Origin of the sequence: Pseudomonas vlassakiae (genome assembly GCF_014269035.2) — a bacterium.
Taxonomy (GTDB): Bacteria; Pseudomonadota; Gammaproteobacteria; order Pseudomonadales; family Pseudomonadaceae; genus Aquipseudomonas; species Aquipseudomonas vlassakiae.
On the sequence record NZ_JABWRP020000014.1, the window covers coordinates 57,672 to 115,342 of the forward strand.

The 57,671-nt window shown below is 66.8% G+C and carries 22 protein-coding genes (1 of these 22 only partly in view); 5 read left to right on the plus strand and 17 right to left on the minus strand.

The window, feature by feature from the left end:
• Positions 1 to 56 precede the first annotated feature (56 nt).
• Both fni and HU738_RS18235 read left to right on the plus strand, forming a co-directional pair.
• Positions 57 to 1,103 carry a type 2 isopentenyl-diphosphate Delta-isomerase gene (fni, locus tag HU738_RS18230; RefSeq protein WP_186603892.1) on the plus strand — a complete coding sequence of 349 codons (1,047 nt, stop codon included), beginning with the start codon at positions 57 to 59 and terminating at the stop codon, positions 1,101 to 1,103.
• Between the two features lie 51 nt (positions 1,104 to 1,154).
• On the plus strand, positions 1,155 to 2,066 hold the full coding sequence (locus HU738_RS18235) for a LysR family transcriptional regulator (protein WP_186603891.1): 912 nt from the start codon (positions 1,155 to 1,157) through the stop codon (positions 2,064 to 2,066).
• A 101-nt stretch (positions 2,067 to 2,167) separates the two neighbouring features.
• Here the strand turns inward: HU738_RS18235 and madM are convergent, their stop codons facing one another.
• Genes madM through mdcA form a run of 9 tightly spaced genes read right to left on the minus strand, consistent with a single transcriptional unit; the run spans position 2,168 to position 9,427 of the window.
• Positions 2,168 to 2,932, minus strand: a complete 765-nt coding sequence (madM, locus tag HU738_RS18240; RefSeq protein ID WP_176509547.1) for a malonate transporter subunit MadM — start codon at positions 2,930 to 2,932, stop codon at positions 2,168 to 2,170.
• A gap of 2 nt (positions 2,933 to 2,934) precedes the next feature.
• Positions 2,935 to 3,357 carry a malonate transporter subunit MadL gene (madL, locus tag HU738_RS18245; RefSeq protein WP_176509548.1) on the minus strand — a complete coding sequence of 141 codons (423 nt, stop codon included), beginning with the start codon at positions 3,355 to 3,357 and terminating at the stop codon, positions 2,935 to 2,937.
• A gap of 60 nt (positions 3,358 to 3,417) precedes the next feature.
• Positions 3,418 to 4,338 carry a malonate decarboxylase subunit epsilon gene (mdcH, locus tag HU738_RS18250; RefSeq protein WP_186603890.1) on the minus strand — a complete coding sequence of 307 codons (921 nt, stop codon included), beginning with the start codon at positions 4,336 to 4,338 and terminating at the stop codon, positions 3,418 to 3,420.
• The gene (locus tag HU738_RS18255; protein ID WP_186603889.1) at positions 4,335 to 4,949 is read right to left on the minus strand and encodes a malonate decarboxylase holo-ACP synthase; all 615 of its coding nucleotides are present in this window, start codon (positions 4,947 to 4,949) and stop codon (positions 4,335 to 4,337) included. Before HU738_RS18255 ends, mdcH begins: the two co-directional genes overlap by 4 nt.
• A 1-nt stretch (position 4,950) precedes the next feature.
• Positions 4,951 to 5,742 (minus strand): biotin-independent malonate decarboxylase subunit gamma, encoded by a 792-nt coding sequence (mdcE, locus tag HU738_RS18260; protein ID WP_186603888.1) that lies wholly within the window; start codon positions 5,740 to 5,742, stop codon positions 4,951 to 4,953.
• Entirely contained in the window at positions 5,739 to 6,587 is an 849-nt protein-coding gene (locus tag HU738_RS18265; RefSeq protein WP_186603887.1) for a biotin-independent malonate decarboxylase subunit beta, read from the minus strand. Before HU738_RS18265 ends, mdcE begins: the two co-directional genes overlap by 4 nt.
• Positions 6,580 to 6,879 (minus strand): malonate decarboxylase subunit delta, encoded by a 300-nt coding sequence (locus tag HU738_RS18270; RefSeq protein ID WP_186603886.1) that lies wholly within the window; start codon positions 6,877 to 6,879, stop codon positions 6,580 to 6,582. Before HU738_RS18270 ends, HU738_RS18265 begins: the two co-directional genes overlap by 8 nt.
• Before the next feature lies 1 nt (position 6,880).
• Positions 6,881 to 7,765: a triphosphoribosyl-dephospho-CoA synthase gene (locus HU738_RS18275; RefSeq protein ID WP_186603885.1), complete on the minus strand. Its 885-nt coding sequence runs from the start codon at positions 7,763 to 7,765 to the stop codon at positions 6,881 to 6,883.
• Entirely contained in the window at positions 7,766 to 9,427 is a 1,662-nt protein-coding gene (gene mdcA / locus HU738_RS18280) for a malonate decarboxylase subunit alpha (RefSeq protein ID WP_186603884.1), read from the minus strand.
• A gap of 300 nt (positions 9,428 to 9,727) precedes the next feature.
• Here mdcA and HU738_RS18285 point away from each other — a divergent pair, with 300 nt between their 5' ends.
• Both HU738_RS18285 and HU738_RS18290 read left to right on the plus strand, forming a co-directional pair.
• Entirely contained in the window at positions 9,728 to 10,798 is a 1,071-nt protein-coding gene (locus tag HU738_RS18285) for an enoyl-CoA hydratase/isomerase family protein (protein ID WP_186603883.1), read from the plus strand.
• A gap of 16 nt (positions 10,799 to 10,814) precedes the next feature.
• The gene (locus HU738_RS18290; RefSeq protein ID WP_186603882.1) at positions 10,815 to 11,966 is read left to right on the plus strand and encodes an acyl-CoA dehydrogenase family protein; all 1,152 of its coding nucleotides are present in this window, start codon (positions 10,815 to 10,817) and stop codon (positions 11,964 to 11,966) included.
• A gap of 6 nt (positions 11,967 to 11,972) precedes the next feature.
• On the opposite strand, the gene HU738_RS18295 is transcribed toward HU738_RS18290, so the two are convergent.
• From HU738_RS18295 to hisN, 3 genes are all read right to left on the minus strand, one after another.
• Positions 11,973 to 12,929, minus strand: a complete 957-nt coding sequence (locus HU738_RS18295) for a helix-turn-helix transcriptional regulator (RefSeq protein WP_186603881.1) — start codon at positions 12,927 to 12,929, stop codon at positions 11,973 to 11,975.
• A 365-nt stretch (positions 12,930 to 13,294) separates the two neighbouring features.
• The gene (locus HU738_RS18300) at positions 13,295 to 14,026 is read right to left on the minus strand and encodes a hypothetical protein (protein WP_186603925.1); all 732 of its coding nucleotides are present in this window, start codon (positions 14,024 to 14,026) and stop codon (positions 13,295 to 13,297) included.
• A 107-nt stretch (positions 14,027 to 14,133) separates the two neighbouring features.
• The gene (hisN, locus tag HU738_RS18305) at positions 14,134 to 14,925 is read right to left on the minus strand and encodes a histidinol-phosphatase (protein ID WP_186603880.1); all 792 of its coding nucleotides are present in this window, start codon (positions 14,923 to 14,925) and stop codon (positions 14,134 to 14,136) included.
• A 217-nt stretch (positions 14,926 to 15,142) separates the two neighbouring features.
• On the opposite strand from hisN, the gene HU738_RS18310 reads away from it, so the two are divergent.
• Positions 15,143 to 15,787 (plus strand): helix-turn-helix transcriptional regulator, encoded by a 645-nt coding sequence (locus HU738_RS18310; RefSeq protein ID WP_186603879.1) that lies wholly within the window; start codon positions 15,143 to 15,145, stop codon positions 15,785 to 15,787.
• 64 nt (positions 15,788 to 15,851) lie between these two features.
• Here the strand turns inward: HU738_RS18310 and HU738_RS18315 are convergent, their stop codons facing one another.
• The 5 genes from HU738_RS18315 to HU738_RS18335 all read right to left on the minus strand — a co-directional run.
• Positions 15,852 to 17,855, minus strand: coding sequence for a MacB family efflux pump subunit (locus tag HU738_RS18315; RefSeq protein WP_186603878.1), 2,004 nt, complete (start codon positions 17,853 to 17,855; stop codon positions 15,852 to 15,854).
• A gap of 2 nt (positions 17,856 to 17,857) precedes the next feature.
• Positions 17,858 to 19,015 carry a macrolide transporter subunit MacA gene (macA, locus tag HU738_RS18320; protein WP_186603877.1) on the minus strand — a complete coding sequence of 386 codons (1,158 nt, stop codon included), beginning with the start codon at positions 19,013 to 19,015 and terminating at the stop codon, positions 17,858 to 17,860.
• A 139-nt stretch (positions 19,016 to 19,154) separates the two neighbouring features.
• The gene (locus HU738_RS18325) at positions 19,155 to 30,482 is read right to left on the minus strand and encodes a non-ribosomal peptide synthetase (RefSeq protein WP_217871490.1); all 11,328 of its coding nucleotides are present in this window, start codon (positions 30,480 to 30,482) and stop codon (positions 19,155 to 19,157) included.
• A complete protein-coding gene (locus tag HU738_RS18330) occupies positions 30,479 to 52,777 on the minus strand; it encodes a non-ribosomal peptide synthase/polyketide synthase (RefSeq protein WP_217871491.1) in 22,299 nt (7,432 codons plus the stop codon). The genes HU738_RS18325 and HU738_RS18330 overlap by 4 nt, the downstream gene beginning before the upstream one ends.
• 181 nt (positions 52,778 to 52,958) lie before the next feature.
• Positions 52,959 to 57,671, minus strand: partial view of a non-ribosomal peptide synthetase gene (locus HU738_RS18335; protein WP_186603029.1) — the 3' portion only. 1,638 nt of this gene lie beyond the right edge of the window; only the last 4,713 of its 6,351 coding nucleotides appear in the window; its start codon lies beyond the right edge, outside the window; its stop codon occupies positions 52,959 to 52,961.

Below are 57,671 nucleotides of genomic sequence, written 5' to 3' on the forward strand. Positions count from 1 at the left end.
GCCTATACAAGACGAACAGCGTTGTACAATTGCTGCCCCTTCAAATTGGAGCCGGCATGAAGAAAAACCCACTGAGCCAACGCAAGGACGATCACCTGGATATCGTCCTGGCCGCCGGCAACAATCCCCTTGGCGCAGACCCCGGCTGGTCGTCAGTGCGCTTCGAACATTGCGCATTGCCGGAAATGGCCCTGGACGACGTCGACCTGAGCACCGAGCTGTTCGGCTGTGCACTAGGCGCCCCGCTGTTGATCAGTTCCATGACCGGCGGTGCCGAACGTGCGCGCTTCATCAATCACCATCTCGCCGAAGCCGCCCAGGCACTGGGCATCGCCATGGGCGTTGGCTCGCAGCGCGTCAGCCTGCGCAGTGGCCAGGACCAGGGCCTGACCGGCGAGCTGCGCCACCTGGCACCCGATGTGCCGCTACTGGCCAACCTCGGCGCTGCCCAGCTGCGTGAGGCCGACGGCCTGGACCTGGCACGCCGCGCCGTCGACACCTTGCAGGCCAATGCCCTGATCATTCACCTGAACCCCCTGCAGGAAGCCGTACAGCCAGAGGGCGACCGTGACTGGCGCGGAGTGCTGCAACGCATCGAAACCCTGACCCGCCAGTTGCCAACGCCGGTGATCGTCAAGGAAGTCGGTGCAGGCATTTCCCCCCGGGTGGCGCGCCTGCTCTGCGATGCAGGCGTTGCCATGGTCGACGTGGCCGGTGCCGGCGGAACCAGTTGGGCAGCCGTGGAGGCCGAACGTGCCGGCAATGCCGCTGAGCGCGAGGTCGCCCTGGCGTTTGCCGACTGGGGCATCCCGACCGCGCACTGCCTGCTGGCGGTGCGCCGCGCCGTGCCGGAAATCGGCCTGATCGCCTCCGGTGGCGTGGCCAACGGCGTCGATGCCGCCAAGGCCATCCGCCTCGGCGCCGACCTGGTAGGCCAGGCTGCCAATGTCCTCAGTGCCGCCGTGGTCTCGACCCAGGCCGTGGTGGAACATTTCGAGATCGTGCTGCGCCAGTTGCGCATCGCCTGCTTCTGTACCGGCTCGCGCAACCTTGCGCAACTGCGCCGGGCACGCTTGCTGCCTGGCAACCTGACGCCGCCATGAGGCTTGCGGCTGTGGCATGATCAGCGGCCCCCTTCATCCTGGCGCGCGTGCATGCTGATCGACGAAGAACTGACCCTGAAAAAGCTCGAGACCTTCCTCGCCTTCATGCGCAGTGGCAACCTCGGCCGCGCCGCCGCCGAGCTGTCCACCAGCGCGGTCAGCGTGCACCGCGCCATCCACTCCCTGGAAAGCGCGTTGCGCTGCCCGCTGTTCAAGCACGAAGGCCGCCAGCTGATTCCGCTGGAAAGCGCCTATGTGCTGGAGAAGAAAGCCCGCCAACTGATCCAGGACGCCGAACAGATGGTCCGCCAGACCCGTGAGGCCGCCGGTTTCTATGCCGAGCGCTTCCGCCTCGGCGCGCTGTACTCGCTGACCGTCAAGACCGTGCCGAAGCTGGTGATGGGCCTGAAACTGCGGCGCAGCGAGCTGAACATCGACCTGACCCTGGGCTCGAACGTCGACTTGTTGCAACGCCTGAAGAACCACGAGCTGGAAGCCATTCTGGTGTCACTGGACGAAAGCGCAGCAGACCCGGCCTGCGAACAGTTGCCACTGTTCTCCGACGATATCTTCCTCGCCGTGCCCACCGATTCACCGTTCGCCGAGCAACAGGAAGTGGACCTGGCGGACCTGGCCGACTCCACCTTCATCACCCTGACCCAGGGTTTCGCCACTCACCGCGATGGCACCCGGGTGTTCCAGCAGGCGGGGTTCGAGCCGAAGGTAGCGATGCAGGTGAATGACATCTTCACCCTGCTGAGCATGGTCAGTTCGGGCGTCGGGTTCGCCCTGCTGCCAGGGCGCATCGCAGCGGTATACGAGAACCGCGTGAAGCTGATTGCGCTGCAGGCGCGGTACCGGTTGCAGCAGCATATCGGGGTGGTGTTTCTCAAGTCCCGGGAGCGGGAGCCGAATTTGTTGGCGTTGCTGGCTGAATGCCGGATGTACAGCCGGGACAATTGAGCTGGGCCATTCGCGGCTAAGGCCGCTCCTGCAGGGATAGCCTCTGCACCGAGGGCAACGCGATACCTGTTGGAGCGGTTTTAGCCGCGAAGAGGCCAGTACTAGCCAACCAATCCCCTGACACAGAAATACAGCACTGAAGGTCCCATGAGACACCCCAACCCAGTATGGAAAGTAGCGGTCAGTGCACCGTAAGGCACCAGCCGACGATCCGTAGCCGCCAACCCGGCAGTCACCCCCGACACAGTCCCCGCCAACCCACCAAACACCATCGCCGAGCGCGGGTTGTCCAGCGCCAGCAACCGCGCCGACACCGGCGTGAACACCATCACCAGGATCGCCTTGATCAACCCGGTGGCAATCGACAGCGCCACCACATCCGAACTCGCCCCCAGCGCCGCCCCGGTCACCGGCCCGACGATATAGGTCACCGCCCCGGCGCCGATGGTGGTCATGCTCACCGCATCCCGGTAGCCAAAGGCATAGGCCACCGCGCAACCCACGATAAATGGCAGCACCGTACCCAGCAGCAACGACACCGCACCAATCAACCCGGCCTTGCGCGCCTCGGTGGCCTGCACCTCGAAGGCCGTGGCAACGATGGCGAAGTCGCGCAGCATGGCCCCGCCCATCAGGCCGATGCCGGAAAACAGCGCCATGTCGGCCAGGCCTTTCTGACCGCCGGTCAGGGTACCGCCAACCCAGGCCAGCACCAGGCCGATGACGATGGCGATTGCCGAGCCATGCACCCGGCCAAACGTCAGGTACTTCGACAGCAGCACCGACAGCCACATGATCCCGCCAACCACCGCAAAGGCAGTGATCAGGCCGTTGTGCTCCAGGGCATTGTCAATGATCGGCCACATGATCAGCGCCCTCCGGCAGGGGCGACCTGCGCATTTGCAATTTCAGGCGCTTCAGGCGCCGGCAAGGGTTCGCCGCGATGGCTGCGGCTGATCACGGCAATGGTCAGCCCGCACACCAGCACCGCACCGATCGCCGCCAGCAGCGCCACCGGCCCGCCGTGCAGGGCGGTAACCACGTTCTGCTGGGCGGCCATGGCCACCACCACCGGGATGTACAGGGCGCCCCAGAAGCCGACACCGAACTCGCACTCCTTGCTCATGCCGCCATTGCGGTGCATGTACAGCCGCGCGCAGATCAGCAGGATCATGGCGATGCCGACCCCGCCCACATTGGATTTGACGCCCAGCAGCACGCCCAGGAAGTCGCCGACGATAACGCCAGCCAGCGTGCATACCGCCAGCAGAGCCACACCATAGATGATCATTGTTGTTGTCCTCAGCTTGAGTCGAAGTTGCTTGTTGTTGTTCTTCGAGTTACAGCGCCGTCATCGGTTGTCGGCCACCTCCTGGCGCAACAGCGCGTCGACGGTATCCCAACGGGTGGCGTCGAGGGCAACCACCCTGCCCTGTTCGAACATCGGGCGGGCCAGGCCGCTGAGCACGCTGCCCGGCGGCATCTCCACCTGCAGGCGCACGCCGCGTTCATAGGCGTTGCGCAACGTAGCACGCCAGTCGACCAGCCGGGCCATGTTGCCGGCCAGGTCATCGCGCAGGCGTTGTGGATCGAAGATCGGCCGCGCACTGCTACCGCTCAGGTACGTGATGCGCGGGCGACGCAGCTCGACGCTGGCAAAGGCAGCTGCCAGTTCGGCGGCCGGGCCGTCGAGCAACGCGCAGTGGGATGGCACGCTCACCGCCAGGCGTCGGGCTACGCCCTGACCACGTTGGCGAGCCCTGGCAGCGACCTCGGCCATGGCACTGTCGCTGCCAGCGATGACGATCTGGTTGTCGCTGTTGAGGTTGGCCAGGTACACCTCACCGCCCACCTCGGCCAGCAAGCCTTCGACACTGCTCAAGTCGAGGCCGCTGAGGGCGGTCATGCCGTAGCCCTGAGGGTAGGCCCGCTGCATCAGCTCGCCACGCAGGGCCACCAGGCGCACCGCATCGGCAAACTGCAGCGCCCCGGCCGTTACAGCGGCGGGATAGGCACCGATGGACAGCCCGGCAACATAGTCCGGCGCCGGGCTGTGCTGCAGCAACCAGCGCGCCCAGGCCACCCCGGCCAGCAGCAGGCACAGCTGCACGGCGCGGGTCGATTGCAACGCCTGCGTGCTGTCGAGGGCCGTGACCTGTTCACCCAGCACATCACTGGCCTCTTCCAGTAACAGCGCGGCGTCCTCAGGCAGGCACTGCAACATGCCGGCCTGTTGCGCACCCTGACCGGGGAAAACGAACAGGCTGCTCACGCTGCACACTCCAGGGCATTCCATGGGTCGGCGACAAGGCGTGCGCCCTGGGCTGACTTGAGCAATACCCGGCGGGCAACACCCGCCCACTCGCGCAAGGCGACGGCGCCCGCTGGCGTTTCCAGTTGCACATCGATACGGCACGGTCCGCAATCGAGGATGTGCAGCAGCTCGCGGGCCTTTGCCCGGGTCATGAACTGTGGTGTGCGTACCAGCAGATCAAGGTCACTGGCGCCATGCACGACGTTGCAGCCGGTGGCCAACTGGTAACCGACGCCTCCGGTCGGCCCCCAGGCCAGCCCGCTGGCATCGAGCACGGGCGCCACCGAGGCCAGCGCACACAGGGCTGGCCAAGGACTCTGACCCGTCCCGCGCAGCTCCTCGGGGCTTAGTTGCCGCTGGATATCGCGCACACGCATCAGCACACCCAGGCGCTGCTCACGCCCCTGCCCACGAACACCCACCGCCACCCAGCCACTGGCACAGGCCGCACGCCGCACCACCACCGGCTGCCCGGCGGCCAATGCCTGCACGGCCCAGGCAGGCGCATCGGCAGGCAGGTCGGCCAGGGGCATGCCCCAGAGCAGGTCATGTGGTTGCGGCAGGTTCATTTCAAGCCTCCTGCCACTGGCTGCGCAGGCGTGCGCGCACGTCGCGGGAGGCGCTGCGGTTCTCACCGTTTAACCGCGATGCCAGGTCAGTCGCATGGCCGATATCACGCACGGCGTCGGCCAGGCAGGCACGCACCTGGGCAATGTCGGCGGCACTCGGCGCCTCGGCACTGGCGACCTGCAGGCGCCGCCATAGCAAGCCCAGCGAGGCATAGCTGGCAAGGTCATAGGCCATCGGCGGCACCTCGGCGGCCAGCGCCTCCAGTTGCTCGACACTGCGCAGGGTAATGCGCGCTGCTGCCGCCTTGCCCATGGCATGCACCATCACCCCGCTGTCATCCAGGGCGATCAGCCGTTGCGCCTGGTAGCCGTGGGCCAGGAAGGCACCGGACATGGCCTTGCCGACCAGCAGGCCAATCACCGGGTGCCCCGCCAGGCGTGCCTGGGCGTAGGCCTGCACGGCGCCAGCCAATGCCTGGTGGATACCCAGGGCTTCCTCGCGACGGCCATAGGCCTGGCTCGGTACATCAATGATCGCGATGATGGCGCGCTTCTCGCCCTCGCGGTCCAGTTCGACCGCATCGCTCACGGCCTTGGCCAGGCCCCAGCCTTCCAGCAGGCCGACTTCGCCCGCACGCGCCCGTGGAAACGGGTTGCGCGCGTCCGGCACCACGGCAATGAAGCGTGCCAGGCGGTTGTCCAGTTCGCCATCGACCACAAGCAACGAGGCGGGATAGCTCGCCAGCGGTTCGCCACCGGCCAGGCCCGGCAGCCAGTTCAGGGCACGGTTCATTGGGCTTCTCCTTGGTAAAGAGCACGCACCGCGGCGGCGTCCAGTTGCGGGCAGTCGGTACCCAGGCTGGCCAGGCGCTGCAGATACCAGGCGTGGTGACCGGCGCGGTTGGCCGAAGGTGTGTCCAACAGGTGCAGCAACTGCTGGCGAATGCGGTCGACGTCATCTGCCACATAAGCGTCCACCAGGCCGCTGGCATGGCGTTGTTCGCCACCCGTCAGGCTCCAGATGAACGGGCGGTCCTTGGCGTCGTACTCAGCAATACCCGCTTCCTGTTCGATCACTTGCGGGCCATTGAGGCCCAACCGCGCCTCGCGGGTGACCAGCAGGTGGCTGCACAGCCCGGCCGCGATGGACATACCACCGAAGCAACCCACCGAGCCTGCGATCAAGCCGATCACCGGTTGATGGGCGCGCAGTTCGACAATCGCCGCCTGGATCTCGGCGATCGCTGCCAGGCCGAGGTTGGCTTCTTGCAGGCGTACGCCGCCGGTTTCCAGTAACAGTACGGCGCAGGTGGGGATGCCCTTGCGGTTGTCCTCGATGGCCAGCTCCAGGGCGCCGGCAATCTTGGCGCCACCCACTTCGCCCATGCTGCCGCCCTGGAAGGCACCTTCGATGGCGGCGAGCACGGTTTGGCGGCCATTGAGCCGGCCCTTGGCGATGACCACGCCGTCATCGGCCTGGGGCACGATGCCTTGGCGCGGCAGCCATGGCGACATCAGGCGGTCGAACGGGCCGAGCAGTTCGCGGAAGCTGCCAGGGTCGAGCAAGGCGCGCGCGCGCTGGCGAGCGCCCAGCTCGACGAAGCTGCGGCTTTGCAGCAGACGGGCGGTGTCAGTCATGGGCAATCTCCTCGAAACCTTGCTCCAGGCGCAGGCGCACCACGCCAGGGGTGGCGCCGAAGTCGTGGATGTCGATCTTCACGGCAGGTAGCGTGCGGCCGACGAACAGGCGCTGGAACAGCTGGCTCCAGCGGGCGCTGCTGCCGTTGACCGAGGTGACCACCTGGATCTCCAGGCGGCCGGCACTGCCGGGCTCGATCAGCACCTCCAGGTCGCCGGAGCTGACGCAGCCGACCAAGGTGCGGCCGCGGCTCGGCTCGGCGGCAGGGAATTGAAAGTTCAGGGTTTCCATGTCACAGGCTCCCGGCTTTGTCGAGGAACAGGCAGGCGGCCAACAGATCGGCGGCGCCGCCCGGTGAGGCGTTCAGTTGCAGCAGTTGCGCATCCAGCAGGCGCAGCTCACGGCGGCCATCGAGGCTGGCGCAGCCGCCGGCATCGAGCACCGCCCGGGCACCCGCTTGCATGGCTTGCAGCCCTTGCGGGCCGGCGCGCCAGAGCACACAGGTGTCACTGAGCGCGGCCATGATCGCCAGCAAGGCATCCAGCCGAGCCTGGTTTTCGCTGGCGCCCGCGGCACGGCTGCGGCGCAGTTGTGGCAGGCCATGTTCGAGCACGGCGGGGAAGCCTTGTTGAGCCTGTTCGCGGGCCCCCCCGGCGCCGTAGCGGTGGCGCACCTGGATGCCGTGGCTGTCTTGTGCGATAGCGGCCGGGTCGTCGATCAGGGCGATGCGCCCGGCGCGGGCGGCAACTGCCTGGGGATCGGCCTTGGCATCGAGCGCTTGTGCGGCGACCAGCAGGCCAAGGGCCCAGATTGCGCCGCGATGGGTATTGATGCCGCCTGTGGTGGCGAGCATGGCCTGTTCGCCTGCGCGGCCGATACGGCCCAGTTCGGCGCGCAGCGGTTGGCCAATTTCGCCATGGGCTTGCGCGGCTTCGGCCATTTGCCGCAGGCAGGGCCACAGGGCCAGTGCCGAGGCGTGCATCAGGGCCAGGGTCATGTCGGTGTGGGCGCCACTGCTGCGGCGGTCGACCAGGCCGGGTTTGGGCGACAGGTCGGCTTCATCGATGAGGGCTTCGACGGCGAGGTCGGCAAGTCGGTCGGCCTGGGCGCTATCGGTTTGCAGGTCCGGCCTCTTCGCGGCTGAAGCCGCTCCTACAGGGATCGCGTATGCAATCATTTACCAGCTCCTGAACCTTGCGGGCGGGTTGTAGAGGCCGCCGGACCACTCGACCAGGTCGGCGATGCTGCGCGCGGCGAGCAACTCGCGGCTGGCGTCGGTGCGGCGGATGCCGAGGTCCTCGGGCAAGGCGATCAGGCCTTGCTGACGCAGGCGCAGGGTGTCCTTGGGGTCGTGGCGCAGACCGATGACGGTGACCCCGGCCACGGCGGCGATCATCTGCTGGCGCTCTTCCAGGCTGCGCGCCTTGTACAGGTAGGCGATGCCTTCCTCGGTGAGCAGGTGGGTGACGTCGTCGCCGTAGATCATCACCGGTGCCAGAGGCATGCCGGCTTTCTTCGCCACGTCCACGGCGTCGAGCGTTTCGACGAAGGTCGGTTTGCCACCTTCCTGGTAGGTCTCGACCATCTGCACCACCAGCTTGCGGCCGCGTTCGAGCAGGGTCTCGGGCACGGTCATGTCGAGCCAGGCCGGGGTCGCATGGCGCCGCCCGCGAGGGTCGTGCCCCATGTTCGGCGCCCCGCCGAAGCCGGCCAGGCGGCCACGGGTGACGGTCGAGGAATGGCCGTCACCATCGACCTGCAAGGTGGCACCGATGAACAGGTCGACCGCGTATTGCCCGGCCAGTTGGCACATCATCCGGTTGGAGCGCAGCGAACCATCGCGGCCGGTGAAGAACACGTCCGGGCGCTGGGCGATGTAGTCCTCCATGCCCAGCTCGGTACCGAAGCAGTGCACGCTCTCGACCCAGCCGGTCTCGATGGCGGGGATCAGGGTCGGGTGCGGGTTGAGCGTCCAGTTGCGACAGATCTTGCCCTTGAGGCCCAGCGATTCGCCGTAGGTTGGCAGGATCAGTTCGATCGCGGCGGTGTTGAAGCCGATGCCATGGTTCAGCGATTGCACCTGGTGTTTCTCGTAGATCCCGCGGATCGCCATCATCGCCATCAGCACGTGCACCGGCTTGATGTGGCGCGGGTCGCGGGTGAACAGCGGTTCGATGTAGAACGGCTGGTCGGCGACCACCACGAAGTCGACCCAGGACGCCGGGATGTCCACCCGCGGCAGGTCGTCGACGCGGTCCACCAGCTGGTTGACCTGGGCGATTACCAGGCCGTCGCTGAAGGCGGCTGGCTCGACCAGCGCCGGGGTGTCCTCGGTGCTGGGGCCGGTGTACAGGTTGCCGTCGCGGTCGGCCATGAAGCCGGCGACCAGGGTGACATTGGGGATCAGGTCGACCAGCAGCCGTGAATACAGTTCGATATAGGTGTGAATGGCACCGACCTCGAGCAGGCCATCTTCCAGCAGCTGGCCGATGCGCAGGCTCTGCGGGCCGGCGAAGGAGAAGTCGAGCTTGCGTGCGATGCCACGCTCGAACAGGTCCAGGTGCTCGGCGCGGCTGACGCTGGGCATGATCATGTGCAGGTCGTGCAGGCGCCCAGGGTCGGCCTTGGCCAGCGAACGGGAGAGGAAGTCGGCCTGCTTCTGGTTGTTGCCTTCGAGCACCACGCGGTCGCCGGGGGCGATCAGCAGCTCCAGGGCTTCGACGATTCGCGCGGTGGGCAGCACCACACCGTCGGCCAGGTGACGGACGCGGTCCAGGCGGCGCTGCTTCTCGGCGCGTCGCCTGGACCATTGCGGCGGTGGATTGTTCGTTACGGTCATTGGGTGACTCCACGGGTTCGCTGTCGTGTAGGCACCTTAGGGCGAGCAGGAAGGCGTGATCAATCAAGGTGGGGCGCTGATCGTTACGGCCAGGGTAATGATCTCGCTGTTATGGCCTCCGGCAATACCTTGCTAGAGTGGCCATGCACAGACGGGGGGTGCGCTCCCTACGGCAAAAACGCACGATGCCCCTGCAGATTTGTCGATTGTACAAGGCAAATTCGCATGCCAGGATCCAGCGATCCTCCAGCGCACTCCAGACTTCATTTGGAAAATCAATAACAAAGCAGGGAGAACGCGATGACCGCGCACGCTCATACCTCGGCAACGGCTCATGTACTGGCCGAGGTCCGCAACCAGATTGGCCACCTCACCCTCAACCGCCCGGCCGGCCTCAATGCCCTGACCCTGGACATGGTGCGCAGCCTGCGCCAGCACTTCGACCAATGGGCCGACGACCCTCAGGTGCAGGCCGTGGTGCTGCGCGGTGAAGGCCCCAAGGGCTTCTGCGCCGGTGGCGATATCCGCTCGCTGCACGACAGCTACAAGGCCGGCGATACCCTGCACGAAGACTTCTTCGTCGAGGAATACGCCCTGGACCTGGCCATCCACCGCTACCGCAAGCCGGTGCTGGTGCTGATGGACGGTTTTACCCTCGGCGGCGGCATGGGCCTGGCCCAAGGCTGTGACCTGCGGATCGTCACCGAACGCAGCCGGCTGGGCATGCCGGAGGTCGGCATCGGCTACTTCCCGGATGTCGGTGGCAGCTACTTCCTGTCGCGCATCCCGGGCGAACTGGGCACCTACCTGGGCGTCAGCGGCGCTCAGATCCAGGCCGCCGATGCCCTGTACTGCGGGCTGGCCGACTGGTACCTGAGCAGCGACAAACTCGCAGCCCTGGATCAAGGGCTGGATACCCTGCGCTTTGGCGCTCACCCGCTCAAGGACCTGCAGAACCTGCTGGCCAAGCTCGGCAGCCAGGTGCTGGGCGATGCGCCGCTGGAAAAACTGCGCCCGGCCATCGACCATTTCTTCGCCCAGCCCGACCTGCCGGCGATCATCGAACAACTGCGTGCGGTGCGCATCGGCGACAGCCACCCATGGGCGTTGGCCACCGCCGAACAGCTGGAAAGCCGCTCGCCGCTGGCCATGGCGGTTACCCTGGAGATGCTGCGCCGCGGTCGCCACCTGGCACTGGAAGACTGCTTCGCCATGGAACTGCACATTGATCGCCAGTGGTTCCAGTACGGTGACATCATCGAGGGCGTGCGTGCCCTGATCATCGACAAGGACAGGCAGCCGCGCTGGAACCCGCCAACCCTGGCCGGGTTGTCGCGCCAGCGGGTCGACCAATTCTTCGAAGGCCTGTGAGCCCGGGAGTACACAGATGCAAGACCTGGAACTGAACGAAGAACAGATCATGATCCGCGACATGGCCCGGGACTTCGCCCGTGGCGAGATCGCGCCGCATGCCCAGGCCTGGGAAAAGGCCGGCTGGATCGACGATGGCATGGTGCGCAAGATGGGTGAACTGGGCCTGCTCGGCATGGTCGTCCCGGAAGACTTTGGCGGCAGCTACACCGACTACGTGGCCTATGCCCTGGCGGTGGAGGAAATCGCCGCCGGCTGTGGCGCCACGGGTGCGATGATGAGTATCCATAACTCGGTCGGCTGCGGCCCCCTGCTCGCCTACGGCACGCCTGAACAGCAACAGGCCTGGTTGCCACGCCTGGCCGCTGGCGAAGTCATCGGCTGCTTCTGCCTGACCGAGCCCCAGGCCGGCTCCGAAGCACACAACCTACGCACCCGCGCCGAGTTGGTCGATGGCCAGTGGGTGATCAACGGCGCCAAGCAGTTCGTCAGCAACGCCCGCCGCGCCGGCCTGGCCATCGTCTTCGCGGTGACCGATCCGCAACTCGGCAAGAAAGGCCTTTCAGCCTTCCTGGTACCCACCGACAACCCCGGCTTCAAGGTCGACCGCAGCGAGCACAAGATGGGCATCCGCGCCTCCGACACCTGCGCGGTGACCTTCGACAACTGCCGCATCCCGGCGGCCAACCTCCTCGGCGAGCGCGGCAAGGGCCTGGCCATCGCCCTGTCCAACCTCGAAGGCGGCCGCATCGGCATCGCCGCCCAGGCCCTGGGCATCGCCCGTGCCGCGTTCGAGGCGGCGCTAGTGTACTCGCGTGACCGCATCCAGTTCGGCAAGCCGATCAACGAGCACCAGAGCATCGCCAACCTGCTGGCCGACATGCAGGTGCAGGTGAATGCGGCACGCTTGCTGATCCTGCATGCCGCCCGACTGCGCAGCGCAGGCAAGCCGTGCCTGTCGGAGGCCTCGCAGGCCAAGCTGTTCGCGTCGGAAATGGCCGAGCGGGTGTGCTCGATGGCGATTCAGGTGCACGGCGGGTATGGCTACCTGGAGGACTACCCGGTCGAGCGCTATTACCGCGATGCGCGCATCACCCAGATCTACGAAGGGTCGAGCGAAATCCAGCGCATGCTGATCGCACGCGAACTCAGGCACTACCCGTTGTAAGCCCCCTCAGTGGCGCTGCCTGAGGGTTTCCGAAGGCAGCTCGCCAAAGCGCTGGCGATACACCTCGGCGAACCGCCCGAGGTGCATGAAACCGTAATCCATGGCCAGCTCGGTCACACTGCGCACTGCGCAACGGCTGTCACGCAGGCACGCATGCACCCGCTCCAGCTTGCGCTGGCGCACGTACTGCTTGGGCGTGATACCCAGCTGCCGATCAAAAAGCGCATACAGCGAACGCACGCTCATGCAGGCCTGCTCCGCCAGCGTCTCGGCTGACAATTCAAGCTTGAGGTTGCGCTCGATGTAATCAAGGATCCGCTCCAGGCTCGCACACTGCGTACCCAGGCTTTCGCGGCGGATGTTGGTGCTCATCAGGGTCATCAGCTTGCTGGCGACGATCTGGCTGTAGTGCCCCTGTACTCGCGGTAGCGAGTCACTGACCTCGGCTTCGTGGCAGACCATGGCCAGCAAGTTGACGAAGCCATCCAGCTCTTCCAGCCGGTAGTGGTTGCGCAAGAACCGTACGCCGCCGTCCGGGCGTTGCCAGCGCTGCTCGTCGCAAATGCTGTCGAGCATGCGGGTCGGCACTTTGAGAATGAATTTCTCGCAATCTTCGGAATAGGTCAGGTCGACCGGGTCGTCCGGGTTGATCAACAGCAGTTCGCCCGGCACCAGGTGGTGCTCACGCTGATGCCCGCGCCATAGGCAGTTGCCATTGAGCAGGACCTGCAAATGGTAGATGGATTCCAGCGCCGGCGAGGTGACCCGCACACTACCGCCGTAGCTGATGCGGCACAGGTCGAGTTCGGCGAACTTACGGTGGCTGAGACTGGCCTGCGGGTGGCTGGTGCGTGACAGGCCGATGCAGTGCTGGCCGACGTGCTGGTTCACGTAGTCGGACACGGTATAAGGGTCGGCGTGATGAAACACGCTACTTCGCTCGCTCAGCAGGCGGCTTTCCATAGGCTAGGCACTCGGCATCGTTATTGTTCTGGGCGCCGCGCCCTACTGGCCCGCGGGCCTGTGGTTGCGGTCGTACACGGTCATTCTATCGGGCCGGGGTCAGGGGATAGCGGGCAGCTGACCACTGGCGCATGGATGACACCCTAAGAAAAAGACGGGGGTTAGGCAATCCGATGTTCGGATTGGGTGGGCGAATAACGAACCGCGGCTGGTGCCATCCGGTCGACTATCGAACAAAATCGATTTTTATCGCATGCAACATCGATATCGAAGGGTAAAAGCAAGGCGGCCCCTGTTGGCCTCACAGGCGTAATTGGCCCGAAACCTGTTTCGGGCCAATTATTCCTGCACCCGTTGCGCGCGCCTCACTGCACCGGCAGGAAATTCATCAACAAAAGGCTCTGCGCGTAATTCAGGCCGATCCGCCGATAGCGCTCGTCCAGCAACTCCGCCAGCAAATCCAGCCGCGACACGATCTTGCCGAACTCCACGGCGAAGCTCAGGTTGCTGCCCTCTTCGGAAATTTCGTTGGAAAACAGCAGCAACACCCCGTTGGCATCCTGGCGCTGGCTGAGCATCCAGGTGGCCTTCTCGATATTGCGCGCCGCGTTGTTGATGAACAGCGGATCGAGAGTGTCGGTCATGTAGAACTCGGTACGCCCGCCATGCGCGGTGATCAACATGCTGCCGATGGCGTAGATGAAGGCGCCGACCCGGTCGCCACGAAACTCCGGGCTCAAGGCATAACTCAGTGCCGCGAGGTCGCGGCGGTTGCCCAATTGCGCCAGGGGTTGGCGCTGTTCGATGGCGATGCGGGTCTGCCGTTCGGCAGTGGCGGCGTCGAGGTAGCCGGACATCTTCCACTGGTTGGGGTTGCGCAGGTACAGCTTGTTCATCAGCAGGTACAGGCTTTGCAAGTTGTCGCGCATGGCCAGGGTGGCCATACGGTCGACGCTGGTCTGGAACAGCTCGCCGGGCTTGCCATTGCCGAACTGGCTGACGATCTCGTGGCCTTGCTGCTGGCTGCAGCCGGCCAGGCCTAGCAGGGCGCCTGCCAGCAGCAGACGCAGGAAAAATCGGGGATTGCTTGCAACCATCGGCACCGGGTCGGAATCGGCGGCCGCGCCGGGGATCGGCGCAGCCTGGCCAAGCATAGAGCCCGGAAATCGGAAAAAGTGCGGTGCCGCTCAGTCCGCTGACCGGATCACATGGCGTGGCGGAGCATCTCCACCACCTGCGCATGCAGCGCAGGGTCACCACAGGCCACTACACAACCGCCATTCTGCGCGCTGCTGCCATCCCAGGCAGTGATCACCCCGCCCGCCCCTTCGATGATCGGCATCAGCGCCTGCACGTCATACGGCTGCAGGCTCGCCTCGACAATCACGTCGACGAAACCCGATGCCAGCATGCAGTAGGCGTAGCAATCACCACCGTAACGCATCAGCCGCGCCTTGCCCGCCACGGCCTCGAACGCCGCCTTGCGCTCGGCGGTGTCGAACATGTCCGGTGTGGTGCACATCAGCGTGGCCGAGGCCAGGTCGGCACAGGCACGGGTCTTCAGCGGCGTGCCGCTGCGCCATGCACCTTGTGGGGTGCCGACGAAGCGTTCACCGGTGAACGGTTGGTTCATCACCCCCACCACCGGGCGTGTACCATCGTTCAGGGCAATCAACGTGCCCCACAGCGGCAAGCCGGTAATGAACGCACGGGTGCCGTCGATCGGGTCGAGCACCCAGGTCAGCGGGCTACTGCCCACCGCGACGCCGGCCTCTTCGCCGAGAATGCCGTGCTCCGGATAGCGCGCCTGGATCAGCTCACGCATGGCGTCTTCGGCGGCCTTGTCGGCCACGGTCACCGGGTCGTACAGGCGCCCGCCCTTGTCCTCGACCTCAAGGCTTGCGCGGAAGTACGGCCGGATCGCCAGCGCAGCGGCATCGGCCAGTTGCTCGGCGAAGGCTTGGAATTCGCCGATCTGTTCAGCGCTCAGGGACATGGTGCAGGCCTCGTGGAAAATATCGGGGCTGCATCATACCCGACAACCGACATGGCAGTGGACGCCTGAATAAGTGCCACTATTATGACATTATTGCCACTTCATTTAACGGTCACTCAATCGTTGTACTAGGATACCAACCACCTCCCGCAGCCGGCCCAGGATGCTGGCCGGCAGCCAGGCGGGACCCGTTCCACCGGACCTCATGGATGACACGATGAATTCGCACTTGCTCTACCCGCAGATCGGCAAAGTCATTGCCAGCACTGGCAGCCGCCAGTTTCCACGCCTGCTGCACGACCTGATCCAGGCCCACCTGACCATCGACGCCATGCACATTCGCCAGTTGCCTGCGCAGGCAGCCGAACGCGGCAACGACTCGGCGCTGATCAACGAAACCGTGTTTTCTTCCGACCGCCACCCCGAAGATGATTTCAGCGACCCGGCACGGCTGCACCGGATCCGTCGCAAGGGTGAATCGCGTTATGAGATCCAGGTGCTGCGCGCAGGCTCGGCCTATGGTTTTTCGGCCCATGAACGCAGCCGCCTGGATGACATCTCGCCGCTGCTGCTGCCAATGCTGGAGAAGCATATCGATGCCCTGCAGCCCGCTGCCCAGCGCTGCGCACCGGGAAGCCTCGAGGCGCGTTTTCTGGAGCGTATCGCCCAGTCAGGGCTGACCCTGTCGGAACGTGAATGCCAGGTGTGCCTGGGGTTGCTGGCCGGGCTTACGGCGCCGGAGCAGGCCGAGCGGCTGGCGCTGAAGGTGAATACCGTGGAGAGCTATCTGCGCCGGGCGGCGATCAAGCTGGGGATCAGTGGGCGGCATTCGTTGATGCGTTGGATGTATGCCGAGGCCTGAATCCCTTTAGCCTGATCCGGCCCTTTCGCGGGCAAGCCCGCGAAGAGGCCGGAACAGGCCAACCTCAATCCCTGGCCAAGGCCTCGATCGGGTCCAGCCTTGCTGCATTCCTGGCCGGCACAAACCCGAACACCACCCCGATCAACGTCGAACAGGCAAAAGCCATCACGATCGACCCCGGCGAAAACACCATCTCCCACTGTTTCACGAACAGCTCGAACAGATAGCCGATGCCATACGACAACCCGATCCCGACCACGCCGCCAAACAGGCAGACCATCACCGCCTCCACCAGAAACTGCTGGCGGATGTCCGACTGCCGCGCTCCCACCGCCATGCGGATGCCGATCTCGCGGGTGCGCTCGGTCACCGACACCAGCATGATGTTCATCACGCCGATGCCGCCCACCACCAGCGAGATCACCGCAATCAGCGACAGCAGCAAGGTCAGCGAGCGGCTGGTCTTCTGCACCGTCTGCATGATGCTGTCGAGGTTGTTGGTGAAGAAGTCCTTGGTGCCATGGCGCTGCAGCATGACCTTGGTCACCTCTTCTTCCACGCGCTTGCTCGGCACGCCATCCTTGATTCGCACGCTGATGCTGTCCAGGTGGCGCTGGCCGAGTACGCGGCCTGCGGCAGTTTCGTAGGGCACCCAGATGTTCAGCTGGTTGCTGGCCACGAACAGGTTCTTGTTCTGGGCAGTGACACCGATCACCGTGCACGGCAGGTTGCCAACCAGGATCACCTGCCCCAGCGGGTCGACGTTGCTGCCGAACAGGCGTTTGCGCGTGTTGTGGTCGATCACCACCACCTGGGCCTGGCGCCGGGCGTCGTCGGCGCTGAACACGATGCCGGCGGCCAGCGGAATGTTGCGCACCTTGAAGTAGTGCTCGCTGACGCCATTGAGTTGCACGTCGACATCCAGGTTGCGGTAGCGCACCAGGGTGCTCTGGCCAATTACCGGCGTGGCACTGTCGACGTAGTACAGCGCGTTCAGTGCTGCCACATCGGCGGGCAGCAGGGTCTCGATGGTCTTGGCCCGGCTGTCGCCGAAGTTGCTGCCCGAATAGATGTCGATGGTATTGCTGCCGATGGCCTGGATGTCCTTGAGTACATAGCCCTTGGCACCTTCCCCGATGGCCGAGATCGACACCACCGATGTGATGCCGATGACGATCCCGAGCATGGTCAGCAAGGTCCGCATACGGTGCGAGATCAGCGCGATCCAGGCCATCTTGAAGGCCTCGCGGAACATCCCCAGGCTGGCGACCAGGCGCCGTGTGGCGTGCGCATTGGGTGCCGGCTCGGCAGCCGGTGTGGGCAGGGCTTCGCGGGCGTTGCTCTGGTCGCTGATGATCTGCCCGTCACTGACTTCGATGATGCGTTCGGCATGGGCGGCAACCTTGGGGTCGTGGGTCACCAGGATCACCGTGTGCCCGGCGGCATGCAGTTCCAGCAGGATGTTCATCACCTCCTTGCCGCTGGCAGTGTCCAGCGCACCGGTCGGCTCGTCGGCGAGGATCACCTGGCCGCCGTTCATCAAGGCCCGGCAGATACTGACCCGTTGCTGCTGGCCACCGGAGAGCTGGCTGGGGCGGTGCTCGAGGTGGCCGGCGAGGCCCAGGCGGGTCAGTAGCCCCTGTGCCCGTTGGTGGCGCTGGCCCTGGGGCAAACCGGCATAAATCGCCGGGATCTCGACGTTGTGCAGGGCATCCAGGTGCGGCAGCAGGTGGTAGCGCTGGAAGATGAAGCCGAAATGGTCACGCCGCAGGGCCGCCAGGGCATCGTCGTCCAGTTCACGGGTTTCCTGGCCGCCGACCTGGTAACTGCCGCTGCTGGCGTTGTCCAGGCAACCGAGGATGTTCATCAGGGTCGACTTGCCCGAGCCGGAAGCCCCGATGATCGCCACCAGCTCGCCGCTGCGAATGTCAAGGTCGATGCCCTTGAGCGCGAGGAACTCGCGGTCGCCAGCGAGGAAGCTGCGGGTGACGCCGCGCAGGCGCAACAAGGGCTCGCCCTGGCCGCTGGCGACGGCCATGTGCGAGGTCAACTCGACATTCATGTTCATGCTCACGCCCCTGCTTCGCCAGACACCGGCTCGCCGATCACCACCCGGTCGCCTTCGGCCAGGCCGTCCTTGATCTGCACCTTGACGTTGTTGTTGATCCCCGTCTGCACGTTGCGCAGCTGGGCAAAGCCCTTGGCATCGAGCACCCGTACCGGGAAGCTACCGTCTGCGTTACGCAGGCCCAGTGCCGCCACCGGCATGGTCAGCACGCCAGTGGCGGTGTCGAGGACGATGTGCACCTGGGCGGTCATGGAGATGCGCAGTCGGTGGTCCGGGTTGGGCACCTCGAACAGGGCGTTGTAGAACACCGCACCGCTGGGCTTGGTGCTGCTGCCATCGCTCTTGTCGGTGCTCTGTGCGTAGTTTTGCGGTGCAGGCTCGGTGCCACGCAACTTGGCGTAGTAGCGTTTGTCCTCGCCAAGAATGGTGAAGTACACCTCCTGCCCTGGCGTGATGTGGATCACGTCGGCCTCCGAAACCTGAGCCTTGACTGTCATGGTGTCAAGATCGGCCAGCTTGAGCAGTATCGGCGCCAACTGGTTGGCGATCACGGTCTGCCCTTCCTGGGTAACGATGCCCACCACGTGACCCGTGATCGGCGCGTTGATGCGCGTGTAGCCGAGATTGACCCGGGCCGTGTCGATCTCGACCCGGGCGCTCTGGATCTGTGCGTCGAGCGAGCGCACGGCGGCCTGCTGCACTTCGTATTCCGACTCGGCGTTCTCGAAGTCCTGGCGCGACACCGACTCGTCGGCCTGCAATTCCCGGTAGCGCTCGTACACACGCTTGGCCTGGCGGAGCTGGGCCTGGGTCGAGCGCTTTTCAGCCTGCAGTTTCTCCTCATCGACTTCGGCCTGGCGCAAGGTATTGCGCAACACCAACGGGTCGATCTCGGCCAGCCACTGGCCCTCGCTGACCTTGTCGCCCAGCTTGACCTTGAGCGACTTCAACTGCCCGGAAACCTGCGCGCCGACATCCACCTGCTTGATGCCTTCGAGCATGCCGGTGGCCAGTACTGCGTTCTCGATATCGCCGCGCTCGACCGTGGCGGTGATGTACTGCGGCGGCTTGGCCGGGGCTTGCACGGCATACAGGATGGTGCCGGCAACCAGGGCCACGGCGGCGGCCAGGCTGAACTTGCGGAATCTGGACTTATCCATGAACACTCACTTCCATTGAAATCAGATCATCACAGCTTGCCTCTTGCCCTGTGGGGGCGGGTTCACCCGCAAATGCGCCGGTGGAGCCACTATCGCATTCGCGGGTGAACCCGCTCCCACTGGGCCGAGGCACCTTCAATTACGGAGTCACCTTGCCGTGCTGCAACGCTTGGCCGTCATGCCACCAGGCCGCCAGGCTGAACACATCCGGCACCTTGAGGATGCTGAAGTGGTCGCCTGGCCCCTGCCACAACGCCAGTTGTGGCATCAGCGCCCGCCAGCCGGCGCGCATCGCCGCCTGTTCACGGGCGTTGCCAGCCAGGTCCAGGCTCGGGTCGTCCACCAGCACCAGCCCTGCCGGCCCGCTGTAGCTCAAGCCGGGCTGGTACCGGGTGCGCAGCGCCGTGGCGAAGGTCCGCACCGTGCCGTCCAGGGCCCGCGGTGACGAACGCGCCGGCAGCAAGCCGATGCGTACCATGGCGGCATGCAACTGGCGCAACTGCTCGTCGTCGCTGGCCTCGGCGAACGCCTGCGGCTCGATGCCCAGGGCCTTGCCGGTGGACAACTGCAGCGCCTGGATCAGCTTCTCCAGTGCCTCACCAAAGGTGTAAGGGCGGCCACATGAACCACCCTCACCCGGCGCCTCGCTGTCGATCAGGGTCAACGAACGCACCTGGCGGCCCTTGGCTTCGAAGCGCGCGGCCATGGCGTGCGCGACCCAGCCACCGAAGGAGTGACCAACCAGGTTCAGTGGCCCTTGCGGATACAGTGCTTCGATGGCGCGCATGTGGCACTCGGCTGCGGCCTCGACAGTGCTGTGCGGCACCGAGCTGCCATCCAGGCCCCGCGCCTGCAGGCCATAGAGCGGCCAATCCGGGCCGAGCGCTTCGGCCAAGCCGACGAAGCTGGTCACGCTGTCGCCGGCACCCGGCATGCAGAACACCGGCGCATGACCCGGCTGGCCGCTCTGGATTGCCACCAAGGGTTGATGGACCGCTTGCCCAGTGGCGGGCTGCAGGCGCTCCAGAGCCTGGCCGATTGCCTTGCCCAGCGCCGCAACATGCGGGTCCTGCATCATGCTGCGGTGATCGCCCGGCACGCCGATGTCCAGCAATACCTGGCCCGGCAATGCCTCGCGCCAGCCCAGGCTAGACACGCCATCACTGCCCTGCTCGGCCCTGAACAGGTGAATGGGCAGGTTGAGCGCCGCCACACGGTAGTGGGCCATGGCGTAACCGTGGGCCAGCTCACGTTCGAAGTAATGCTGCAACTGCGCGTCGCTCATGCTCGACCACAGCCCATAGAGCACATGGTGCTCACGGCAACGGGCAATCAGGCTGGCAAAATCGGCCTGCTCTGCCTCTAGCTCCTGCAGTCGTGCCAGCGGCGCATCGCCGGCTTCGCCTTGGCTACGCCAGAAGCTCATGCAGTTGTGCAGCAGCTGGTTTTCCAGCGCACGCGGGCCTTGCCAACGGGCCTTGCCCTGGTCAGCCAGGCGCGGCGCATAGCTATCGATCAGGCCGAGGAATTCGACGACCTCGTCAGCACCCAGCAACTGGCTGGCCATCTCGAAGGCCAGCACGCCACCGAACGACCACCCGGCCAGGCGATAAGGGCCGTGAGGCTGGACGCTGCGCAGTTGCTCGACCTGGTAGCGCGCCAGGCACTCCAACGTGCGCGGCTGCGGTTGATTGTGCGGCACGCCCGGCAAGCCATAGACAGGAAAATCACCCGGCAGGTGCTGGCCCAGGACCGGGAAATAGAAATCCAGCCCGGAGAACTCGTGGACCAGGAACAGCGGCGTCCCGGCACCATCGGCCCTTACGGTAATGACGGTTTGCGGCTGACCGGCGCGGCCGGCATCCAGGAGAGCGGCGAGCGCCATCAGGCTGGGTTGCTGGAACACATCGTTGATCGAGGCCGACAGGTGTGCCTTGTTCAGCTTGTCGAGCAAACGGATGGCGGCCAGCGAATGGCCGCCCAGTTCGAAGAAGTTGTCGTGGCGCCCTACCCGTTCCAGGCCCAGCAGCTCGCACCAGATCTCCGCCAACAGGGTCTCCGTTTCACCTTGGGGGGCTTCATAAGGGCGGTCCTGAACTGCATCAGGTTCTGGCAGCGCCTTGCGGTCGAGCTTGCCGTTGGGGCTCAGTGGCAAGGCGTCGAGGTGCATGAACAGCGCCGGGACCATGAACTCAGGCAAATGCGCGAGTAATGCCGCCCGCAGGGCTTCCACGGCTTGCGGTTGCCCGGTGTAGTACGCGATCAGGCGCTGGTCGCGGGCCATCACCACGGCTTCCTTGATGCCGGCGATAGCAGTCAGCCCAGCCTGGATTTCGCCCAGTTCGATGCGCAGGCCGCGGATTTTCACCTGGTCGTCGTTGCGGCCCAGGTACTCGAGGTTGCCGTCCGGCAGGTGGCGTGCGAGGTCGCCGGTACGGTACAGCCGCCCGCCCGGGCGGAACGGATCGTCGATAAAGCGCTCGGCCGTCAGTTCGGCCCGGTTGAGGTAGCCACGGGCGACCTGGACGCCGCCGATGAACAGCTCGCCGGCCACGCCTTGGGGCACCGGCTGGCCTTGGCTGTCGAGCACGTACAGGGCGGTGTTGGCGATCGGTTTGCCGATCGGGGTGTTGTCGGGTGCGGTCAGGCAGTGCCAGGCGCTGACGTCCACGGCGGCTTCGGTCGGGCCGTAGAGGTTGTGCAGCTCTACTGCCGGCAACTGCGCGTGGAAGCGGCGCACCAGGCTGCCCGGAAGCGCTTCGCCACTGCACAACACGCGCCGCACGGCCTGCACGGTCCCTGTGGGAGCGGGGGTGGCTGCGGAGGACAGGAACACATCCAGCATCGAAGGGACGAAGTGCAAGGTGGTGATGCCTTCGCTCTGGATGACCTGGCGCAGGTACTCGGGATCGCGGTGGCCACCGGGGCGGGCCATGACCAGGCTGGCGCCGGTCTGCAGCGGCCAGAGGAATTCCCACACCGACACGTCGAAGCTGAACGGGGTTTTCTGCAGCACCACGTCTTCGGCGGTCAGGCCATAGGCATCCTGCATCCACAGCAGGCGGTTGACCACGCCGGCATGCTCGTTCATCACGCCTTTGGGTAATCCGGTCGAGCCGGAGGTGTAGATCACGTAGGCCAGATGGCGTGCAGTCAGGCCTGCAACCACCGGGTTGTCGGCAGGCTGATCGCCCCAGCTCGGAAAATCCAGGTCGATGATCTGGCCGGCACTCGGCACCTGGCGAGTCGCGCCATGCACCAGTACCGCCACGGGTGCGCTGTCGCTGAGCATGTGCCGCACGCGCTCGGCTGGATAATCCGGGTCCACTGGCACGTAAGCGCCACCGGCCTTGAGGATCGCCAGCAGCCCGACCACCATCGACAAGCCACGTTCGACACAGATCGCCACGCGATCGTCCGGTTTCACACCCAAGGCAATCAGATGATGCGCCAGGCGGTTGGCCTGTTCGTTGAGCTGGCGATAGGTCAGTTCGCCCTCTTCCGCCCGCACGGCAAGCGCATCTGGCGCCCTCGCCACCTGCGCCTCGATCAGGCCATGCAAGGTCCGCTCAAGGTTGTAATCCACAACGGTGTCATTGAACTCATGCAACAACCGCTTGCGCTCATCGGCATGCGGCAACCCGGTACGGGCCGGCACGGCGTGCCCGCCTTCGGCGAAGGTCCACAGCAACTGCTGCAGATAGCCCGCATAACGTTCGACGGTGCTCCGCTCGAACAGCGCGGTGGCAAACACGATACCGCCGCTGAAGCCATCGGCGCCTTCGCCCATGCTCAGGCTGAGGTCGAACTTGGCGATACGTGCCTGCCCGCCCAGCGCGGTTACCGCCAGCTCGCCCAGCTGCAGGATCTGGTGCCCGGGCGCTGCATCCCAATCCAGCGACACCTGGTACAGCGGCGTATGCGCCAGGCTGCGCTGCGGGCGCACGGCTTCGACCACCTGCTCGAAAGGCAGGTCCTGATGCGCCTGGGCGTCCAGCAGTGCCGCCTTGACCCGCGCCAGCAACGTGGCCACATCCGGTGTGCCTGACGTGTCCACACGCACGGCAATGGAATTGACGAACATGCCGATCAGCCCATCGACCTCGGCCTGACGGCGGTTGGCCAAGGGTGAGCCGATCACCACTTCGTCCTGGCCGGCCAGGCGTGTCAGCAACACCGCCCAGGCTGCCATGAACAGCATGTATGGCGTCACCCCTTGAGCCCGGCACACGGCTTTGAGCTCATCACTCAGGCGCGAATCCAGGCGGATCGCAACGCTGTCACCGGCATAGTCCTGGCGTTCCGGTCGCGGCCGGTCCCAGGGCAGACTGACCAGGCTCGGCGCTCCCGCCAGCTGCTCACGCCAGTAATCAGCCTGGCGCTGCAAAGCGTCTGCGCTCAGCCAGCGGCGCTGCCACAAGGCGTAATCCAGGTACTGCACCGGCAATGCCGGCAGCGGGTCGTCGCGATCGGCGCTGAACGCCTCATACAGCTGGCCCAGTTCACCCAGCAGCACACCCAGCGACCAGCCATCGGCCACCAGATGGTGCACAGTCAGCAGCAGAACATGATGGTCCTCGGCCCGCTGCAGCAGGTGACCGCGAATCGGCAGCTCATGCTGCAGCGCAAAGGGCTTGCTGGCTGCCTGCTCGACCCACCGCGCCAGCGCTCGATCATCAAGTTCACGCACCTCTTCGCTGGCCAGCTGGAAGCCACGGGCGTCCGCAGCCAGCACCACCCGCGGCTCGCCATCCTGCTCTACAAAGTGGCTGCGCAGGCTCTCGTGACGCTCGATCACCCGCCGCAATGCCCGCTCCAGCGCCAGCGCGTCCAGGGCGCCGCGCAACTGCAGGCCCACGGGGATGTGGTAGGCAGCGCTGCCCTCGCTCATCTGTGCCAGGAACCACAAACGCTGCTGGGCGAACGACAACGGCAGGCTACCCAGCCGGGGCGCCGGCTGGATCTCTGGCAAGGCGCGTTCAGCGTGGCGGCCCAGGCTGGCCGCGACCGCTGCCAGGCGGTCATCGGCAAACAGCTCGCCCAGCGCCAGCTCCAGGCCCAGGCGTTGGCGGACCTGGGCCAGCATGCGCATGGCCAGCAGCGAATGGCCGCCCAGCTCGAAAAAGCGGTCCTGTCGACCAACCTGCTGCCGTTGCAGTAATTCGCCCCACAGCTCGGCCAGCACGGTTTCGCGCTCGCCTTGCGGCGCCTCATAGGCGGCTGTGGCAAAGTCTTGCGGGCCAGGTTGCGGTAGCGCCTTGTGGTCAACCTTGCCATTGTTGGTCAGCGGCATGCGCGCCAGCCTCACATAGGCGCCCGGCACCATGTAGTCAGGCAGGCGCCCGCGCAGGTAACCGTGCAGGGTGCTGGCGTCGAGCCCTGCATCGTGACAGGTGAACCAGGCAACCAGGCGCAACGGCCCTTGCCCGTCGGGCAGCGCCAGGACTTGCACATCGCCAATGCCTGGGCACTGCGACAGCTGCTGGCGGATCTCCCCCAACTCGATGCGAAAACCGCGGATCTTCACCTGATCGTCATTGCGCCCCAGGCATTCCAGCTGGCCGTCAGGCAGCCAGCGCACCAGGTCGCCGGTGCGATAGAGCCTGGCCCCTGGCTGCTGGCTGAACGGGTCGTCGATGAAGCGCTCGGCGGTGAGCTCAGGCCGGTTGTGATACCCCACTGCCACGCCATCGCCGCCGATGTACAGCTCGCCGATCACCCCACGCGGCACCAGCTGGCGATAGGCATCGAGCACATACACCTGGGTGTTGCCGATAGGTCGGCCAATCGGCACCTGCACGGCATCCGGCGCCAGCCCCTGAACGGCAGCGGTCACGGCGAAGGTCGTGGTCTCGGTCGGCCCGTAGCCATTGATCAGGCGCAGGGCCGGCGCACGCCCCAGCAAGGCGCGAAACGCCGTCGGCTCGGCACGCTCGCCACCGGTGATGAGGATGCGCAGGCCAGCCAGGGCATCGGATATCAGCTGGACGTACTGGTTGAACAGCGCCGTGGTCAGGAACAGCACGGTGATACCGTCGTCCAGCAGCGCCCTGGCAAAACGCTGCGGGTCGACCAGGGTCGGGTGATCGATCACCCGCACCTGCCCGCCATTGAGCAGCGCGGCCCAGACGTCCATGGTGCTGGCATCGAACGCGGGGTTGGAGGCAAAGGCGATGCGGTCCAGGGCATTGAAGTCGGCGTAGCCATTGTTCAGCACCAGGCGGGCAATGCCGCGATGCGGCACGCACACCCCCTTCGGCTGGCCGGTGGTGCCCGAGGTGTACATCACGTAGGCCGTGCTGCCGCCATCCTGCGCCAGGCTCGGGTTATGCCCGGCTTGCACGGCTGACGCCAGTCTATCGAGGTCCAGCCGGGGCACTGTAAAGCCTGCCTGGGTACCGGCTTGCGTCAGCAGCATCACGGCCTGGCAGTCTTCGACCATGAAGGCTTGCCGCTCCACCGGCGCATGGATGTCCAAGGGTACGTATACCGCCGCGCACTTGAGCACCGCCAGTTGCGCCACCAGCAAGGGCAGCGAGCGCGGCAGCAGGATCGCCACGCAGGCGCCGGGGGCCACGCCCTCGGCGATCAGGTAATGGGCCAGGCGGTTAGCCTGCAGGTTGAGCTCGCCATAGCTGAGCGCCTGTTGCCCATGCACGGCCGCCAAGGCCTGGGGATGACGGGCTGCGCGCTGTTCGAACAGGCGTGTCACGCTCAACTCGCGGGGGTAATCCGCTGTGGTCGCATTGAAGCTGTGCAGCAGGGTCTGGCGTTCTTCCTCGCCCACCAGGCCAACCTCTGCCAACGGCGCCTGGTCGTTGCCGACCATGGCCCACAGCAGCGTATCGAAATAGCCAAGGTAACGGCGCACGGTCGGCTCGTCGAACAATGCCGTGGCGTAGTCCAGGCTGCCAGCCACAACGTCGCCATGCTCCGCCAGGTTCAGGGTGAGGTCGAACTTGGCCACTTGCAGGCTCTGTTCCACGGCTTCGAGCTGCACGCCCTGCAGCTGCAAGGCGGCGCCCTGGGTAGCCTGCCAGTTCAGGGTCGCCTGGAACAGCGGGGTATGGCCCAGGCTGCGGGAGGGCCGGACGATTTCCACCACCTGCTCGAACGGCAGGTCCTGGTGTGCCTGGGCGGCCAGCACACGGGCCTTGACCTGCCCGAGCAACGCCTCGGTGGTGCTTGCCGAGCCGGTGTCGATGCGCATGGCCAGGGTGTTGACGAACAACCCCGCCAGGGCTTCCAGCTCAACATGGCCACGGCCGGCCACCGGGCAGCCGATCACGACCTCGCCCTGGCCGGACAACCTGGCCAGCAACGCCGCCCAGGCACCCAGCACCGTCATGTACAGGGTCACCCCGTGGCGCTGGGCCAGGGTGCGCAATGCAGCGCTCAGGCGCGGGGCCAACTGCAACGGCACGCTGGCCCCGGCGAAGTCCTGGCGCTCGGGCCTTGGCCGGTCGGTTGGCAGTTTCAACAACGTCGGCGCACCGTCCAGCGCCTCACGCCAGTAATCGGCCTGGCGCTGCAACTGCTCCCCGGCCAACCAGCGCCGCTGCCACACCGCGTAGTCGCCGTACTGGATGGCCAGGGCCGGCAGCGGATCAGCCAGGCCTTGGCACAGGGCCGGGTACAGGGCGCTAAGCTCGCGCGTCAGTACCCCCAGCGACCAGCCGTCGGCAACGATATGGTGCACGGTCACTGCCAGCACATGGTGTTCGGCGCCCAGACGCAGCAGGCGGGCGCGCAACATCGGGCCGTGGGCCAGGTCGAAAGGCCTGCCGGCTTCCTCGCGCAGCTTGCCGGGCAAATCCGCCAGGGCAATCTCCTCGCGCAGGAACCACCCCGCGCCGGCGGTGGTGCCGATGATCACTTCGGCGCTGTCATCACGCGGCACGAAATGGCTGCGCAGGGTTTCATGGCGCTCGACGATGCGCAGCAAGGCGCACTCCAGCGCGTCGTCGTCCAGCGGCCCGCGCAGGCCCAGGGCAAGCGGCACGTTGTAGGCCTGGCTGCCACCTTCCATCTGCGCCAGGAACCACAACCGCTGCTGGGCGAACGACATCGGCAACGGTTGATCGCGCGGTACCGGCACGATCGCTGGCAGCGCGCAGCGCCCGGCACCGGCCAGCACCTCGGCCACCGCGGCCAGTTCGGCATTGGCGAACAGCTCGGCCAGGGTCAGCTCCACGCCCAGGCGCAGGCGGACCTGCGAAACCATGCGCATGGCCAGCAGCGAATGCCCACCGAGGCTGAAAAAGTGGTCACGCCGCCCTACCCGCTCGACCTGCAGCAGCTCGGCCCAGATCAGCGCCAGGGCCTGTTCCAGCTCGCCTTGCGGGGGCTCGTAACCGGGCTCGTACAGTGCCGTACGCTCGGGTCTGGGCAAGGCGCGACGGTCGAGTTTGCCGTTGGCCGTCAGTGGCAGCACCGGCAACGCCACGAACGCCACCGGCACCATGTATGCCGGCAGGTGTGCCTGCAACTGCGCACGCAGGCTTTCGGGGGTCGCCGCTTCGACGTCGGGCTGGGGCGTGAAATACGCCACCAGGCGCGGCTGGCCGGGTTGGTCCTCACGGGCCAGGACCACGGCCTCGTTGATACCCGGCAGGCTTGCAAGGCGGCTCTCGATCTCGCCCAGTTCGATGCGCACCCCGCGGATCTTCACCTGGTCGTCGTTGCGCCCGATGTACTCAAGGGTGCCATCGGCCAGCCAGCGCACCAGGTCGCCGCTGCGGTACATGCGACCACCGGCGCTGAACGGGTCATCGAGAAAGCGCTCGGCCGTCAGCGTAGGCCGGTTGAGGTAACCGCGGGCGACCCCGGCACCGCCGATGTAAAGCTCGCCGGCGACCCCCAGCGCCACCGGTTGCCGCCGCTCGTCGAGCACGTACAAGCGCGCATTGGCCACCGGGCGACCGATATGCAGCACCTCGCCCGCTTCAACCACGCCGGAGCTGGCCACCACGGTGGTTTCGGTCGGGCCGTAGTTGTTGACCACGGCAAAGCGTTGGGTACGGTTGAACTGGCGCAGCCGGTCACCGCCGATCAGCAGGGTGCGCAGGGTCGGGTGTTCAAGCTGATGGCTGAAGGCATATTCAGCCACCGGGGTGGGCAGGAAGCTCACATCCAGTGGCTGGCTGCACCACCAGGCAAGCATGGCGTCGAGGTCTTCATGGCCTTCGGCCGGCGGCGCCAGGTGCAACGTGGCCCCGGCGCACAGCGCCGGCCAGGTTTCCCAGGCCATGGCGTCGAAACCGAAACCCGCCAGGCACGAGGTGTGGCGGCCCCGGCACAGGTCGAACGCGCGGCAATGCCAGTCGACCAGATTGTTGACGGCACGGTGCTCGACCATTACCCCTTTGGGCTGGCCGGTGGAGCCTGAGGTGTAGATGACATAGGCCAGGTGGCTCGCCCCCAATGCTGCCACACTCGGGTTGCTGGCATTGGCCGGCCAGTCGGGCTGGTCCAGCAACAGCACCGGCACCTCGACAGCCCCCAGGCGCCTGCGCAGCGCCTGCTGGGTCAGCACCACCACGGGGGCACTGTCGTCCAGCACATAGTGCACCCGCTCATCCGGGTGCGCCGGGTCGATGGGCACATAGCCGGCGCCAGCCTTGAGCACGGCCAACAGCCCGACCAAGGTTTCCAGGCCACGACGGGCAAGCAACGCCACGCGATCATCCGGGCGCACGCCCAGCGCGATCAGCCGGTGGGCCAAGGCGTTGGCCTGGCAGTTGAGCTCGGCATAGCTCAGTGCTTGCTGGCCGCAGGTGGCGGCAATCGTGGCCGGGTGCGCTTGCGCCTGGGCTTCGATGCGCTGATGCAGGGTGAGAGTCGCCGCAAAATCGCTCGGGTCGCCATTGAATGCCTCCAGCAGTGCATGGCGCTCGCTGTCTGGCAGCATTGGCAGCGCCAGCACCTCGGCCTGGGGCGCCTGCAGCAGGCTTTGCAAGGTCTGCTGCAGGTAGCTGCAGACCCGTTCGGCCGGCACCTCGGGGTTGGCCAGTAGTGTCAGGCGGAAACCTTCGCCGAGGTCATCGACACTCAAGGTCAGTGGGTAGTTGGTGGCCTCGGCGGAGTCGACGATATCGATACCCGCCAGCGCGGCCCGTCGTGGTTCGTCGCTGGCCACGGCGCTGTGGCGATAGTTGAGCAGCGCATTGAACAGCGGCGCCGGGGCAGCCACGCCGCTGCAACGTTGGGCCAGGGCCAGGGGCGCATGCTCATGCCGCATCAGCGCACTCAGGCGCTGGTGCGTGGCGCGGATCGCCGTCGGCACGTCGTTGTCAGCCAGGTCGATCCGCAGCGGCAGGGTATTGATGAATATGCCCAGCGCCCGATCGGTGGCTTCGGCGCCGAGCAGGCGGCCCATCAGCACCGTACCGAACACCACTCGCTCGCGCCCGGTCAGCCCCCCCAGCACCCGCCCCCAGGCCAGGTGAAACACGCTGGCGACGCTCACGCCAATGCTGCGGGCGTAGGCACGCAAGCGCTGGCACAGCGCCAACGGCAGGTCGAGCCTGTGTTCGCGAGGGGGCTGACCCTCCCCTTGTACATCCTGGATGTCATACGCCAGGGTCGCTTCATCGATGTCACCCAGCATCTCGCGGAAGAACGCCTCATGCTGCGCTTCGCTGACACCGAGTACCGCCTGGGCCACATAGTTGCGAAACGGCACCGGTGTGCCGAGGTGTTGTTCTTCGCCAGCGAGGAAGGCGATCAGCTCATGGCGCACGACCTCCAGAGCACTGTGGTCCATGGCGATATGGTGGAACTGCAGGGTGGCACTGAGCCTGCCATCGGCCTCGGGCGCCTCGCGCAGCAGGCGGATCAGCGGAGCCTGGGTCAGGTCGAGCCAGGCACGGCCGGGGTCGGTTGCGGGCAGGTCGAGCAGTTGCAGTTCAGCGCGCCGCCAAACCACCTGCAGTGGCGTTTCCAGCCCCTCCCAGTGCACCGAGGTGCGCAGGATGTCGTGCCGTTCGACGACCCCGCGCAGGGCTTCGGCGAACGCTTGCAAGCGCGCTTCGCTGGCGAACACGAAGCGCGCCTGCATCACGTAGGGGTCGTGCCCGTTGGCACTGGCGTGGTGGAACAGCATGCCCGCCTGCAGCGGCGCCAGCGGGTAGATGTCCTGGACATTGGCGGCGCCTCCGGGAATCTCGGCGACCAGGCGGTCGAGGGTGTTCTGGTCCAGCTCGATCAGGTTGAGCAGGCCCGGGGTAATCCGCGTGCAGTCGGGCGGGATCAGGTTGTCCGGCGCGGATACCGTGCCTTGTTTCAGGGCAACGTATTCACCGCTTTCGAGCAGTGCCACCAGCGCCGGCTTATGCTCGCGCAGGCGCGCCACCAGGGCGGCATCGGTCAGCGCCTGGCGGTTGCCCTGAACCACCAGCTGGCCGTCCTTGAGCGCCAGCTGCACGTTGTTGGCCGAAAGTGTTGCCAAGAGTTGATTGATACTCACAGGACGATCTCCATGCTGTCTGTGATGGCTGCGTAGCCGGCCAGGGTCGGTTGGTCGAACAGGGCGCGGACGTCGGCTTCCAGGCCTTGTTCGCGCAAGCGTGAGGTCAGGGTCACTGCCAGCAGCGAATGGCCGCCCAGTTCGAAGAAGTTGTCATGGCGCCCTACCCGTTCCAGGCCCAGCAGCTCGCACCAGAGGGCCGCCAGCAGGGTCTCCGTTTCACCTTGGGGGGCTTCATAAGGACGGTCCTGTATGGCATCAGGCTCAGGCAACGCCTTGCGGTCGAGCTTGCCGTTGGGGCTCAGCGGCAAGGCGTCGAGGTGCATGAACAGCGCCGGGACCATGAACTCAGGCAAATGCGCGAGTAATGCCGCCCGCAGGGCTTCCACGGCTTGTGGCTCGCCGGTGTAGTACGCGATCAGGCGCTGGTCGCGGGCCACCACCACGGCTTCCTTGATGCCGGCGATGGCAGTCAGCCCAGCCTGGATTTCGCCCAGCTCGATACGCAGGCCGCGGATTTTCACCTGGTCGTCGTTGCGGCCCAGGTACTCGAGGTTGCCGTCCGGCAGGTGGCGTGCGAGGTCGCCGGTACGGTACAGCCGCCCGCCCGGGCGGAACGGATCGTCGATAAAGCGCTCGGCCGTCAGTTCGGCCCGGTTGAGGTAGCCACGGGCGACCTGGACGCCGCCGATGAACAGCTCGCCGGCCACGCCTTGGGGCACTGGCTGGCCTTGGCTGTCGAGCACGTACAGGGCGGTGTTGGCGATCGGTTTGCCGATCGGGGTGTTGTCGGGTGCGGTCAGGCAGTGCCAGGCGCTGACGTCCACGGCGGCTTCGGTCGGGCCGTAGAGGTTGTGCAGTTCGACGGTGGGCAGCTGTGCCTGGAAGCGGCGCACCAGGCTGCCCGGAAGCGCTTCGCCACTGCACAACACGCGCCGCACGGCCTGCACGGTCCCTGTGGGAGCGGGGTTGGCTGCGGAGGACAGGAACACATCCAGCATCGAAGGGACGAAGTGCAAGGTGGTGATGCCTTCGCTCTGGATGACCTGGCGCAGGTACTCGGGATCGCGGTGGCCACCGGGGCGGGCCATGACCAGGCGGGCGCCGGTCTGCAGCGGCCAGAGGAATTCCCACACCGACACGTCGAAGCTGAACGGGGTTTTCTGCAGCACCACGTCTTCGGCGGTCAGGCCATAGGCATCCTGCATCCACAGCAGGCGGTTGACCACGCCGGCATGCTCGTTCATCACGCCTTTGGGTAATCCGGTCGAGCCGGACGTGTAGATCACGTAGGCCAGATGGCATGCAGTCAGGCCTGCAATCAACGGGTTACTGGCAGGCTGGTCATTCCAGTCTGGCTGATCCAGATCGATGATCCGGCCGGCATCCGGCACATCGCGAGTCGCGCCATGCACCAGCACCGCCACCGGCGCGCTGTCGGTCAACATGTGGCGTACACGCTCGGCCGGGTAATCCGGGTCCACCGGTACGTAAGCGCCACCGGCCTTGAGGATCGCCAGCAGCCCGACCACCATCGACAAGCCACGTTCGACGCAGATCGCCACGCGATCGTCCGGTTTCACACCCAGGGCGATCAGATGATGCGCCAGCCGGTTGGCCTGCTCATTGAGCTGGCGATAGGTCAGTTCGCCCTCTTCCGCCCGCACGGCAAGCGCATCTGGCGCCCTCGCCACCTGTGCCTCGATCAGGCCATGCAAGGTCTGCTCAAGGTTGTAGTCAACTGCCGTGTCGTTGAAGTCCACCAGCACGCGCTGGCGCTCAGCGGCTTCCAGCACCGGCAGGCGCTGCAGCGACAGTCCCGGCTCCTGCTCCAGCGCCTCGACCAGCGCCTCCAGGACCTGGTTCATCTGCCCGCAGATACGCGCTGCACCGACCTCTGCGGGCGTCATGGCGACCAGGCGGAAGCCCTCGCCGGTATCATCCACGTTCAAGCCCAACGGGTAATTGCTGCGCTCCTGGCTGGCGAGATTTTCGATCCCCTCGGTCGCCTGTTTCTGGCGTGCGTTGGCTACCGCGCTATGACGGTAGTTGAGCATGGCGCTGAACAGCGGCAACGGCGCGGCGACGCCGCTGCAGCGCTGGGCCAACGCCAGCGAGGCATGCTCGTGGGCCAGCAGTGCACTCAGGCGCTGGTGGGTGGCATGCGCGGCCTCGCGCAGGCTGACGCCGCCCAGGTCGACCCGCAGCGGCAGGGTGTTGATGAACATGCCCAACGCCCGCTCGGCACCCTCGCCGCCCTGCAGGCGGCCCAGCAGCACGGTGCCGAACACCACGGTGTCCTGCCCACTGGCGGCGCCCAGCAGGCGTGCCCAGGCCAGGTGGAACAGGCTGGCCACGCTGATGCCCAACTGCCGCCCCTGCTGGCGCAGGCGCCGGGCCAGGTCGGCGCCCAGCCACCGCTGCGCCTCTTCGATATCGCGACCATCGCCTTGTACATCGCTGAGGCCATACGGCAGGGTCGGTTCGTCGATGTCGGCCAGTTGCGCACGGAAGAACGCCTCGTGCTCGGCCTGGCTGATGCCCAACCGCGCCTGCGCCACATAATTGCGGTACGGCACCGGCGCATGGGCGGGTTCGCCATCCCCCTGCAGGAAGCCGATCAGCTCCTCGCCGACGACCTCCATGGCCGTGTGGTCGAGCACGATGTGATGGAACTGCAAGGTGGCTTCGACGCCCCCCGCCGTCTCGGTGTACAGCAAGCGAATCAACGGTGCCTGAGCCAGTTCGAAGCTGGCCTTGCCTGCCTCGCCCTCGAACACGCCGAGCGCAGCCTTGCGCCACACGACCTGAACCGGCTGCGGCAGCCCCTCCCACAGCACGGCCGTGCGCAACACGTCATGCCGGGCGATGACCTTGTCCAGCGCGACCGCGAAGGCCTCGAACTGCGCACGGCTGGCGAAGGCGAAGCGCGACTGCAACACGTAGGGATCATGCTCGGCGGCGCTGACATGGTGATAGAGGATGCCCTCCTGCAGCGGCGCCAGCGGGTAGATGTCCTGCACGTTGGCGGCACCACCCGGGACCTGGGCGACGATGCGGTCGATAGCCGCCTGCTCCAGCACCACCAGCGGCAGCATGGCCGGCGTGATCTGCTGGCAACCGGCGGCAATGAGATTGTCCGGGACCTGAACCTGCGTCGCCTGGCCCAGGGTGGTGGCCAGTGCGGCAATGGTCGGTTGGCCGAACAGCGTCCGTACGTCGACCTGCAGGCCTTGCTGGCGCAAGCGTGCGGTCAGGTTCACGGCCAGTAGCGAATGGCCGCCCAGTTCGAAGAAGTTGTCATGGCGCCCCACCTGCTCGACCTTGAGCATTTCCGCCCACACCTGGGCCAGGGCGCTTTCTACCGGGCCTTGCGGCGCCTCGTAGGCCTGGCCGGCAATCAGCGCCTGGTCCGGATCCGGCAGCGCCTTGCGGTCGAGCTTGCCATGGCTGGTCAACGGCAGGGCATCCAGTCGAATGAACGCCAGTGGCAACAGATGCGCTGGCAGGCTGGCCCGCAGCGCCTTGCGCACGGCCTCGACCTGCACCGGCGCAGCCTCGGTGAACCAGGCCAGCAGGCGCTCGTCACGGACCAGCACAACGGCATCGGCGACGCCTGGCTGCGCCGCCAGCAACGCCTCGATCTCGCCCAGTTCCACACGCACACCACGGATCTTCACCTGGTCATCGTTGCGGCCCAGGTAGTCGAGGGTGCCGTCGGTGTTCCAGCGCACCAGGTCACCGCTGCGGTACAGCCGCTCGCCGGCCACGAACGGGCTTTCGCTGAAGCGTTCGGCGGTCAGCTCGGGGCGATTCAGGTAACCCCGGGCAACGCCCGCCCCACCGATGTACAACTCGCCGATTGCGCCCACCGGCACCGGCTGGCGGTGCTCGTCGAGCACATACACGCGGGTGTTGGCGATCGGTGTGCCGATATGCAGCGCGCCCCCCGCTTGCAGCAGCCCGGAGGTCGCGACCACGGTGGCCTCTGTCGGGCCATAGTTGTTGACCAGGGCAAAGCCCGGGTCACGGTCGAACTGGCGCAGGCGGTCGCCGCCGACCAGCAAGGTGCGCAAGGTCGGGTGCTGGCGCTCGCGGCGCAGTGCCTGTTCAGCCACCGGGGTGGGCAGGAAGCTGACCTGCAACGGTTGCTCCAGCCACCAATCGAGCAGTTCGTCGACATGCTCACCCGCAATGCGCGCAGGCGGCACGTGCAGCACCGCCCCGGCGCACAGCGCCGGCCAAACTTCCCAGGCCAGCGCATCGAAGCCGAAACCGGCCACGCTGCTGGTATGGCTGCCGGCGCCCAGGGCAAAGGCCTCGCGGTGCCAGTGCACCAGGTTGGCCAGGGTGGCGTGCTCGACCATCACCCCCTTCGGCTGCCCGGTGGAGCCGGAGGTGTAGATCACATAGGCCAGCTGCCGGGCGTCCAGGCCGTCGACACGCGGATTACTGTCAGCTTGCCCCTGCCAGTCAGCGCCTTGCAGCTCGACCTGAGGGGTATCGCCGACCAGCCCCTGGGTGCCGGCGTCGGTCAGCACCAGCGACGGTGCGCTGTCGTGCAGCAGGTAAGCGATGCGCTCTGCCGGATACGCGGGGTCTACCGGCACGTAGGCGGCGCCGGCCTTGAGCACCGCGAGCAGCGCAACCAGCCGTTCAAGGCTGCGGGGCAGGCACAGGGCGACCCGGTCACCGGCCTGCACGCCACGGGCGATCAGGTGATGGGCCAGGCGGTTGGCGCTGCGGTTGAGTTCACCGTAGCTCATGACCTGGCCGTCCTGCACCAGCGCCGCAGCCTGTGGCATACGGGCAGCCTGGGCTTCCACCATGGCGTGCACGGTCTGCCCTTGCGGGTAAGGGCGGGTGGTCGCATTGAACCCTTGCAGCACTTGCTGACGGGCTGGCGTGTCGAGGATCGACAACCCAGCCACTGGCACACTGCCCGCACCCTCCAGAGCCTGGGACAACCCGGCCAGGGCATGGGCCATCCATTGCGTGACCCGTTCGGCGCCAATGCCCTGCTGGGCCAGTGCGCTGAGGGTGAAGCCCTCGCCGAGGTCATCGACGCTCAGAGTCAGCGGGTAATTGCTGCGCTCCTCGCCGCCGAGCAGGCGCCCCCCCTGCAGACTGGCATCGTCAGCGGCCTGGCTGACAGCGCTGGTGTGGCGATAGTTGAACAAGGCGCTGAACAGCGGCAGCGCTGCAGCCACGCCACTGCAGCGCTGAGCCAGTGCCAGCGAAGCATGCTCGTGGCCCAGCAACGCCGACAGGCGCTGGTGAGTGACGCGCACGGCCTGCTGCACGGGCATGCTCAGGTCGATGCGCAGCGGCAAGGTGTTGATGAACACGCCCAGCGCGCGGTCAGCGCCCTCACCGCCTTGCAGACGGCCCATGAGCACGGTGCCGAACACCACGTCGGTACGGTTGGCCAGCACCCCCAACACCCGCGCCCAGGCCAGGTGCGCCAGGCTCGCGGCGCTCACGCCCAGGCGCCGGGCCTGTTCGCGCAGCTGGCGAGCCAGTGCCGGTTCTACTGGCAGACGCGCTTCTTCGATGGCTTGGCCATCGCCCTGCACATCGGTCAGGCCGAAGGGCAAGGTCGGCTCGTCAAGGTCGCCGAGCATGTCGCGGAAGAACGCCTCGTGACCGGCATCGCCAGCCCTTGGCCGCGCTTGTGCCACATAGGTGCGGTATGGCACCGGTGCCGCCAGCTGGTCGGCCTGGCCTGCGAGCAGCTGGCGCATTTCTGCGGCAATCACCTCCATTGCGGTGTGGTCAAGGACCAGGTGGTGGAACTGCAGGATCGCGACCACGCGCTGGTTGGCCGGGTCGTCGGCATGCATCAGCCGCATCAGCGGCGCCCGGGACAGGTCCAGGCGTTGATGACGGGCATCGAAACGCGCCTGCAAGGCATCGATTACCGAAGGGCCTTGCACACCGTCGACCGCTTCCACCTGCAGGCGCGCTGCACGCCAGACCACCTGCACCGGCTGCTCCAGGCCCTCGGTCAGCACGGCCGTGCGCAGAATGTCGTGGCGGTCGATGACCTGCTGCAAGGCGTCGGCCCAGGCCTGCAGGCGGGCCAGGCTGTCGAAGGCCAGCCGCGACTGCAACAGGTAAGGGTCGCCCTGCCCGGCGCTCAGGTGATGGTAGAGAATGCCCTCCTGCAACGGCGCCAGCGGGTAGATTTCCTGGACATTGGCAGCGCCACCGGGCACGCAGGCGACGATACGGTCGATGGCGGCCTGGTCCAGGTCGATCAGGCTGAGCATGTCCGGGGTAATCTGCCGGGCATCCTGCGGCACTCGGTTGGCCGGCACCTGCACTTCACGGCCACTGCCCACCGCAGCCGCCAGGGCGGCCAGGGTCGGCTGGGCGAACAGCACCCGTACATCGGCGCTCAAGCCGGCCTGGCGCATGCGCTCGATGAGGCTCACCGCCAGCAGCGAGTGGCCGCCAAGCTCGAAGAAATGGTCGTGGCGACCAATCTGCCCGACCTTGAGCACGTCGGCCCAGATTGCCGCCAGGGTGGTTTCCACCGCCCCTTGTGGCGCTTCGAACGCGCGGCTCAGCACGTCCTCGCTGCCTGGCGGCGGCAAGGCACGGCGGTCGAGCTTGCCGTTGCCGGTCAAGGGCAGCGTGTCCAGCAATACATAGGCCGCCGGCAGCATGTAGTCAGGCAGCTGGCCTTGCAGTTGGGCATGCAGCGCGGCGATGGCCGGGGTGACCGCACTGGCCGTGAAGTAGGCAACCAGGCGCTTGTCGCCAGGGGCGTCTTCACGCAACACCACGGCAGCGTCACGAACACCTGCGCACTGACCCAGGCGCGCCTCGATCTCGCCAGGCTCGATACGGAAACCGCGTAGCTTGATCTGCTGGTCGGCGCGGCCCAGGTAACGCAGCGTGCCGTCGGCCTGCCAACTGACCAGGTCGCCGCTACGGTACATGCGCGCACCCTGTTGCGGGCTGAAGGGGTCGTCGAGGAAGCGCTCGGCCGTCAGCGCCGGCTGGCCGAGATAGCCCAGGGCAACGCCATCGCCACCGATATACAGTTCGCCGACCGCGCCGACCGGCAGCGGCTGCTGACGGCCATCGAGCACATAGCAGCGGCCATTGCCAATGGGCTTGCCGATCGGAATGCTGCCTTCGTCCACTTCGAGGATCTCGTGGGTGGTACTGAAGGTGGTGGCCTCGGTCGGGCCGTAACCATTGAGCAGGTGCGCTGGCGCGCCTTCGCGCAGTACCCGGGCAATGACCGCCGGGTCCAGCACATCACCGCCGACCATCAGGTAGCGCAGCTTGGCCAGTGCTGGCAGCAGGTCGTCGGCAAACTGGTGGAACAGGCCGGCGGTCAGCCACAGCACGTTGACCTTGTGCAGCAGCAAGGTATCCCTCAGGGCTTGGCTCGACAGCACCTGGTGCTGGTCGATGACCACCAGCGTGCCGCCGTTGAGCAACGGCGCCCAGACTTCCAGGGTACTGGCGTCGAAGGCCGGGTTGGAGGCGAATGCCACCCGGTCCTGGCGGGTGAATTCGGCAAAGCCGTTGTTGATCACCAGCCGCACGATGGCCCGATGGGGTACCTGCACGCCTTTCGGAGTACCGGTGGAACCGGAGGTGTACATGATGTAGGCCGCGTCTTCGGCGCTGACCGACAGGCCCGGCGAGTGCGACGGGCAAGCGTCCAACGCCAGGCGGTCGAGTTCGACTCGCAGGGCCTGGCCGACCTGATGTTCGCTGCTGTAGGTCAGCAGCACCCGGGCCTGGCTGTCGGCGATCATGAATGCCTGGCGTTCGGCCGGCGCATTGCTGTCCAGGGGCACGTACACCGCCGCACACTTGCTGACTGCCAGTTGCGCCGCCAGCAAGTCGAAGCTGCGCGGCAGCAACAGCGCGACGCGCTCGCCCGGTTGCAGCCCCAGCGCCAGCAGGTGGTGGGCCAGCCGGTTGGCGTGCTGGTCAAGTTGCGCGTAGCTGTAGTGCCGGTCTGCGTGCACCACGGCCACAGCGGCCGGGCTCAGCGCTGCGCAGGCGCCGAACAGGGTGTGCACGGCCTGCTCGCGCGGGTAGTCACGGCGGGTGGCGTTGAAGCCATGCAGTACCCGCTCGCGCTCGGCAGGTGCCAGGCAGCTCAACTGCTGCAGCGGTGTTGCCGGGGCCCGCTCAAGGGCCTGCGACAGCTGCGCCAGGGCAGTGGCCAACAGGCGGCAAACCTGTGCACCGTCCACCTGCTCGAGCGCCTGCACGGTGAGCACGAAGGCATCACCCAGGTCGTCGACGTTGACCACCAGCGGATAGTGGCTGCGCTCATGTGCGGCCAATTGCTCGATGCCCTGCCAGGCCTCGCGCCACTCAGCCTTGGCCGCGGCGCTGTGGCGGAAGTTGAGCAGGCTGGTGAACAGCGGCTGGCCGGCCGGCACTGCGCTGCAGCGCTGGGCCTCGGCGAGCGATGCCTGTTCATGGGCAAGCAAGCGAGCCAGGCGCTGGTGGGTCAGGCGCACGCCGTTGCTGGCCGTGATCGTGCCGACGCTGACGCGCAGCGGCAAGGTGTTGATGAACATGCCCAGCGCCCGTTCGGCGCCCTCGCCGCCTTGCAGGCGCCCCAACAGCACGGTGCCGAACACCACTTCGTCGCGGCCGGACAGCTGCGCCAGCACCTGGCCCCAGGCCTGATGCACCAGGCTGGCAACGCTGATACCCGCCTGGCGGGCCTGATCACGCAGGCACTGGCCAAGGCCGGCATCCAGTGCCAGGCGACTGTCGAGCACCCGGCAGGTGTCGCTGTGCGCATCACGCAAGCCGAACACTTCGGTGGGTTCGTCGATATCGCCCAGCAGTTCGCGGAACATCGCCTCTGCCGCCTGGCGGGTGTTGCCCAGGCGTGACTGGGCCACATAGTTGCGGTAAGGCACGCTGGCCTGCGACAGCGGCTGGCCCTGCAGCACCGCGGTAATCTCCGCGACGAGCTGCTCGACGGCGGCATGGTCGAGGATGATGTGGTGGATCAGCAGGGTCGCTTCCAGGCGGCCGTTGGCCAGGGCGGGTAGCAGGCGGATCAGCGGCGCCTGATTGAGGTTGATGGTGGTGCTGCCATCGCCGCTGAGCCGCGCTTCGCGCCAGACCACTTGCACAGGCTCTTCGAGGTGCTGCCAATGGATGCTGGTGCGCAGGATGTCGTGGCGGGCGATGACCTGCTCCAAGGCCGCAGCAAAGGCATCCAGCCTGGCCTGGTCGGGGAAGGCGAAGCGCGCCTGCAGCACATAGGGGTCGGCGCCTGCGCTGGCCAGGTGGTGGTAGAGGATGCCTTGCTGCAGCGGCGCCAGGCCGTAGATGTCCTGGATATTGGCGGCGCCGCCCGGGAGCTGTGCGGTCAAGGTATCGAGGGCCGCCTGTGACAGGTCTGCCAGTGGCAGCATGTCCGGGGTGATGCGGGTGCAGCCTGGCGCGATGCGATTGTCCGGCACCTGCACGGTGCTTGCGGTACCCACTGCCGCCGCCAGCGCGGCCAGGGTGGGCTGGCCGAACAGCACACGGATATCGGCATGCAGGCCTTGCTGGCGCAGGCGTGAGGTCAGGGTTACCGCCAGCAGCGAATGGCCGCCCAGTTCGAAGAAGTTGTCGTGGCGCCCTACCCGTTCCAGGCCCAGCAGCTCGCACCAGATCTCCGCCAACAGGGTCTCCGTTTCACCTTGGGGGGCTTCATAAGGGCGGTCCTGAACTGCATCAGGTTCTGGCAGCGCCTTGCGATCGAGCTTACCGTTGGGGCTCAGTGGCAAGGCGTCGAGGTGCATGAACAGCGCCGGGACCATGAACTCAGGCAAATGCGCGAGCAGTGCCGTGCGCAGGGTCTCTGCAGGCTGCGGCTCGCCGGTGTAGTACGCGATCAGGCGCTGGTCGCGGGCCACCACCACGGCTTCCTTGATGCCGGCGATGGCGGTCAGCCCAGCCTGGATTTCGCCCAGTTCGATACGCAGGCCGCGGACCTTCACCTGGTCGTCGTTGCGGCCCAGGTATTCGAGGTTACCGTCCGGCAGGTGGCGTGCGAGGTCGCCGGTACGGTACAGCCGCCCGCCCGGGCGGAACGGGTCGTCGAGGAAGCGCTCGGCCGTGAGTTCGGCCCGGTTGAGGTAGCCACGGGCGACCTGGACGCCGCCGATGAACAGCTCGCCGGCCACGCCTTGGGGCACTGGCTGGCCTTGGCTGTCAAGCACGTAGAGGGCGGTGTTGGCGATTGGTTTGCCGATTGGGGTGTTGTCGGGGGCGGTCAGGCAGTGCCAGGCGCTGACGTCCACGGCGGCTTCGGTCGGGCCGTAGAGGTTGTGCAGCTCTACTGCCGGCAACTGCGCGTGGAAGCGCCGTACCAGGCTGCCGGGCAAGGCTTCGCCGCTGCACAACACACGCTTGAGGGCCTGCACCGTACCTGTGGCAGCGGGTTCACCCGCGAAGAAGCCGGCGCGGTGGATGGCACCGGCTTGGGCGGTGGACGCGGAGGCGGACAGGAACACATCCAGCATCGAGGGGACGAAGTGCAAGGTGGTGATGCCTTCGCTCTGGATGACCTGGCGCAGGTACTCAGGATCACGGTGGCCACCGGGGCGGGCCATGACCAGGCGGGCGCCGGTCTGCAGCGGCCAGAGGAATTCCCACACCGACACGTCGAAGCTGAACGGGGTTTTCTGCAGCACCCCGTCTTCGGCGGTCAGGCCGTAGGCATCCTGCATCCACAGCAGGCGGTTGACCACGCCGGCATGCTCGTTCATCACGCCTTTGGGCAGGCCGGTCGAGCCGGAGGTGTAGATCACGTAGGCCAGATGGCGTGCAGTCAGGCCTGTAATCACCGGGTTACTGGCAGGCTGGTCATTCCAGTCTGGCTGATCCAGATCGATGATCCGGCCGGCATCCGGCACATCGCGGGTCGCCGCATGCACCAGCACCGCCACCGGTGCGCTGTCGCTGAGCATGTGCCGCACGCGCTCGGCCGGGTAATCCGGGTCCACTGGCACGTAAGCGCCGCCGGCCTTGAGGATGGCCAGCAGCCCGACCACCATCGACAAGCCACGTTCGACGCAGATCGCCACGCGGTCGTCCGGTTTCACGCCCAGGGCAATCAGGTGATGCGCCAGGCGGTTGGCCTGTTCGTTGAGCTGGCGATAGGTCAGCTCGCCCTCTTCTGCCCGCACGGCAAGCGCATCCGGGGTCCTCGCCACCTGGGCCTCGATCAGGCCATGCAAGGTCTGCTCAAGGTCGTAAGCGACGGCAGTGTCGTTGAAGTCCACCAGCACGCGCTGGCGCTCAGCGGCCTCCAGCACCGGCAGGCGCTGCAGCGACAGTTCCGGCTCCTGCTCCAGCGCCTCGACCAGGGCTTCCAGCACCTGGTTCATCTGCCCGCAGATCCGCGCCGCGCCGACCTCGGCGGGCGTCATGGCGACCAGGCGGAAGCCCTCGCCCATATCGTCCACATTGAGGCTAAGCGGGTAGTTGGTGCGTTCCTGCCCGTCGAGCACCTCGATGCCTTGCCAGGCCTGGCGCTGCTCGGGATTGGCCTCGGCACCGTGGCGGTAGTTGAGCATGGCGCTGAACAGCGGCAACGGCGCGGCGACGCCGCTGCAGCGCTGGGCCAACGCCAGCGAGGCATGCTCGTGGGCCAACAGTGCGCTGAGACGCTGGTGGGTGGCATGCGCGGCCTCGCGCAGGCTGACGCCGCCCAGGTCGATACGCAGCGGCAAGGTGTTGATGAACATGCCCAACGCCCGCTCGGCACCCTCGCCGCCCTGCAGGCGGCCCAACAGCACGGTGCCGAACACCACCCTGTCCTGACCGCTGACAGCGCCCAGCAGGCGCGCCCAGGCCAGGTGGAACAGGCTGGCGACGCTGATGCCCAACCCCCGGGCCTGCCGACGCAGGCCTGCGGCAAGGGCTGTCGACAGCGTGAGCTTGAACTCCTGCATGTCACGGCCGTCACCCTGCACGTCGGCAAGGCCGAACGGCAGGGTCGGCGCGTCGATGTCGGCCAGTTGCGCGCGGAAGAACGCCTCGTGCTCGGCCGGGCTGATGCCCAGGCGGGCCTGGGCCACGTAGTTGCGGTACGGCACCGGGGCATGGGCGGGGGCCGGGGCGCCCTGCAGCAAGCCTTGCAATTCTTCGCCAATCACTTCCAGGGCGGTGTGATCGAGCACGATGTGGTGGAACTGAAGGGTGGCATCGAGCGCGCCATCGCCCTGACCCTGGAACAGCTGGAGCAGCGGCGCCCGGTCCAGGCGCATCGCCGGCAAGCCCCCCTCAAGGGGACCCGCCAGCACGCCAGGCACGCTGCGCAGGACCACCTGAACCGGCTGTGGCAGGCCGTCCCAAAGCACCGCGGTGCGCAACACATCGTGGCGAGCGACGACCTGGTCGAGGGCGTCGGCAAACGCCTGCAGGCGTTCGAAGTTGTCGAAACGCAGGCGCGAGTAAAGCACGTAGGGGTCGTGCTCGGCCGCGCTCAGGTGATGATAAAGAATGCCTTCCTGCAAGGGTGCCAGCGGGTAGATGTCCTGCACGTTGGCAGCGCCACCGGGTACGCAGGCGACAATCCTGTCGATGCTGGCCTGGTCGAGCTCGATCAGGCTGAGAAGGTCCGGGGTGATGTGGCGACAGCCCTGCGCAATACGGTTCTCGGGCACTTCGACCTGCTGAATATGCCCCAAGGTCGCTGCCAGGGCGGCAATGGTCGGCTGGCCGAACAAGGTACGCACATCCACCTGCAGGCCTTCCAGGCGCAGGCGTGCGGTGAGGCTCACGGCCAGTAGCGAGTGGCCGCCCAGCTCGAAGAAGTTGTCGTGCCGCCCTACGCGCTGCACGCCCAGCAGTTCGCTCCAGATCGTGGCCAGCAGGGTTTCGGTACTGCCTTGCGGGGCTTCGAAAGCGCGCTGCTGCAGCACTGCGTCGGGCGCTGGCAGAGCTTTGCGATCCAGCTTGCCGTTGGGGGTCAGCGGCAGCTGGTCGAGGTGAATGTACTGCGCCGGTACCATGTACTCCGGCAATTGCCGCTGCAACGCCTGGCGCAGGCTGTCCGCGGCGTGTGGCTCACCGGTGTGATAAGCGACCAGGCGCGCCTCGAACGCCTGCACCACCGCCTCGCGCACACCCGCGATGCGGGTCAGGCAAGCCTCGATCTCACCGGGTTCGATGCGCAGGCCGCGGACCTTCAGCTGATGATCGTTGCGCCCAAGGAATTCGAGGCTGCCGTCGGCACGTTGGCGCACCAGGTCGCCGCTGCGGTACAGCCGCTCGCCAGCCACGAAGGGGCTGAGAATGAAGCGCTCGGCCTGCGCTTGGGGCAGGCCCAGGTAGCCACGGGTCACACCAGCGCCACCGATATGCAGGTGGCCGGCCACGCCCCACGGCACTGGCTGGTCGTGGCTGTCGAGCACATACAACGTCGTGTTGTCGATCGGTTTGCCAATCGGCACGCTGCCTCGTGGCAGCGGCGTGCCAGGTTCAAGCGTCCAGACGCTGCAGTCGACAGTGGTTTCGGTCGGGCCGTAGACGTTGTGCAGGCGCACACCAGGCAGGCGCTGGCGTACCCATGCGGCCAACGCCTCGGTCAGCTCGCCGCCGCCGCAGACGATGTCGCTCAGGCTGGTACACGCGGCGCTCTGTTCCTGCTCAAGGAACTGCTGCAGCAAGGCTGGCACGAACTGCGCCACGTTCACTTGCTGGCGCTGGATCAATTCGGCGAGGTACTGCCCATCGCGCTGGCCATCCGGCCGCGCAACGACCAGGCGCAAACCGCTGCACAGCGGCCAGAACAGCTCCCATACCGAAGCATCGAAGCTGATCGGCGTCTTGTGCAGCACGCTCCCGGCCACCCTGCACAGGCGTCGGCTCCAGTGCAGCAGGTTGACCACGTTGCGGTGCTCGACCATCACGCCTTTCGGTACGCCAGTGGAGCCGGAGGTATAGATCACGTAGGCGAGGTGCTGCGCCGTCAGCCCTGCCACCTGCGGGTTGCTGATCGGCTGGTCGTCCCAGCCTGGCCGGTCAAGGTCGACCAGCAGCGCATGCTGCGCCACGCCACGCGTTGCCGCATGTACCAGCAGCGCATGGGGCGCGCTGTCGTCCAGCATGTGGCGAATGCGCTCGGCCGGGTAGCTCGGGTCAACCGGCACATAGGCGCCGCCAGCCTTGAGAATGGCCAGCAGGCCGACCACCAGCGAGAGCCCACGTTCGACGCAGATCGCCACGCGGTCGTCGGGTCTTACCCCAAGGGCAATCAGGTGGTGGGCCAGGCGGTTAGCCTGTTCATCGAGCTGGCGGTAGCTCAATTGGCCCTCTTCAGCGACCAGCGCCGGGGCATCCGGCGTGGACCTGGCCTGCGCTTCGAACAGGCGGTGCAGCGGTTGCTGCAGATCGTGCGGGTATGCGCTGGCGTTGGCCTCGACCAGCAGGTGCTGACGCTCCTGAGGTGCCAATACGGGCAAATGCTGCACCGGAAGTTGCGGTTGCTGTTCCAGCGCATCGAGCAGGCCGGCCAGCACCTGCAGCAGTTGCTCGCCGACGCGTTGTGCGCCGACCTGCGCCGAGACCTGGGCGGTGATGCGCAGGCCGTCGCCAAGGTCGTCGACGTTGACGCTCAACGGGTAATTGCCGTGGCCGCCGCTGGGCAACGCCTGGATGCCTTGCAGGGCTTCGCGGTGCGCCTGCTGCTCACTGGCACTGGCGCCGTGGCGGTAATTGAGCATGGCGCTGAACAACGGCGTCGGCGCGGCCACGCCGCTGCAACGCTGGGCCAGGGCCAGCGAGGCGTGCTCATGGACCAACAGCGCACTCAGGCGCTCATGGGCCAGACGGACGCCATCGCGCACGCCTAGCCCGTGCAGGTCCAGGCGCAACGGCAAGGTGTTGATGAACATGCCCAGGCCGCGATCGGCGCCGACCCCGCCTTGCAGGCGCCCGAGCAGCACGGTGCCGAACACCACACTGTCCGTGCCACTGGTGGCCGAGACCAGCCGCGCCCAGGCCAGGTGCAGCAGGCTGGCAGCACTGACCCCTGATTGCTGGGCCTGCTGACGCAGGCGTTGGTACTGGCTGCTGTCGAGCTGCACGGTGGCCAGCTCGAAACCGTCGGCCTGGCCCTGCAGGTCGGTCAGGCCATAGGGCAGCGTGGGTTCGTCGATGTCACCGAGTTCGGTACGGAAGAACGCTTCGTGCTCGGCCTCACTGATGGCGAGCCGGGCCTGGGCCACGTAATTGCGGTAAGGCACCGGCGCCCGGGTCGGCTGCTGGCCATGCAGGTGGTCGCGGATTTCGTCCAGCACCAGCTTCATGGCGGTGTGGTCCAGGGCGATATGGTGGAACTGCAACGTGGCGTCGATGGCGCCCTCGGACTCGCTGTACAGCAGGCGAATCATGGGCGCCTGGTCCAGCCTGATGGCCTGTGAGCCGGCGCCGACGATGCTCGGTGCGCTGCGCCAGACCACCTGCACCGGCTGGCGCAAACCATCCCAGAGCACGGCGGTGCGCAGCACATCGTGGCGGGCGATGACCTTGTCCAGCGCAGCCGCAAAGGCTTGCAGGCGTGCCAGGCTGTCGAACACGACACGCCATTGCAGCAGGTACGGGTCGGCCCCCGTGGCGCTGAGGTGGTGATAGAGGATGCCTTCCTGCAGCGGCGCCAGCGGGTAGATGTCCTGCACGTTGGCGGCACCACCCGGCACCGTGGCGACGATGCGGTCAATACTGGCCTGGTCCAGGTCGATCAACGGCAACAGGTCCGGCGTGATCCGGCTGCAGCCCGCCACTATGCGGTTTTCCGGCACCACCACCTGACGGCCGTTGCCCAGCGCTGCAGCCAGTGCAGCCACCGTGGGCTGCCCGAACAGCACGCGCACGTCCGTGTGCAGACCGCGCTGGCGCAGGCGCTCGATCAGGGTCACGGCCAACAGCGAGTGGCCGCCCAGTTCGAAGAAATTGTCATGCCGCCCTACCCGCTCGACGCCCAGCACTTCGGCCCAGGCGGCGGCGATGGCGATTTCGCTTTCGCCCAGCGGGGCGACATAGCCTTGCTCCGCCAGTTCGGGCTCCGGCAGCGCCCGACGATCCAGCTTGCCATGGCTGGTGAGCGGCCACTGCTCCAGGCGCATGAACGCCTGCGGCAGCATGTGCGCCGGCAGGCTCGCCTGCAGCGCCTGACGCAGCGCATCGAGCTCGACGGGTGCCGTTTCGGTGAACCAGGCCAGCAGCCGTTCGCCGCGTACCAGCACCACGGCATGCTCGATGCCAGGCTCGGCAGCCATGGCGGCTTCGATCTCGCCCAGCTCGACGCGCATGCCGCGGATCTTCACCTGGTCATCGTTGCGGCCCTGGTAGTCGAGGCTACCGTCGGCGTTCCAGCGTACCAAGTCGCCGCTGCGGTACATGCGTGCCCCCGGCAGGCGGCTGAACGGGTCGGGCAGGAAGCGCTCCTCGGTCAGTTGCGGGCGGTTGAAATAACCCCGGGCGACCTGGCCGCCACCGATGTACAGCTCGCCGGTGACCCCCACCGGTACCGGCTGACGACGCTGGTCGAGTACATACACGCGGGTGTTGGCGATCGGTTGGCCGATATGCAGTGCACCGCCAGGCAGAACCTTGCCAGACGTGGCGACCACGGTCGTCTCGGTCGGCCCGTAGTTGTTGACCAGCTCGAAGCCAGGGTCGCGGTCGAACTGGCGCAGGCGGTCGCCACCGATCAGCAACGTGCGCAGGGTCGGGTGCCGGCGTTCGCGGCGCAACACCTGCTCGGCGACCGGCGTCGGCAGGAAACTGACCTTGAGCGGCTGTTCCAGCCACCAGTCGAGCAGCGCCTCTACCTGCTCGTTGGCGATGTGCGCGGGCGGCAGGTGCAACGTGGCGCCGACACACAACGCCGGCCAGACTTCCCAGGCCATGGCATCGAAACCAAAACCGGCGACGCTGGACGTGCGCTCTCCAGCCCCCAGCGCGAACGCCTGGCAGTGCCAGTGCACCAGGTTGGCCAGGGTCTGGTGCTCGATCATCACCCCCTTGGGCTGGCCGGTGGAGCCCGAGGTGTAGACCACGTAGGCCAGTTGATGGGCATCGAGCCCGGGCACTTGAGGGTTGCTGTCGACGGGGTGCCAGCTGCCTGGCTGGTCGAGGTCCAGCCGCGCAAGGTGGCCCGGCAGCCCCTCGATAGCCGAGTCAGCCAGTACCAGCGTCGGCGAGCTGTCAGCCAGCAAGTAGGCGATGCGCTCGTGTGGGTAGGCCGGGTCCACCGGCACATAGGCCGCCCCGGACTTGAGCACGGCCAGCAAGCCAATCAGCCGCTCGGTGCTGCGCGGCAGGCACAGGGCGACCCGGTCGCCACACTGCACACCGTGCTCGATCAGGCGGTGGGCCAGGCGGTTGGCGCGCAGGTTGAGCTCGCCATAACTCAGGGTTCGATCGCCCTGGCACAGGGCCGTCGCTTCGGGTGCTCGGGCAGCCTGGGCCTCGATCAGGGCATGCACGGTGTGCCCCTGCGGATACGCTTGCGCCGTGGCATTGAAGCGGCCAAGCAGTTGCTGGCGCGTTGCCTCATCGATGATCGGCAAGGCATCGACCGTGGCCTCCTGGCCAGACTCCAGCGCCTGCAACAGCTGCGCCAGCGTGTTGGCCATCCACTCGGTGACACGGGCGGCACCGATGCCCTCGACGGCCAGCACACTGAGGCTGAAAGCCTCGCCAAGGTCGTTGACGCTGAGGGTCAGCGGGTAGTTGCTGCGCTCCTCACCGCCCAGCAGGCGCACGCCCTCCCAGATGCCCTCGCCTTCGCGCGGCGCATCGGCGGCGCTGTGGCGGTAGTTGAGCAAGGCGCTGAACAACGGCACCGAAGCGGCCACGCCACTGCACCGCTGAGCCAGGGCCAGCGGGGCATGTTCGTGGCCGAGCAGTGCCGACAGGCTGCGATGGGTGGCGCGTACCGCTGCGTGCACGCCAGCACGGGTGTCGACCCGCACCGGCAGGGTGTTGATGAACATCCCCAGTGCACGGTCAGCGCCTTCGCCCCCTTGCAGGCGGCCCATCAGTACGGTGCCGAACACCACGTCAGCGCGGTTGGCCAGCACGCCCAGCACACGCGCCCAGGCCAGGTGCATCAGGCTGGCGGCGCTGACACCCAGCTGCCGCGCCTGGCTGCGCAGGCGCAGGCTGAGGCCGGCATCCAGGGCCAGGAAGGCGCTGTCGATATGGCGCCCGTCGCCCTGCACATCGGCAAGGCCCAGCGGCAAGGTCGGCTCGTCGACGTCGGCCAGCATCTCGCGGAAGAACGCCTCCTGGCTGGCAGGGTCGGCCCGCCGCGCCTGGGCCACGTAGTTGCGATAAGGCACCGCCGGCGGCAGGGGCTCGCCTGGAGCGAACAGCACGGCGCGCATTTCCCGGGCGACCACGTCCATGGCGGTGTGGTCCAGGGTCAGGTGATGGAACAGCAGGATCGCCACCACCTGCTGGTTGCGCGGGTCGAGGCTGTAGTACAGCCGGGTCAGCGGTGCCTGGCCCAGGTCCAGCCGGTGGTGGCGCGCATCGAACCGCGCGTGCAACTGCTCGATGCGTGATACGCCAGGTTCATCGTCCAGCTCAACTTCGCACACGGCCAGCTCGGCACTGCGCCACACCACCTGCAGCGGCTGCGCCAGCCCCTGCCAGTGCACCGCGGTGCGCAGGATGTCATGGCGGTCGATGACCTGCTGCAAGGCGCCGGCCCAGGCCAGCAGGCGCTCGACGCTGTCGAATGCCAGGCGCGTCTGCAGCAGGTACGGGTCGCCCTGCTCGGCGCTCAGGTGGTGGTAAAGGATACCTTCCTGCAACGGCGCCAGCGGGTAGATTTCCTGCACGTTGCTGGCACCGAACGGTACCGTGGCGACAATGGCGTCGATGCTGGCCTGGTCCAGTTCGATCAGGCTGAGCATGTCCGGCGTGATCCGCGTGGCACCCTGTGGCACTCGGTTGGCCGGGACCTTCAGCGCTTCGCCGAGGGCTGTCGCGCTGGCCAGCGCAGCCACGGTCGGCTGGGCGAACAGCACGCGCACATCGATGACCAGGCCGGCCTTGCGCAGGCGCTCGACCAGGGTCACGGCCAACAGCGAGTGGCCACCCAGTTCGAAGAAGTTGTCCTGCCGCCCGACCCGCTCCATCCCCAGCACCTCGGCCCAGATCCCGGCCATGACAAGCTCGGTCTCGCCTTGCGGCGCTTCATAGGCCTGCCCTGGCAGCAAGACGCCATCGGGGTCGGGCAACGCTCGGCGGTCGAGCTTGCCGTGGCTGGTCAGCGGCAGCGCGTCGAGGCGGATCAACGCCCATGGCTGCATGTGCGCCGGCAAACTGGCCTGCAGGGCCTGGCGCAAGCGTTCAGGGTCGACCGGCGCGATTTCGGTGTACCAGGCCAGCAGGCGCCCTTCGCGCACCAGCACCGCCGCATCGTCGATCTCCGGCTGAGCGGCCAAGGTGGCCTCGATCTCACCCAACTCCACGCGCATGCCGCGGATCTTCACCTGATCATCGTTGCGACCTTGGTAATCGAGGGTACCGTCGGCATTCCAGCGCACCCGGTCGCCGCTGCGGTACATACGCCCGCCTGGGTTGAAGGGGTCGTCGAGGAAGCGTTGTGCAGTGAGTTCAGGGCGGTTGAAGTAACCACGGGCGACCTGTACCCCGCCGATGAAAAGCTCGCCCGTGACGCCGACCGGCACCGGTTGCAAGCCTTCGTCGAGGACATACACGCGGGTGTTGGCGATCGGCTGGCCGATATGCAGGGCGCCGCTGTCGGTGACCTGGCCGGAGGTAGCCACCACCGTGGCTTCGGTCGGGCCGTAGTTGTTGACCAGGGCAAAGCCTGGGGCGCGCTCGAACGGGTGCAGGCGATCGCCGCCGACCAGCAGCGTGCGCAAGGTCGGGTGCTGGCGATCACGGCGCAGCGCCTGTTCGGCCACCGGGGTGGGCAGGAAGCTGACCTGCAGCGGCTGCGCCAGCCACCAGTCGAGCAGCTCGTCGACGTGTTCGTTGCCGATGTGTACGGGCGGCAGGTGCAGCGTGGCGCCTGCGCACAGGGTTGGCCAGACCTCCCAGGCCAGGGCGTCGAAGCCGAAGCCGGCAACGCTGGAGCTGTGCGAACCGGCCGTCAGTTCGAACGCCTGGCAGTGCCAGTGCACCAGGTTGGCCAGGGCCTGGTGTTCGACCATCACGCCCTTGGGTTGGCCGGTCGAGCCGGAGGTGTAGACCACATAGGCCAGGTGCTGCGCATCCAAGGCAGGCAGCTGTGGATTGCTGGCGTTGGCGGCGAACGCCTCGGCCTGGTCCAGGTCCAGGCGCGGTATCGGCGGCAAGCCTGCGATGGCAGCGTCGGCCAGCACCAGCGCCGGCATGCTGTCTTCCAGCAGATAGGCGATACGCTCTGCCGGGTAGGCCGGGTCTACCGGGACATAAGCAGCGCCGGCCTTGAGCACCGCCAGCAGGCCGACCAGGCGCTCCGGGCGCCGTGGCAGGCACAGGGCAACCCGGTCGCCCGGCTTGACGCCCCGTTCGATCAAGCGATGGGCCAGCTGATTGGCACGCCGGTTCAGCTCGCCGTAGCTCAATGCCAGGCCATCCTGTCGCAGCGCGCACGCCTCAGGGGCGCGCGCGGCCTGCGCTTCGACCAGCGCATGCACGGTCAGCCCTTGCGGGTAGGCCCGGGTCGTGCGGTTGAATTGCTCCAGCACCTGTTGGCGCTCTGCCTCGGGCAGCACCGCCAGCGTTTGCAGCGGCGTTTCGGGAGCCTGTTCAAGTGCCCCGACCACGCTCGACAGCACCTGCGCGAACTGCTCGCAGACCCGCGCAGCCCCCCACTGCGGCAGGCTCTGCACGGTCAGCCGCAGGTCATCGCCTAGGTCATCGACGCTGACGGTGAGCGGGTAGTCGGTGCGTTCTTCGGCCCCGACGATGTCGATACCTGGCGCCACCGGGATGATTTCGGCGGCATCGCCGGCAGCACTATGGCGATAGTTGAGCATGCTGTTGAACAGCGGTGCCGGCGCGGCCACGCCGCTGCAGCGTTGGGCCAGAGCCAGCGAGGCCTGCTCATGGCCGAGCAAGGCGCTGAGCCGTTGCTGCGTGGTCAGCAGGCCCTGGCGCACGCTGTGCTGGCCGAGGTCGATGCGCAGCGGCAAGGTGTTGATGAACATGCCCAGCGCCTGGTCGCCACCCTCGCCGGTGGTCATGCGCCCCAGCAGCACACTGCCAAACACGACGGACTGGCGTGCAGACAATTGCCCGACCAGGCGGGCGAAGCCCAGGTGCAGCACGCTGGCCGGGCTCACCCCCAGCTGCCGGGCCTGGTGACGCAGGCGCAGGCTCAGCTCGGGTGGCAGCGTCAGGCGCGCCTGTTCCAGTGGCTGTTGGCCTTTGTCCTGCAAGCCGAAGGCCAGGGTCGGCTCGTCGATATCGTGGAGCATGTTGCGGAAAAATCGCTCGTGGACGCGTTCGTCCAATGCCTGGCGCGCAGCCGCCAGCACGTTGCGAAACGGCATCGGCGCTGCCAGCTGCGCCGACTCGCCGGCCAGGTGCGCCTGGATTTCGCGGCGCACGATGTCCAGTGCGGTGTGGTCCATGACCACGTGGTGGAACATCAGCAAGGCCACCCACTGCTCGCCCTCGCCACGGGCGTGCATCAGCTGCATCAGCGGCGCCTGGCGCAGGTCCAGGCGATAGTGACGCGGATCGAACTGCGCGCACAGCCGGGCCAGGGCATCCGCGCCGTCGACCTCGATGGCGGCACGGACCAGGGTTGCCTCACGCCAGACCACCTGCACGGGCTCGTCGAGGTATTCCCAGTGCAGCGCGGTGCGCAGGATGTCGTGGCGCTGGATCACCCATTGCAGCGCTTGGGCAAAGGCTTCGAGGTGTGCCTTGCTGGCAAAGCGCAGTTGCACCTGGGCCAGGTACGGGTCGCCATCAGCGGCTGACAGGTGCTGGTAGAGCATGCCTTGCTGCAGCGGTGCCAGCGGATAGATGTCCTGCACATTGGCACCGCCGCCCGGCACGCTGGCGACGATGCGGTCGATGGCGTGTTGCTCGAGTTGCACCAGCGGCAGCATGTCGGGGGTAATGCGGAAGGCCGGGCTGAGCCAGTCGCCATCGCATTCGGCAAGCATCTCCAGCAAGGCCGGCTTGTGCCGAGACAGCGCCTCCCACAGGGTGTCGTCCAGGGCTTCGTCATCGCCCAGGACGATCAGGTCCCGGTCTTCGCGCTGGAGTCGGATTGCATGGGTGGAGAGTGCAGCCATCAGTTCGCTGAAAAGCATCGGTAAGCATCCTGCTTTGCCTGGAAGGGGGATCGTCGACACGCTAAAGGATCGTGACCGGGTGGTCTGACATGGGAAGCGGGGACAGGGGTATGGCTGGGGTCATGTGTTGGGGCGCAGATCGAGCGCCGCCCGCGCGGCGCTCGATCTCACAGGCGACATCAATTACAAGGCAAGCCCCTCAAATCCGCCGCCGCTTCGCCAGGCTCGGAATGGTGGTCTGCGGTATCACCACCGCAGCCCGCTCGTGACGGGTACTGGCCGCCAGCCCCGCCAGGGTCGGCTGGCTGAACAAGGTCCGGGCATCGACATGCAACCCGGCCTGGCGCATGCGCGCCACCAGGCTCACCGCCAGCAATGAATGCCCGCCGAGCTCGAAGAAATTGTCCTCACGCCCCACCTGCTCGATCTTCAACACCTCGGTCCAGATCGCCGCCAGGGCCTGCTCAAGGTCACCCTGCGGCGCCTGGTACGCGCGGCTGATCACCGCCTCGGCCCCCGGTGCCGGCAGCGCCCTGCGGTCAACCTTGCCATTGGGGCTCAACGGCAGCTCGGCCAGCGCGACGAACGCCTGCGGCACCATGTACTCGGGCATGCGCGCCAGCAGGTGACTGCGCAGCACCTCCAGCGCCGGCGGCTGAGCCCCGCCCCGGCAGGTGAAGTAAGCCACCAGACGCTCCTCGCGCATCAGCACCACGCTTTGCCCGATCAGGGGGTGCGCCGACAGCGCCGCCTCGATCTCGCCCAGTTCCACCCGCAGCCCACGCAGCTTGACCTGGAAGTCGTTACGCCCGACGAACTCAAGCTCACCGTCCTGGCGATAACGCACCAGATCGCCAGTGCGATACAGCCGGTCGCCCTCGACGAAGGGGCTGGCAATGAAACGTTCGGCCTGCAACACCGGCAACCCCCGATAACCCCGAGCCACGCCAACGCCGCCAATGTGCAACTGCCCCACTGCCCCCAACGGCACCGGGCGGTCATGGGCGTCGAGCACATAGAGGCGGGTGTTGGCGATCGGCCGGCCAATCGGTGGCGCCAGCGTGGGCAACGGCTGGTTGGGATGCAGGGTCCAGGCGGTGCTGTCGACCGTCGCTTCGGTGGGCCCGTAGACATTGTGCACGCGGACCTTCGGCAGGCTCTGGCGAATCTGCTGCAGCAGCGCCAAGGTCAGTTCGCCACCACCACAGAACAGATCGGTCAGGCTGCTGCAACGCTCGACGCCCGGCACTTGCAGAAACTGATGCAACAGCGCAGGCACGAACTTCATGATCGTCACCTGCCGGGCCTGCACCCGCTGTACCAGATAAGCCGGGTCACGGTGCCCATCGGGCCGCGCCAGCACCAGGCGCAGCCCGGCGACCAGCGGCCAGAATAGTTCCCAGACCGAGCCGTCGAAACTGAAAGGCGCACGCTGCAGCAACGCGCCGCCCGGTTGTGGTGGGCAGATCTGCGAGCCCCAGTGCATCAGGTTGCACAGGCCACGGTGCTCGATCATCACGCCCTTTGGCGTACCGGTGGAGCCAGAGGTGTACATCACGTAGGCCAGGGCGGACGGCCCCAGGCCCGCTACCTGCGGGTTGTCGGCGCTGCACGCTTGCCACGGGTCAGCATCCAGGTCGAGCACGGGCACGGCCTGCGCGTCGAACAGCCCCCGCGTTTGTGCGTGCACCAGCAGCACGGTGGGAGCACTGTCGTCGAGCATGAACCGCAGGCGTTCGGCCGGGTAACCGGGGTCGAGCGGCACATAGGCGCCACCCGCCTTGAGCACCGCAAGCAACGCGACCATCATCGAGACGCCACGCTCGACGCAGATCGCCACCCGCGAATCGGCCGCGACGCCAGCGGCAATCAGGCGATGGGCCAGGCGGTTGGCCTGGGCATTGAGCGTGGCGTAATCGAGATCAGCCTCATCGGTTTGCAGGGCAATGGCCTGGGGCGTGCGCCGCACCTGGGCCTCGAACAGGGCCGGCAATGTGCTGCCCAGCGGGCTGTGGCGGTCTTCGCTGGCATTGAAGCTTCGCAACAGTCGCTGCAGTTCGTCGGCTGGCACGCAGCACAGCGCAGTCAAAGGGTTGGCCAGGCTTTCGGCGAATTGGCGCAGGGTCGTCAGCAGGCAGTCGAGCAGCCGTGGCGCGCCGATCGCACGCGGTGCACGCAGGCCAAGCTGCAGCGTGTCGCCCAGGTCGTCGACGCTCAGCACCAGCTCGTGGCTCAGTACTTCGCTGGCCTGCAGCAATGTTACCCCTGCCAGCACTTCACCTTGCGGCAAGGCACCCTGGCGGTAGTTGATCAGGCCTTGGAACAGCGAGGTACCTGCGGGCAACCCGCTGCAACGCTGGGCCAGCAGCAACGCAGCGTCCTCGTGGCCGAGCAGGCTGGCGAGCCGTGCATGGGTCTCGGCCAGGGCCTGGCTTGCCGGGCCTGCGCGCAGGTTGATGCGCAGCGGCAGGCTGTTGATGAACATGCCCACGGCCCGGTCGGCACCGTTGCCGGCCATGGTCCGGCCCAGCAGTACGGTGCCGAGCACGACCTCGTCACGGTCCGACAGGCTGCCAAGCACCTGGGCCCAGGCCAGGTGCAACAGGCTGGCCAGGCTGGCGCCATGGCCACGGGCCTGCTGGCGCAGCCGCTCGCCCAATGCGGCGTCAAGCCTGGCGGTATGGCTGTGCAGGTCGTGTTCATCGACCGCTACCCCGCCCAGCCCAGGGATGGCGGCGGGCGGCTCGATGCCAGCCAGCTGTTCGCGGAAATAGGCTTCATGGCCAGCCTGGCGCTCGGCATTGCTGCTCAGCGCCACATAATCGCGATAGGGCACGGGCGCTGGCAGTTGACCGCCACGTCGGTGCATGAATGCCTCGAGTTCGCCCAGCAGCACCTGCAGAGACACCGCGTCATTGACCAGATGGTGGAAGCGCAGCAACCCGAGCCAGCGGCCCTGGGCGGGGTCCTCGGCGGTGACCATCGCCATCATCGGCGCCTGGCGCAGGTCCAGCGGCTTTTGCTGCGGGTCGAAGGCCTTGCACAATTGCCCGGCCAGATCGCCTGGCACGGTTGCCGCCCAACGCTCTACCGGCAGGCGGGCCTGGCGCCAGACCACCTGCTGGGGGTGCGCCAGCCCTTCCCAGGCCAGGCTGGTACGCAGGATGTCATGGCGCTCGATCACCCGTTGCAAGGCTTCGACGAACGCCTGCAGGTGCGCATGACTGGCAAAGGCGAACAACGCCTGTTGCTGGTAGGGGTCCTGAGCGTCGGCCACATGGTGGTACAGCAGGCCTTGTTGCAGCGGGGCCAGCGGGTAGATTTCCTGCACGTTGGCAGCACCGCCCGGTATCCTCGCGACAATCTGCTCGATGGTCGGCTGGTCGAGCGCGGTGAGCCGCAGCATCCCGGGGGTGATGCGCAGGCTACCCGGTGCCACACCATTGGCCGGCACCGCCACGACCTCGTCGACCACCACCGACGCCGCCAGGCTGGCCAGGGTCGACTGGCCGAACAGCACCTGCACGTCAGCTTGCAGGCCTTGCTGGCGCATGCGCTCGATCAGTTGCACCGCCAGCAGCGAATGGCCGCCCAGTTCGAAGAAATGATCCTGGCGCCCCACCCGCTCGACCTGCAGCAACTCGGCCCAGAGCAGTGCCAGCCGCTGCTCGATGTCGCCCTGCGGCGCTTCATGCTCGCGGCGCACCATCGCCGCTTCATCTGCAGCCGGCAAGGCGCGGCGGTCGAGCTTGCCGTTGGCCGTCAACGGCCATTCGGCCAGGTTGACGTAGGCCGCGGGCAGCAAGGCGGCAGGCAAACGCTTGCGCAGGTGCGCGTGCAATACCCGTGGCGATACGGCTGACTCGGCGATGTACCAAGCCTGCAACTGCCCCCCGCGCAGCAACACCACGCTTTCGCGCACGGCGGCATGACTGCACAACGCGGCTTCGATTTCGCCCAACTCGACGCGCACACCGCGGATCTTCACCTGGTCGTCGTTGCGCCCAAGGTATTCCAGCGTGCCGTCGGGCCTCCAGCGCACCAGGTCGCCGCTGCGGTACATACGCGCCCCGGGGTGCGCACTGAACGGGTCGTCCAGGAAGCGCTCGGCGGTCAGTTCGGCACGGTTCAGGTAGCCACGCGCCACCCCCTGGCCGGCGATATACAACTCACCCACGGCACCCGGCGGCAGCAGTTGTTGCTGGTCGTCGAGCACATACAGCCGGGTGTTGGCGATCGGCCCGCCGATATGCAATGGCTGGCCGGCCTGCACTTCGCCTGAAGTGGCCACTACGGTGGCTTCGGTGGGACCGTAGTTGTTGATCACCCGGTAGCGACGCTCGCGGGCCAGGCGGCGCAGGCGGTCACCGCCTACCAGCAGGGTCTGCAGGGTGGGATGCAGGTCGCCTTGGGCAAAGGCATGCTCGGCCACGGGGGTCGGCAGGAAACTCACGTCCAGCGGTTGCGCCCGCCACCAGTGCAGCAAGGCGTCGATGTTTTCAGCCCCCTCGCCGACCGGCGCCAGGTGCAGGGTCGCGCCGCTGCACAAGGCTGGCCAGACTTCCCAGGCCATGGCATCGAAGCCGAACCCGGCCAGGCTCGATTGGTGACGACCTGGCCCAAGGTCGAAGGCAGCGCAGTGCCAGTCGACCAGGTTGGCCAGCATGCGATGCTCGACCATCACGCCCTTGGGCAAGCCGGTCGAGCCGGAGGTGTAGATGACATAGACCAGATTGCACGGCGCCAGATCGGCGACGGCAGGCGCCTCGCCACTTGCCGTTTGCCAGGCGCAGCGGTCCAGTTCGACCTGCGGCAGGCCATGGGCTGGCAGACGTGCGCTGAACCGGGAATGCGTCAGTACCACGCACGGGGCACTGTCTTCGAGCAGATAGGCCAGCCGCTCCTGGGGGTG

Bases quoted from the DNA above. Each gene is read 5' to 3' on its own strand.
- mdcE (WP_186603888.1), bottom strand. From the start codon at position 5,742: ATGAACCGTGCCCTGAACTGGCTGCCGGGCCTGGCCGGTGGCGAACCG.
- HU738_RS18275 (WP_186603885.1), bottom strand. From the start codon at position 7,765: ATGATTGCATACGCGATCCCTGTAGGAGCGGCTTCAGCCGCGAAGAGG.
- HU738_RS18270 (WP_186603886.1), bottom strand. From the start codon at position 6,879: ATGGAAACCCTGAACTTTCAATTCCCTGCCGCCGAGCCGAGCCGCGGC.
- madL (WP_176509548.1), bottom strand. From the start codon at position 3,357: ATGATCATCTATGGTGTGGCTCTGCTGGCGGTATGCACGCTGGCTGGC.
- HU738_RS18315 (WP_186603878.1), bottom strand. From the start codon at position 17,855: ATGAACATGAATGTCGAGTTGACCTCGCACATGGCCGTCGCCAGCGGC.
- HU738_RS18235 (WP_186603891.1), top strand. From the start codon at position 1,155: ATGCTGATCGACGAAGAACTGACCCTGAAAAAGCTCGAGACCTTCCTC.
- HU738_RS18310 (WP_186603879.1), top strand. From the start codon at position 15,143: ATGAATTCGCACTTGCTCTACCCGCAGATCGGCAAAGTCATTGCCAGC.
- HU738_RS18265 (WP_186603887.1), bottom strand. From the start codon at position 6,587: ATGACTGACACCGCCCGTCTGCTGCAAAGCCGCAGCTTCGTCGAGCTG.
- hisN (WP_186603880.1), bottom strand. From the start codon at position 14,925: ATGTCCCTGAGCGCTGAACAGATCGGCGAATTCCAAGCCTTCGCCGAG.
- HU738_RS18300 (WP_186603925.1), bottom strand. From the start codon at position 14,026: ATGGTTGCAAGCAATCCCCGATTTTTCCTGCGTCTGCTGCTGGCAGGC.
- HU738_RS18255 (WP_186603889.1), bottom strand. From the start codon at position 4,949: ATGAACCTGCCGCAACCACATGACCTGCTCTGGGGCATGCCCCTGGCC.
- HU738_RS18295 (WP_186603881.1), bottom strand. From the start codon at position 12,929: ATGGAAAGCCGCCTGCTGAGCGAGCGAAGTAGCGTGTTTCATCACGCC.
- HU738_RS18330 (WP_217871491.1), bottom strand. From the start codon at position 52,777: ATGCTTTTCAGCGAACTGATGGCTGCACTCTCCACCCATGCAATCCGA.
- fni (WP_186603892.1), top strand. From the start codon at position 57: ATGAAGAAAAACCCACTGAGCCAACGCAAGGACGATCACCTGGATATC.
- madM (WP_176509547.1), bottom strand. From the start codon at position 2,932: ATGTGGCCGATCATTGACAATGCCCTGGAGCACAACGGCCTGATCACT.
- HU738_RS18285 (WP_186603883.1), top strand. From the start codon at position 9,728: ATGACCGCGCACGCTCATACCTCGGCAACGGCTCATGTACTGGCCGAG.
- mdcA (WP_186603884.1), bottom strand. From the start codon at position 9,427: ATGACCGTAACGAACAATCCACCGCCGCAATGGTCCAGGCGACGCGCC.
- macA (WP_186603877.1), bottom strand. From the start codon at position 19,015: ATGGATAAGTCCAGATTCCGCAAGTTCAGCCTGGCCGCCGCCGTGGCC.
- HU738_RS18290 (WP_186603882.1), top strand. From the start codon at position 10,815: ATGCAAGACCTGGAACTGAACGAAGAACAGATCATGATCCGCGACATG.